This is a genomic window from Idiomarina sp. (genome assembly GCF_048265525.1).
In the GTDB taxonomy this organism is placed as follows: Bacteria; Pseudomonadota; Gammaproteobacteria; order Enterobacterales; family Alteromonadaceae; genus Idiomarina.
On sequence record NZ_JBLXBI010000004.1, the window covers coordinates 1 to 57,135 of the forward strand.

At 47.9% G+C, this 57,135-nt stretch carries 58 protein-coding genes; 42 read left to right on the top strand and 16 right to left on the bottom strand.

The window, feature by feature from the left end; translation table 11 throughout:
- A partial coding sequence (locus ACN0TF_RS09130) for a hypothetical protein (protein WP_218354539.1) occupies positions 1-83 on the top strand: 83 nt, incomplete at its 5' end.
- A 209-nt stretch (positions 84-292) separates the two neighbouring features.
- Positions 293-1,048 (top strand): amino acid ABC transporter substrate-binding protein, encoded by a 756-nt coding sequence (locus ACN0TF_RS09135; protein WP_417441672.1) that lies wholly within the window; start codon positions 293-295, stop codon positions 1,046-1,048.
- On the opposite strand, the gene glsA is transcribed toward ACN0TF_RS09135, so the two are convergent.
- From glsA to uvrA, 3 genes are read right to left on the bottom strand one after another with little or no spacing between them, the layout of a single operon-like run.
- A complete protein-coding gene (glsA, locus tag ACN0TF_RS09140) occupies positions 1,045-2,001 on the bottom strand; it encodes a glutaminase A (RefSeq protein WP_417441673.1) in 957 nt (318 codons plus the stop codon). The genes ACN0TF_RS09135 and glsA overlap by 4 nt on opposite strands.
- Positions 1,991-2,398 (bottom strand): acyl-CoA thioesterase, encoded by a 408-nt coding sequence (locus ACN0TF_RS09145; RefSeq protein WP_417441674.1) that lies wholly within the window; start codon positions 2,396-2,398, stop codon positions 1,991-1,993. Before ACN0TF_RS09145 ends, glsA begins: the two co-directional genes overlap by 11 nt.
- Positions 2,399-2,409: 11 nt before the next feature.
- A complete protein-coding gene (gene uvrA, locus ACN0TF_RS09150) occupies positions 2,410-5,235 on the bottom strand; it encodes an excinuclease ABC subunit UvrA (RefSeq protein WP_417441675.1) in 2,826 nt (941 codons plus the stop codon).
- Positions 5,236-5,351: 116 nt separating this feature from the next.
- Between uvrA and ACN0TF_RS09155 the strand changes: the two genes are divergently transcribed.
- From ACN0TF_RS09155 to ACN0TF_RS09175, 5 genes are all read left to right on the top strand, one after another.
- On the top strand, positions 5,352-6,728 hold the full coding sequence (locus ACN0TF_RS09155) for an MFS transporter (RefSeq protein WP_417441676.1): 1,377 nt from the start codon (positions 5,352-5,354) through the stop codon (positions 6,726-6,728).
- A gap of 45 nt (positions 6,729-6,773) precedes the next feature.
- Positions 6,774-7,322 (top strand): single-stranded DNA-binding protein, encoded by a 549-nt coding sequence (gene ssb, locus ACN0TF_RS09160; RefSeq protein WP_417441677.1) that lies wholly within the window; start codon positions 6,774-6,776, stop codon positions 7,320-7,322.
- A gap of 157 nt (positions 7,323-7,479) precedes the next feature.
- On the top strand, positions 7,480-7,968 hold the full coding sequence (locus ACN0TF_RS09165; protein ID WP_417441678.1) for a MarR family transcriptional regulator: 489 nt from the start codon (positions 7,480-7,482) through the stop codon (positions 7,966-7,968).
- A complete protein-coding gene (locus tag ACN0TF_RS09170) occupies positions 7,965-9,026 on the top strand; it encodes an HlyD family secretion protein (protein WP_417441680.1) in 1,062 nt (353 codons plus the stop codon). Before ACN0TF_RS09165 ends, ACN0TF_RS09170 begins: the two co-directional genes overlap by 4 nt.
- Before the next feature lie 13 nt (positions 9,027-9,039).
- Entirely contained in the window at positions 9,040-10,068 is a 1,029-nt protein-coding gene (locus ACN0TF_RS09175) for a DUF2955 domain-containing protein (RefSeq protein WP_417441681.1), read from the top strand.
- Between the two features lie 100 nt (positions 10,069-10,168).
- On the opposite strand, the gene ACN0TF_RS09180 is transcribed toward ACN0TF_RS09175, so the two are convergent.
- Complete coding sequence (locus ACN0TF_RS09180) at positions 10,169-11,401, bottom strand: adenosine deaminase family protein (RefSeq protein ID WP_417441880.1); 1,233 nt, start codon at positions 11,399-11,401, stop codon at positions 10,169-10,171.
- 100 nt (positions 11,402-11,501) lie between these two features.
- Here ACN0TF_RS09180 and ACN0TF_RS09185 point away from each other — a divergent pair, with 100 nt between their 5' ends.
- The 28 genes from ACN0TF_RS09185 to tldD all read left to right on the top strand — a co-directional run bounded on the left by ACN0TF_RS09185 (position 11,502) and on the right by tldD (position 43,230).
- Positions 11,502-12,083, top strand: coding sequence for a thymidine kinase (locus tag ACN0TF_RS09185; RefSeq protein ID WP_153849928.1), 582 nt, complete (start codon positions 11,502-11,504; stop codon positions 12,081-12,083).
- 86 nt (positions 12,084-12,169) lie between these two features.
- Positions 12,170-13,204: a dihydroorotase gene (gene pyrC, locus ACN0TF_RS09190; protein ID WP_417441682.1), complete on the top strand. Its 1,035-nt coding sequence runs from the start codon at positions 12,170-12,172 to the stop codon at positions 13,202-13,204.
- A gap of 130 nt (positions 13,205-13,334) precedes the next feature.
- The gene (locus ACN0TF_RS09195; protein ID WP_417441683.1) at positions 13,335-14,246 is read left to right on the top strand and encodes a Type II secretory pathway component; all 912 of its coding nucleotides are present in this window, start codon (positions 13,335-13,337) and stop codon (positions 14,244-14,246) included.
- The gene (locus tag ACN0TF_RS09200) at positions 14,243-14,851 is read left to right on the top strand and encodes a PilN domain-containing protein (protein WP_417441684.1); all 609 of its coding nucleotides are present in this window, start codon (positions 14,243-14,245) and stop codon (positions 14,849-14,851) included. The genes ACN0TF_RS09195 and ACN0TF_RS09200 overlap by 4 nt, the downstream gene beginning before the upstream one ends.
- Positions 14,844-15,479, top strand: a complete 636-nt coding sequence (locus tag ACN0TF_RS09205) for a hypothetical protein (protein WP_034818713.1) — start codon at positions 14,844-14,846, stop codon at positions 15,477-15,479. Before ACN0TF_RS09200 ends, ACN0TF_RS09205 begins: the two co-directional genes overlap by 8 nt.
- A complete protein-coding gene (locus tag ACN0TF_RS09210; RefSeq protein ID WP_034818710.1) occupies positions 15,472-15,813 on the top strand; it encodes a general secretion pathway protein GspB in 342 nt (113 codons plus the stop codon). Before ACN0TF_RS09205 ends, ACN0TF_RS09210 begins: the two co-directional genes overlap by 8 nt.
- Complete coding sequence (gene mshL, locus ACN0TF_RS09215) at positions 15,810-17,483, top strand: pilus (MSHA type) biogenesis protein MshL (protein WP_417441685.1); 1,674 nt, start codon at positions 15,810-15,812, stop codon at positions 17,481-17,483. Before ACN0TF_RS09210 ends, mshL begins: the two co-directional genes overlap by 4 nt.
- A gap of 10 nt (positions 17,484-17,493) precedes the next feature.
- On the top strand, positions 17,494-18,402 hold the full coding sequence (locus ACN0TF_RS09220) for an ExeA family protein (protein ID WP_417441686.1): 909 nt from the start codon (positions 17,494-17,496) through the stop codon (positions 18,400-18,402).
- Positions 18,399-19,463, top strand: coding sequence for a tetratricopeptide repeat protein (locus ACN0TF_RS09225; RefSeq protein ID WP_417441687.1), 1,065 nt, complete (start codon positions 18,399-18,401; stop codon positions 19,461-19,463). Before ACN0TF_RS09220 ends, ACN0TF_RS09225 begins: the two co-directional genes overlap by 4 nt.
- Positions 19,460-21,175: a GspE/PulE family protein gene (locus tag ACN0TF_RS09230; RefSeq protein ID WP_417441688.1), complete on the top strand. Its 1,716-nt coding sequence runs from the start codon at positions 19,460-19,462 to the stop codon at positions 21,173-21,175. Before ACN0TF_RS09225 ends, ACN0TF_RS09230 begins: the two co-directional genes overlap by 4 nt.
- Positions 21,175-22,413 (top strand): type II secretion system F family protein, encoded by a 1,239-nt coding sequence (locus tag ACN0TF_RS09235; protein ID WP_417441689.1) that lies wholly within the window; start codon positions 21,175-21,177, stop codon positions 22,411-22,413. The genes ACN0TF_RS09230 and ACN0TF_RS09235 overlap by 1 nt, the downstream gene beginning before the upstream one ends.
- Positions 22,413-22,862: a Type II secretory pathway component gene (locus ACN0TF_RS09240; RefSeq protein WP_417441690.1), complete on the top strand. Its 450-nt coding sequence runs from the start codon at positions 22,413-22,415 to the stop codon at positions 22,860-22,862. The genes ACN0TF_RS09235 and ACN0TF_RS09240 overlap by 1 nt, the downstream gene beginning before the upstream one ends.
- A 67-nt stretch (positions 22,863-22,929) precedes the next feature.
- Positions 22,930-23,523 carry a prepilin-type N-terminal cleavage/methylation domain-containing protein gene (locus tag ACN0TF_RS09245; RefSeq protein WP_287797790.1) on the top strand — a complete coding sequence of 198 codons (594 nt, stop codon included), beginning with the start codon at positions 22,930-22,932 and terminating at the stop codon, positions 23,521-23,523.
- Between the two features lie 30 nt (positions 23,524-23,553).
- A complete protein-coding gene (locus ACN0TF_RS09250) occupies positions 23,554-24,066 on the top strand; it encodes a type II secretion system protein (protein WP_417441691.1) in 513 nt (170 codons plus the stop codon).
- A 55-nt stretch (positions 24,067-24,121) separates the two neighbouring features.
- The gene (locus ACN0TF_RS09255) at positions 24,122-24,556 is read left to right on the top strand and encodes a prepilin-type N-terminal cleavage/methylation domain-containing protein (RefSeq protein ID WP_417441692.1); all 435 of its coding nucleotides are present in this window, start codon (positions 24,122-24,124) and stop codon (positions 24,554-24,556) included.
- Positions 24,546-25,067, top strand: coding sequence for a type IV pilus modification PilV family protein (locus ACN0TF_RS09260; protein ID WP_417441693.1), 522 nt, complete (start codon positions 24,546-24,548; stop codon positions 25,065-25,067). The genes ACN0TF_RS09255 and ACN0TF_RS09260 overlap by 11 nt, the downstream gene beginning before the upstream one ends.
- Positions 25,067-25,885 carry a prepilin-type N-terminal cleavage/methylation domain-containing protein gene (locus tag ACN0TF_RS09265; protein ID WP_417441694.1) on the top strand — a complete coding sequence of 273 codons (819 nt, stop codon included), beginning with the start codon at positions 25,067-25,069 and terminating at the stop codon, positions 25,883-25,885. Before ACN0TF_RS09260 ends, ACN0TF_RS09265 begins: the two co-directional genes overlap by 1 nt.
- Complete coding sequence (locus ACN0TF_RS09270) at positions 25,875-26,306, top strand: Type II secretory pathway component (protein WP_417441695.1); 432 nt, start codon at positions 25,875-25,877, stop codon at positions 26,304-26,306. The genes ACN0TF_RS09265 and ACN0TF_RS09270 overlap by 11 nt, the downstream gene beginning before the upstream one ends.
- Positions 26,306-30,610 carry a DUF6701 domain-containing protein gene (locus ACN0TF_RS09275; RefSeq protein ID WP_417441696.1) on the top strand — a complete coding sequence of 1,435 codons (4,305 nt, stop codon included), beginning with the start codon at positions 26,306-26,308 and terminating at the stop codon, positions 30,608-30,610. Before ACN0TF_RS09270 ends, ACN0TF_RS09275 begins: the two co-directional genes overlap by 1 nt.
- Positions 30,611-30,807: 197 nt before the next feature.
- Entirely contained in the window at positions 30,808-32,667 is a 1,860-nt protein-coding gene (locus ACN0TF_RS09280) for an SUMF1/EgtB/PvdO family nonheme iron enzyme (protein WP_417441697.1), read from the top strand.
- Positions 32,668-32,726: 59 nt separating this feature from the next.
- On the top strand, positions 32,727-33,770 hold the full coding sequence (locus ACN0TF_RS09285) for a rod shape-determining protein (protein ID WP_011233642.1): 1,044 nt from the start codon (positions 32,727-32,729) through the stop codon (positions 33,768-33,770).
- 3 nt (positions 33,771-33,773) lie between these two features.
- Positions 33,774-34,631: a rod shape-determining protein MreC gene (gene mreC / locus ACN0TF_RS09290; protein ID WP_417441698.1), complete on the top strand. Its 858-nt coding sequence runs from the start codon at positions 33,774-33,776 to the stop codon at positions 34,629-34,631.
- A complete protein-coding gene (gene mreD, locus ACN0TF_RS09295) occupies positions 34,628-35,113 on the top strand; it encodes a rod shape-determining protein MreD (RefSeq protein WP_417441699.1) in 486 nt (161 codons plus the stop codon). The genes mreC and mreD overlap by 4 nt, the downstream gene beginning before the upstream one ends.
- On the top strand, positions 35,113-35,709 hold the full coding sequence (locus tag ACN0TF_RS09300; RefSeq protein ID WP_417441700.1) for a Maf family protein: 597 nt from the start codon (positions 35,113-35,115) through the stop codon (positions 35,707-35,709). The genes mreD and ACN0TF_RS09300 overlap by 1 nt, the downstream gene beginning before the upstream one ends.
- Complete coding sequence (gene rng, locus ACN0TF_RS09305) at positions 35,699-37,168, top strand: ribonuclease G (protein WP_011233646.1); 1,470 nt, start codon at positions 35,699-35,701, stop codon at positions 37,166-37,168. The genes ACN0TF_RS09300 and rng overlap by 11 nt, the downstream gene beginning before the upstream one ends.
- Before the next feature lie 5 nt (positions 37,169-37,173).
- Positions 37,174-41,043, top strand: a complete 3,870-nt coding sequence (locus tag ACN0TF_RS09310; protein ID WP_417441701.1) for a YhdP family protein — start codon at positions 37,174-37,176, stop codon at positions 41,041-41,043.
- The gene (locus ACN0TF_RS09315) at positions 41,015-41,812 is read left to right on the top strand and encodes a carbon-nitrogen hydrolase family protein (protein WP_417441881.1); all 798 of its coding nucleotides are present in this window, start codon (positions 41,015-41,017) and stop codon (positions 41,810-41,812) included. Before ACN0TF_RS09310 ends, ACN0TF_RS09315 begins: the two co-directional genes overlap by 29 nt.
- Positions 41,809-43,230, top strand: coding sequence for a metalloprotease TldD (gene tldD / locus ACN0TF_RS09320; RefSeq protein WP_417441702.1), 1,422 nt, complete (start codon positions 41,809-41,811; stop codon positions 43,228-43,230). The genes ACN0TF_RS09315 and tldD overlap by 4 nt, the downstream gene beginning before the upstream one ends.
- A gap of 15 nt (positions 43,231-43,245) precedes the next feature.
- Here tldD and yjgA read toward each other — a convergent pair whose 3' ends face one another.
- The gene (gene yjgA, locus ACN0TF_RS09325; RefSeq protein WP_417441703.1) at positions 43,246-43,761 is read right to left on the bottom strand and encodes a ribosome biogenesis factor YjgA; all 516 of its coding nucleotides are present in this window, start codon (positions 43,759-43,761) and stop codon (positions 43,246-43,248) included.
- Between the two features lie 54 nt (positions 43,762-43,815).
- Between yjgA and pmbA the strand changes: the two genes are divergently transcribed.
- Complete coding sequence (gene pmbA / locus ACN0TF_RS09330; RefSeq protein WP_417441704.1) at positions 43,816-45,162, top strand: metalloprotease PmbA; 1,347 nt, start codon at positions 43,816-43,818, stop codon at positions 45,160-45,162.
- Positions 45,163-45,174: 12 nt separating this feature from the next.
- Here pmbA and mgtE read toward each other — a convergent pair whose 3' ends face one another.
- The 11 genes from mgtE to ACN0TF_RS09385 are packed head-to-tail and all read right to left on the bottom strand — an operon-like array spanning position 45,175 to position 53,249.
- Positions 45,175-46,536 (bottom strand): magnesium transporter, encoded by a 1,362-nt coding sequence (gene mgtE / locus ACN0TF_RS09335; protein ID WP_051018712.1) that lies wholly within the window; start codon positions 46,534-46,536, stop codon positions 45,175-45,177.
- 2 nt (positions 46,537-46,538) lie between these two features.
- A complete protein-coding gene (locus ACN0TF_RS09340) occupies positions 46,539-46,814 on the bottom strand; it encodes an HPr family phosphocarrier protein (protein WP_011233653.1) in 276 nt (91 codons plus the stop codon).
- The gene (rapZ, locus tag ACN0TF_RS09345; protein ID WP_417441705.1) at positions 46,807-47,658 is read right to left on the bottom strand and encodes an RNase adapter RapZ; all 852 of its coding nucleotides are present in this window, start codon (positions 47,656-47,658) and stop codon (positions 46,807-46,809) included. Before rapZ ends, ACN0TF_RS09340 begins: the two co-directional genes overlap by 8 nt.
- Positions 47,649-48,119, bottom strand: coding sequence for a PTS IIA-like nitrogen regulatory protein PtsN (gene ptsN / locus ACN0TF_RS09350; RefSeq protein WP_011233655.1), 471 nt, complete (start codon positions 48,117-48,119; stop codon positions 47,649-47,651). Before ptsN ends, rapZ begins: the two co-directional genes overlap by 10 nt.
- A 3-nt stretch (positions 48,120-48,122) precedes the next feature.
- Positions 48,123-48,410, bottom strand: coding sequence for a ribosome hibernation promoting factor (gene hpf / locus ACN0TF_RS09355; protein WP_011233656.1), 288 nt, complete (start codon positions 48,408-48,410; stop codon positions 48,123-48,125).
- 27 nt (positions 48,411-48,437) lie between these two features.
- Positions 48,438-49,898, bottom strand: coding sequence for an RNA polymerase factor sigma-54 (locus ACN0TF_RS09360; RefSeq protein ID WP_417441706.1), 1,461 nt, complete (start codon positions 49,896-49,898; stop codon positions 48,438-48,440).
- Positions 49,899-49,919: 21 nt separating this feature from the next.
- Positions 49,920-50,645 carry an LPS export ABC transporter ATP-binding protein gene (lptB, locus tag ACN0TF_RS09365; protein ID WP_317497827.1) on the bottom strand — a complete coding sequence of 242 codons (726 nt, stop codon included), beginning with the start codon at positions 50,643-50,645 and terminating at the stop codon, positions 49,920-49,922.
- Between the two features lies 1 nt (position 50,646).
- A complete protein-coding gene (gene lptA, locus ACN0TF_RS09370) occupies positions 50,647-51,189 on the bottom strand; it encodes a lipopolysaccharide transport periplasmic protein LptA (protein ID WP_417441707.1) in 543 nt (180 codons plus the stop codon).
- Positions 51,158-51,721 carry an LPS export ABC transporter periplasmic protein LptC gene (lptC, locus tag ACN0TF_RS09375; protein ID WP_417441708.1) on the bottom strand — a complete coding sequence of 188 codons (564 nt, stop codon included), beginning with the start codon at positions 51,719-51,721 and terminating at the stop codon, positions 51,158-51,160. The genes lptA and lptC overlap by 32 nt, the downstream gene beginning before the upstream one ends.
- Entirely contained in the window at positions 51,718-52,272 is a 555-nt protein-coding gene (kdsC, locus tag ACN0TF_RS09380; RefSeq protein ID WP_011233661.1) for a 3-deoxy-manno-octulosonate-8-phosphatase KdsC, read from the bottom strand. Before kdsC ends, lptC begins: the two co-directional genes overlap by 4 nt.
- Positions 52,272-53,249, bottom strand: coding sequence for a KpsF/GutQ family sugar-phosphate isomerase (locus tag ACN0TF_RS09385; RefSeq protein WP_417441882.1), 978 nt, complete (start codon positions 53,247-53,249; stop codon positions 52,272-52,274). The genes kdsC and ACN0TF_RS09385 overlap by 1 nt, the downstream gene beginning before the upstream one ends.
- Before the next feature lie 156 nt (positions 53,250-53,405).
- On the opposite strand from ACN0TF_RS09385, the gene ACN0TF_RS09390 reads away from it, so the two are divergent.
- From ACN0TF_RS09390 to ACN0TF_RS09415, 6 genes are all read left to right on the top strand, one after another.
- Complete coding sequence (locus ACN0TF_RS09390) at positions 53,406-53,981, top strand: TetR/AcrR family transcriptional regulator (protein WP_417441709.1); 576 nt, start codon at positions 53,406-53,408, stop codon at positions 53,979-53,981.
- 84 nt (positions 53,982-54,065) lie between these two features.
- Complete coding sequence (locus tag ACN0TF_RS09395) at positions 54,066-54,866, top strand: ATP-binding cassette domain-containing protein (protein WP_417441710.1); 801 nt, start codon at positions 54,066-54,068, stop codon at positions 54,864-54,866.
- On the top strand, positions 54,866-55,642 hold the full coding sequence (gene mlaE, locus ACN0TF_RS09400; protein ID WP_417441883.1) for a lipid asymmetry maintenance ABC transporter permease subunit MlaE: 777 nt from the start codon (positions 54,866-54,868) through the stop codon (positions 55,640-55,642). Before ACN0TF_RS09395 ends, mlaE begins: the two co-directional genes overlap by 1 nt.
- Before the next feature lie 2 nt (positions 55,643-55,644).
- Positions 55,645-56,112: an outer membrane lipid asymmetry maintenance protein MlaD gene (mlaD, locus tag ACN0TF_RS09405; protein WP_417441711.1), complete on the top strand. Its 468-nt coding sequence runs from the start codon at positions 55,645-55,647 to the stop codon at positions 56,110-56,112.
- Positions 56,113-56,129: 17 nt separating this feature from the next.
- Positions 56,130-56,801, top strand: a complete 672-nt coding sequence (locus tag ACN0TF_RS09410; RefSeq protein ID WP_417441712.1) for an MlaC/ttg2D family ABC transporter substrate-binding protein — start codon at positions 56,130-56,132, stop codon at positions 56,799-56,801.
- Positions 56,801-57,112, top strand: a complete 312-nt coding sequence (locus ACN0TF_RS09415) for an STAS domain-containing protein (RefSeq protein WP_417441713.1) — start codon at positions 56,801-56,803, stop codon at positions 57,110-57,112. The genes ACN0TF_RS09410 and ACN0TF_RS09415 overlap by 1 nt, the downstream gene beginning before the upstream one ends.
- The last annotated feature ends 23 nt before the right edge of the window (positions 57,113-57,135 follow it).

Here is a 57,135-nt window from a genome sequence, read left to right on the forward strand (position 1 = left end):
CAATGGACGAAGGTCTGCGTTTCGCTATCCGTGAGGGTGGCCGTACCGTAGGTGCAGGCGTTGTATCAAAAATCATGGACTAAGCAGTCCTGTTGATTTTAAGAGCCCGGCTTTGGCCGGGCTTTTTTATGCCTGCTAATAACTTTTTATTAAAAGAGCCTGATCAAAAGTAAACGAATACTCGCTCAAGTATTGACATTTAAGTCCAAAAAATGAACTATTGAGGTAGATACTCAACTTATAGTCAGCCAATCAATTGAAATTACTCAGATACTTTTCTGTGTTCGTTTTTATGGGACTAAGCTGTTCTGCCACAGCACAGGTACCGGTTTATGTTGCTGCCTACGATTACCCTCCCTATTTTTCCGATGTACTGCAAACGGATCTCACACGTGAACTGATAAGCTTGCTAAATGAGCATCAGGACAGCTACGAATTCCGTATCCAGGTCATTCCTCCAACAAGTCGTCATAAAGCCCTGAGCGCGAAAGGGTGTTGTGATGTTATATTTTTCGAGTCACCTCTTTGGGGCTGGAAGAGAAGTGAAGTAGGGTTTCAGGAAACAATGCCTTTAGTCAGAGGAAAAGAGCGACTGGTAGCCTTAAAAAAAGCAGACAGAGACCAGTCATTTTTCAATACATTTGATGGCAAAACTTTAGGCGGAGTTAAGGGCTATCATTACCTACTAGCTGGCGAATTGCTAGCTTCAGATGAAGTCCAGGAAAAGTATACGACGTATTTGGCAGACTCCCGAATTATTAATTTGCAGATGGTATTGGGCGGCCGAATCGATCTTACTATTATCAATGATGAACTTTTGGCTGCTTTAAAAGGTTCAAACCAAATTAAGGTGGACAGCTTATTGTTATCCGAAAAGGTTAGTCTGGAATATAAGCTGCACTTACTTGTTGGCGAGAATAAGAGTATTAGCGCGGATACGTTACAGAGGTTGCTGCGCGAGCTTGGCCGACAGGGGGAGTTTGAAATACTCTTTAGACGGTTTAATATGGAACGGTTTCAGATATATCGTCCGACAACAACACGTTAATAGACACTAAGACCTAAGCGGTTCGCCAGCTCGCGTACCATGTACATTCCACGGGCACTGTTACCGTAGCTGTTTAACCTTGGGCTCCATGAGCAAATAACGCCAAAGTCAGGAACAACCGCAATCATGCCGCCGCCAACACCACTTTTAGCCGGAACACCTACGGTAAACGCAAACTCCCCGCTTTGGTCGTACATGCCGCTTGTTGATAGCAAAGCATTAATACGTTGAGAGTCTCGTTTCGACATAATTTTCTTTTTGGAAAAAGGGCAAATTCCGTCATTTGCAAGAAACGTAAAAGAGCGAGCGAGGTTTTCGCAAGACATAGTCAAGGCACACTGCCAAAAGTAATGATCCAGTAATTCATCAACCTCTGCGTCAATATTGCCAAAGCTTTTCATTAGGTGAGCAAGGGCCGCATTGCGATGGCCGTGTTCTTTTTCTGACTGGTGAACAATGTTGTCGGCGTAAACGTTATCATTGCCACAAAGGCTGCGAACCAGACTTAAAACAGCGTTCTTACTGGCTGAGTAGCGGCTAACGAGCACGTCACTAACAACAATAGCCCCGGCATTTATCATCGGGTTACGAGGAATGCCTTTTTCCCACTCTAACTGCACTATAGAATTAAAGGCCTGGCCCGAGGGCTCCATTTTAACTCTGTCCCACAAGTCTTCTCCAAGACGCTCCATTGCCAGCATAAGACCAAAAATCTTCGAGATGGACTGGATAGAGAATTGCTCCTGGGTATCACCGACGTTAAACACCTCGCCATCGAGAGTGGCCAGAGTGAGTCCGCAGAGCTCGGGGTCAACCTCTGCTAACGCCGGGATGTAATCAGCAACATGCCCTTCGGTGATCTTCATTGCCTGCTGGTGTATTTCCTCCAGCAGGCTTTTGAGATCATCAGGGGCATGTATCTGCTGCCCGCCACTGACCAGATCACGCGTCAAGAGGGTGCTCCGGATGCGTGATGGTGGAAAGGCGCTCTTTTAATTGGTCAGATAGCTTCACAGAACGCTCCTGCTTAAAATCAAAGTACACCAATACCGTTTTACCTTTAGCGCACATTTTATCTTTCTGCCAAATCTCGGTGGTAATATCAAACGAACTGCCACCTAAACGGCTGACGTAAGTATTCACTGTGACATGACCGCCAAAGTAAATCGGTAAGAGGTAATCTACTTCCAGTCGCGCAACAATTAAGCTTTGTGTTTTCGGAGACATTTCTCCAAAGAACTCAAAAATCGGCAAGCGGCCTGTTTCTATCCAGCCCGGTATAACCGTATTATTGACGTGCCCAAGGGCGTCGGTTTCATAAAATCGTACCTTAAAGTCTTCCGTTAACATACTGCGTCCTTTTATGATTGTTTAAGCATAGGTTTTAAGAAGCGAGCCGTGTGTGAACGCTCATTTTCACAAATATCCTCTGGTGTACCTTCGCAGAGGATTTCGCCACCGCCAGAACCACCTTCAGGACCTAAGTCGATGATCCAGTCAGCGGTTTTTATCACGTCTAAGTTGTGCTCAATAACCACTACCGTATTGCCGTGGTCACGCAGACGATGAATAACCGCCAGCAGTTGCTTAATATCGTGGAAGTGCAGACCGGTTGTCGGCTCGTCCAGAATGTATAAGGTTTTGCCAGTATCTCGTTTGGACAACTCACGTGACAATTTCACCCGTTGTGCTTCACCACCGGAAAGGGTTGTCGCTGATTGTCCCAACCTGACATAAGACAAACCTACATCCATTAAGGTTTGCAGTTTGCGTGCAATAGCCGGAACCGGATCGAAGAATTCGCGAGCGTCTTCAATGGTCATATCCAGCACTTCGTGAATATTTTTGCCCTTGTACTGTACTTCCAGCGTTTCGCGGTTGTAGCGTTGGCCTTTACAGATGTCACAAGGCACGTAAACGTCCGGCAGGAAGTGCATCTCAACCTTAATAACTCCATCGCCCTGACAAGCTTCACAACGACCGCCGCGTACGTTAAAGCTAAAGCGCCCCGGTTTGTAACCGCGGGCTCGTGATTCAGGAACACCTGCGAACAGTTCGCGAATTGGTGTGAAAATACCGGTGTACGTCGCCGGGTTGGAGCGCGGCGTACGACCTATTGGGCTCTGGTCAATATCTACCACTTTATCCAGCAGTTGCATGCCATCGACACTTTTGTAAGGAGCCGGTTCGCCCGTTGTCGCGCCGTTCAGTTCACGATGCGCAATATGGAACAGCGTGTTGTTGACCAGCGTCGATTTACCTGAACCTGATACTCCGGTCACACAGGTCATAATACCTAATGGCAAATTGAAATCGACATTTTTCAGGTTGTTCCCGCTGGCCCCGTGAATGGTTAACCGGCGTTTATCAGGTTTGTGGCGTTGCTTAGGAACTTCTATTTCTTTTCTGCCGGACAGGTAGTCGCCGGTTAGTGAGTCCTCGCTTCCGACAATATCTTCAACCTGACCCTGAGCAATGATTTCACCACCGTGTACACCGGCACCGGGGCCAATATCAATAACGTGGTCGGCCTGACGAATAGCGTCTTCGTCGTGTTCAACCACAATGACGGTGTTACCCAAGTCACGCAGGTGAGTCAGAGTGTTTAACAGGCGTTCGTTGTCGCGCTGGTGCAAACCAATACTGGGCTCATCCAGTACGTACATAACACCAACCAGACCCGCACCAATTTGGCTGGCCAGACGAATACGCTGCGCCTCACCACCAGACAAGGTTTCTGCGCTGCGAGATAAACTTAAATAGTTAAGTCCCACGTTAACTAAAAAGCGCAGACGGTCATTAATTTCTTTCAGAATTTTCTCTGCAATTTGCGCGCGCTGACCTTCCAGACTCAGTTGCTGGAAGAACTCAAGTGCATCGCCAATGGACTGCTCAACAACTTCCGGCAGGGTCGTGCCCTGAATAAAAACATGACGTGCTTCGGTACGTAAGCGCGTACCACCGCAGCTTTTACAGGGTTGCGTCGCTACGTATTTGGACAGCTCGTCGCGCACAGCCTGTGATTCGGTCTCGCGGTAACGGCGCTGCATGTTAGGAATAATTCCCTCAAACGGATGCGCTCTGACTACCTTGTCGCCCCGGTCGTTCATGTAAGTGAACTTTATTTCTTCTTTACCGCTGCCAAACAGAATTTTTTCGCGAATGTCATCGGGCAGTTCGTTGAAAGGCTGCGACAATTTAAACTCGTAGTGCTTCGCCAGAGACTGCAGCATTTGGTAGTAGTAGAAATTACGCTTGTCCCAACCACGAATTGCACCGCCTGTCAGCGACAGCTCCGCATTAACAACAACTTTGGCCGGATCAAAAAACTGCTCAACACCCAGACCGTCGCAAGTAGTACAGGCGCCGGCAGGATTGTTAAATGAAAACAACCGCGGCTCCAGTTCCTGCATGCTGTAACCACAATGCGGGCAGGCAAAGTTCGCTGAGTAAATTTCGGCATCACCGTCACCGTCCATAGGTACGACTAAAGCCGTTCCGCCGCTGAGCTCTAAAGCCGTTTCAAAAGACTCCGCCAGACGCTGCTCCATACCATCGCGAACTTTAAAGCGGTCAACGACCACCTCAATGGTGTGCTTTTTCTGCAGCTCTAACGTGGGAGGATCGCTTAAATCGCAAATTTCACCGTCTATACGGGCGCGGATATAGCCCTGCAAGGCGAGGTTTTCTAGCACTTTTAAGTGCTCGCCTTTACGGTTCTGAATAACTGGCGCAAGCAACATACGCTTCTCGCCTTCAGGAGCTGCCAGTACGTTATCGACCATTTGCGACACGGTCTGCGCCGCCAGCGGTACGTCGTGAGTCGGACAACGGGGTTCGCCCACCCGGGCAAACATCAGACGTAAATAGTCGTAAATTTCCGTGATGGTACCGACCGTCGAACGCGGATTATGCGATGTTGACTTCTGTTCTATTGATATAGCCGGTGATAGACCCTCTATACTGTCAACATCGGGCTTTTCCATCAGTGACAAAAACTGACGTGCATAGGCAGAGAGCGACTCAACATAGCGTCTCTGTCCCTCTGCATATAGGGTATCGAAAGCAAGTGATGACTTACCCGAACCGGATAAGCCGGTTATCACAATCAGCTTATTGCGGGGGATGGTCAGGTTGAAATTTTTTAAGTTGTGCGTGCGCGCACCGCGTACCTCGATAGTATCCATAATTCCCGTCTGTTGTTCAGTAAATGACTGACGACAAAACGCTATTATCGCACAGTGTTAGGCATCTGGTACAATAACGGCATCATTTATCATGTTACTGATATAAAAGCAGTGAAATGACGCCGCAAAAATTAAATAAAACAGAGAAAAAAGCCGCTTTAGCACTAGCTTCCGTGTTTGGTATACGGATGTTAGGGCTGTTTTTGATCATGCCAGTTTTAGCGGTTTATGCACAAGACTATCCTGACTACTCGCCGTTGTGGGTTGGTATCGCTCTGGGTGCCTACGGCCTGACACAGGCACTGTTGCAAATTCCATTAGGTATGCTGTCTGACCGCCTTGGACGAAAGCCTGTTATTGTCGGTGGCTTGCTGGTTTTTATTCTTGGTAGTGTGGTGGCAGCCCAGGCCGATACTCTATTCGGTGTATCCATTGGTCGGGCGCTACAGGGGCTGGGCGCTATCGCGGCTGCTATTCTGGCGCTGGCCGCTGACTTATCGCGTGACGAACAACGACCGAAAGTGATGGCCACTATTGGTATGTGCATTGGCCTGGCGTTCGCTATTTCGCTGGTAGCCGGGCCTTTGTTAGGCGATATTATTGGTCTTTCGGGGCTGTTCTGGTTCACTGCCGGCAGTGGTGTTCTGGGTATTCTGGTGTTGTTGCTGAGCGTACCCAAAGTGGTGACAACCTCCGCGAGGCGTGAATCCCTACCCGTATTGTCTGAACTGGGGCATTTGCTTAAACACAAGCAACTGTGGTGCCTGAACAGCGGTATATTTGTGTTACACGCTATTTTAACGGCCTGGTTTGTGACACTGCCCATGCAACTGCAAAATGCAGGTTTTGAAAGTCAGACTCACGCCTGGTTCTACTTACCCACGCTGGCGGCTTCTATTTTATTCATGGTACCAATGATTATCAGTAGTTCGCGTAATAATAATTCTGTGCAGTGGCTGCGGTTTTCTATTATTACCTTAATTGTTGCGCTGTTAATTATTGCCATAGCGGGGCAGAACGCCTGGCTGCTGGTTGCAGCTCTGGTTATATTCTTCACCGGTTTTAACTTTATTGAAGCCAGTTTGCCTTCGTTACTCACCCGAATTGCTCCGGCGGGGAGTAAAGGCAGTGCCAGTGGCATTTATTCAACAGGTCAGTTTTTAGGCTCTTTTGTAGGTGGGGTTGTAGGCGGCTCCGTCTTACAGTTCTTTGGGATATCTGGCGTTGTTGTTTTCTGCCTGATCTTGCTAGTATGTTGGTTGCTAATCAGTTTCGTTATGGTTAACCCCGCAGGTGTCACCAGTGTCTCGTTATCATTGCCCGGGTTAACTGAAAGCAAGGCTACCAGGCTAAGTGAGCAGTTACTTACCGTAACCGGCGTTACGGAAGCCCGATGGGTTGAAGAAGATCAGGCTACTTACTTAAAAGTTGATAAAAAACATTACGATGAAAAGGCGGTTAATGAGTTGCTTAAAGAAGCATCGGTCGCTTAATAATTTAAAGCAGTTGTAACGCGTACAAAGGAACAGGAGAATCTAATGGCCAGTCGCGGTGTAAATAAAGTAATTTTAATTGGTAATTTGGGCGCTGACCCAGAGGTTCGTTATACCCAAAACAGCACAGCGATAGCCAACCTGTCGATTGCTACCAGCGAAACCTGGAAAGACAAGCAAACAGGCGAACCGCGTGAACAAACCGAATGGCACCGTTGTGTGGCTTATCGTCGTTTAGCAGAAATTGCCGGCGAGTACCTGAAAAAAGGCTCTAAAGTTTATGTTGAAGGGCGCTTGCAAACGCGTAAATGGACAGGCCAGGACAACGTAGAGCGTTATACGACAGAAGTGGTCATTAACGAAATGCAAATGCTGGATTCTCGTGGCGGCCCGCAGGGTGGTGCTCCACAACAAGGCCAGGGTTTTGGTGGTGGTCAGCAGCAAGGTGGTGGTCAACCACAACAGCAATCACAGCAACAACAACGTCCGGCGCCTCAGCCAGCGCAGCAACAAAATCAACAGTCACAACAAAAACCGGCAGAACCCGCGCCGTTTTCACCTGACAATGATTTTGATGACGATATTCCCTTCTAGGGTTTACCCGCTCGGGTATCTGTATCGCTTGATAAAAAGCCCCTTTTGCAGGGGCTTTTTTTGTATCTAATTTTTAGCTCAAACCTATCGCTATTTTCATTTTAGTTAGCACGCTAAGTTTGTTATTATACTTAGCGTGCTAACTAAAGAGGTTATTATGACATTAACACAAGAACAGCTCAGACAGTTATCTGTACCTGAACGACTCGGTCGCGTTGCGCGTCAGTGGCAGGCTATTGCGGATAAGGAACTGGCACCGCTGGGGTTAACCTACCCACGCTGGAGTGCTATGTGGAAATTGGCACGTATTGGTGATGGGGTCAGTCAAAAGCAGCTTGCCGAAGCGCTTGAATTAGAACTTGGTTCACTTATGCGTACGCTGGCGCAGCTGGAGGAGCAAGAGCTGATTACTCGTAAAGCAAGCCCGGACGATGGTCGTGCTAAGCAGGTGTTTTTAACGAGCTCAGGTCATGCTCTGGTAAAAAAAATGGAAGCAAAAATTCTAAAAGTACGAAGGGCGTTGCTAGCCAATATTGAAGACGAAGAAGTTGAGACGGTTAAAAAGGTCTTGGCGATGATTTCATACAATGCGAGTCACATGTCTGAAGCTCAGCGGACAGATCAAAATAATGAGGAAGAGGTATGACAGCGGACGAAAAGTTTGCCCGTTGGGTTAAACGGGCGCTGGTATTATTTGTACTCCTATTTGCCTACTTTTTATGGGCTGATTTGAGCCTTCCGTTGACCCCGCAGGCAATGGTAACCCGGGTGGTGACTCAGGTTGCGCCGCAGGTGAATGGTACGGTAGAAACAGTCTTGGTTGATAATAACCAGTATGTTGAAGAGGGCGATCCATTATTCGAAATTGACCCGCGGCCTTATCAACTGCAATTGCAGCAAGCAGAGCTTGCGCTGGCTCAGGCGCAGCAGTCAAACCAGCAGTTTGATGCCCAAATTCGAACTGCTCAGGCAAAGTTAAAAGCAGCACAGGCAACAGCTCAAGAGCTTAGTCGTGAGGCTCGCCGTATTAAAGATTTGGTGGAAGAAGGCAGTTCGTCGCAGCAGGCATATGACCGTGCGCAAAGCAGTAAGCTAGAGGCCCTGGCAAATGTTGAAGCCGCCCAGTCACAGCTACAGAGCCTAAAAGTGCAACGAGGTGCTGAGGACGATGCAAACAACTTGCTTATTCAACAAGCCGAAAATGCGATAGAAACGGCGAAGCTTAACTTGAGCTATACCACCGTGCGCGCGAAACATGCCGGACGCGTCGGTAACCTAAAACTCAGCGAAGGCGCTTATGCCCGTCAAGGCACGCCGCTAATGGCGTTGGTCTCACCCAATGCCGACATTGTTGCCGATTTTCGCGAGAAGAATTTGCGGCACATAAAGTCCGGGCAGCAGGCTCTGGTGGTATTTGATGCTGAACCCGGAACGCTTTATGAGGTGAAAGTGGAGAGCATTGATGTTGGTGTCAACGCAGGTCAGCTAAGTGCCGACGGAGCCTTAGCAGCACCGGTTAACTCTAACCGCTGGGTACGAGACGCGCAGCGACTTCGGGTTCACCTGCGTTTAGCCGAACAACCGGATTCAGAGCGCCCGGCCGGAGCGAAGGCTACGGTGCAGATAGTTCCTGAAAGCCCTTTCAAAGCCACCATCGCGAAAGCGCAAATCCGGCTGCTGGGCTGGTTACACTACATTTATTAATCAGGAACGGACTATGGCAACTTCAGCACTGAGTGAAAACGGCTTACGGCAATGCTTACGAATCGCCTTTGGTGGCTCCATTGGTTTTCTGGTCACGGCGTTATTCGACTTGTCTTATGGTGTATTTTTTACCGTATTGCCAATGCTGCTATTGGGCTTAGTACCAATGATAAATCGGCAGGTCGCCCGGCAGATGCTGGCGGCGTCGGTTATGTGCGGACTGGAAGTGGGTATTCTGGCTCAGATACTGGGCGGGCATTCAGTGCTAATGACAATGGTCGCCTTCGTGTTATTTCTATACCGCTTTGCTTTTATGGCGCGGGGCACTGCGTTCCTGTTCGGCGCAAATGGTGTACTGATGCTGAGCATTATGCTGCATTACGCCAGTTACCCGGGTACCGACGTTAATAACTTAATTGCCAGCAACTTCTTTGCGTCGATACTGGCAATAGCCATTGCCTTTGTTATGCATGCGGTTATACCCAATAAAGAACACAATGCGGCACCACAACCTTTGCCGGACAAGTCACCTAACCGCGTGCGCCATGAAGCTATTTTGGGAGCTACGGTGACAACGCTGTCGTTTTTGGTGTTTCAGCTGTTCGATTTGCAGGATTCTATTTCTGCGCAGGCCACGACCATTTTGGTGCTATTTCCCATGAACTGGAACGGGGCATTAACTTACGCGCGCAAGCGAGCGGCGGGGACTCTAATTGGTGTTATGTTTGGTCTCGGTGTTCAGGTTCTGCTGTACGGTTGGTATGACATACTGTGGTTGATTGTGCCGTTGTTCTGGCTTGGGGTGATGCTATTTGCCCGCATTCATGTCCTTGAAGCTTCGGGAGCCGGAGTGGGTTTTGGAGCCATGACCACTATGGGCATTCTTTTCGGTCAGTATTTGTCACCAGCGCAAGATTTGATTTATTCCGGACTTTATCGTCTGAGCAGTACTTTTGTGGCAATTATCGCCGCTATGATGGTGTGCTATTTGGTGCACAAACTCTTGAATCAGTTTGCGGGAACGCGATTTGGCGCTGCTTAAAATTGATACCCATAGTGGCTGAAAGAGCATGCAGCCACTTACTTCAGCTGCATGCCTGCTCAAACTAACATTGAATGGTTAAATTTGAACTGCTGTTTGCTTAGCTTGCGTCGTTTAGTCCAAACTGCTTAACCACTTTGTCAAAATACTCCAGGTTTTGCTTAGCGTAATCACGCTTTTCTACATAACGACCCGGGAAAAAGTTTTTCTTAAAGCCGTAGGCGACAATGTCTTTCAGGCGCTTCAGAGAAATATCAAAATTATCCACAGCTAACTGATATTCGTTACTTACCGTGGTACGAGAAACCAGGCGGTTGTCAGTACAAATAATGGTAGCCAACCGGTTATCCAGCATGTGCTGGAAGTTGTGGTTTTTAATGTCGCCAATATCCGGGTTAGTTTGCAGGTTACTGGTCAGGCAAACTTCAACGGCAATACGACGGTCAGCAATATAAGAGGCCAGGCTTTCGCCATAAGCTTTCGGGTCTTCAATAGACGGGTCCTGAGTCATTTCCGGAGAGAATAACGAATAACCATGCCCTAAGCGGTCGGCATGGCATTTGGTTAAGGCCTCAAAAATACTCTCGGCACCGTAAGCTTCTCCGGCGTGCACGGTTTTCAGTAGAAAGTTTTCGTGAGCGTATTCGTATACTTCTCTGAACTCACCTGCTGGGTAACCAATTTCCTGGCCAGCAATATCCAGACCGACAATTGGCATGCCTTCTTCATCACGCATACGAACGCTGGCGCGAACCAAATCCATTGCAGCCGTTTTAATAACCTGCATAGGTTCAAAATCGCGCATTAACTGGAACATTTGTGTGTAATAAGGGGAGAACCCTTTTTTACCAAACATCCGCATGGCGCAGTTGATAATGCCGTAGTCAAATGGCGGCTTATCGCCGTTTTTAACGTCGGTGCGGTTGTTGTATTCTTTCTTTGCCCGCAAAAGGCCGTCATTTACTACGTGCATTATGGTGTCAAACGTAACACCTTTACCCGGGTCCATGAGTAGCTGAGGAGCAAAGCGTACCTCAATGTAATTAACCCCTTCGTTCTGATTATCGACGGCTAATTCATATGAGGCTTGTTCAAGGTTTTCTAAATCACGCAAAGCGGCGCAGGTATACTGAAACCCATTTAGGTATTCACCTAAATTGTTGTAATGTGATTTAAACACTAGATCAAACAGGCCTTCTTCGGTATAGCTTGGAAGTTCGATATCAGCGCGCTTGGCCATATCAATTAAGCTGCTGGCACGAAGGCTGCCATCAAGGTGCAAGTGCAAGTCAGCTTTAGGAATGGCTTTGATAAATTCGGGGGAATATTGCATTGAGAACTCCTGCCTTAAGGTTGCTTTGTCCCATAATGCCATAAAATCGTGCTAATCTCTGCCAGGATCTGACCACATTAACTTAAAAAAATAGAACAAAATGGCTTCTCTATATTTCACTTATTCGGCAATGAACGCAGGCAAAAGCACGTCGTTATTGCAAGTGGCGCACAATTACGAAGAGCGCCAACAACATGTCTTGCTGATGACGCCGGCTTTAGATGATCGGGCAGGTAAAGGACGTATTGCTTCCCGATTAGGTATTGGTCGCGATGCGGTGTCTTTCACACACCGGACAGACTTAGCTGCCGTAGTCCGGGCTCGCTATATGCAACAGGCAATTGACTGCGTGTTAATTGATGAGGCACAGTTTTTAAGTGAAGAGCAGGTGTGGCAACTGTCCAGTCTGGCTGACGCCGACAATATTCCGGTAATGTGTTACGGCATTCGCACCGACGCTTTTGGCAACGCCTTTCCGGGTAGTGCGGTGTTGTTGGCTATAGCTGACAAACTGGTGGAAATGAAAACCATCTGCCACTGCGGTCGCAAAGCAACCATGTCGTTACGGGTTGATGAGCAGGGCAATGCGATACGCATGGGGCAGCAAATAGCTATTGGTGGCAATGATCGTTACGTTTCCTGTTGTCGTAAACACTGGAAAGAAGCCATGGGGCTGCGCTAAAACGGTTAAATAGAGTACGGAATATGGGTTTTAGCGAAGGCACTTGATGGTATACTGAGTTTCTCATTTTTTAGCCAGAAGTGACTATGCAAAGCTTAACAATTCCAAGACCTGATGACTGGCACCTGCATTTACGCGATGGTGCTATGTTGCAAACTACCGTACCTGCAACCGCAGCAGTGTTTCATCGTGCTGTGGTTATGCCAAACCTGGTACCACCGGTAACAACCGTAGCGGCCGCTATGGAGTATCGTGAGAGAATTCTGGCCGAGATCCCTGCTGGCATGAGTTTTAATCCGCTCATGGCTTTGTATCTCACGGCAGATACCACCCCAGCAGAAATTGCTGAAGCTGCTGCAAACGAGCATGTTATTGGCTTCAAGCTATATCCGTCAGGAGCCACCACAAATTCAGCTGCTGGTGTGAAGTCGGTAGAAGCTCTGGCTCCGGTACTGGCAGCTATGCAGGAGCATCAGGTACCTTTGCTGGTGCATGGTGAAGTAACCGACAGCGACGTTGATATCTTTGACCGCGAAAGAGTCTTTATTGAACGGCATTTAATTCCGATAACCGAGCGCTTTCCGCAGTTAAAGCTAGTGCTGGAGCACATTACCACCGCCGACGCAGTTAAGTTTGTCGAAAATGCCAACAGTAATGTCGCAGCAACAATGACCCCGCAACACTTACTGATGAACCGCAACGACTTACTGGTTGGTGGTATTCGTCCACACAATTATTGTTTGCCAATTTTAAAACGCCAGTCACACCAGCAGGCCTTGCAACAGGCAGCTTTGTCCGGTAACCCTAAGTTTTTCCTCGGAACTGACTCAGCCCCGCATGTACAGGCAAGTAAAGAGACTGCCTGTGGTTGCGCCGGTTGTTATTCAGCTCCAGCTGCAATTGAGCTCTATACCGAGTTTTTTAGTCAGCACAACGCGCTGGATAAACTGGCGAATTTTGCCAGTGTTTTTGGTGCTGACTTTTATCAGTTACCCCGCAATACTGAGACCATTGAGCTGGTTCAGCAGCCATGGACTGTCGCTGAAACGGTAGACACGGCAACCGGGCCTATGGTGCCTTATTGGGCAGGGTCTGATTTACAATGGAAACTGCGTGGCTAGCCGTTAAAGTTGTATTGCGACAAATGGGTTATGACGAAGATCATAAACTGTGGCGACCCTGCGCTTTTTCTGATGAGCTTTGCAAAGTTTCTGTTAACATGGTTGAAAATAAAATAAAGGATGTTGTTGAGTGCTAGGATTTTCAAAGCAAAAACAAAATGATCACCGTGTTTGCTTTCAAATAACGCAAAACAGCGTCCGTCTTCTTGTTGTTAAAGGCCCAGCTAAAGCTCCCGAGTTGATTGTTAATGACCATGAGCTGGTGCAGCGAGGCTCGTTACTCAAGCACGCCAGCACTCTTTTGGGTAAATATTCCCGTTTATCGTTAAAGCATGCGCAAGTCACCTTGGTGTTGGGAACGGACTTATACGAGTCGGTTCAGGTGGACAGGCCTATGCTGGACCCTGAAGAAATTTCGGAGAGCTTAAAATACAGTTTAAGCGACTTAGTGTCCTTTGCGGCTGATGATGTCATTGCCGACTATTATGAGTTTCCCGAGCAGCCATCCGGTCAGGATAAAGTGGTTGCGGTTGCGGCGAACAAAAACGATTTAATGCCCTGGGTTGAGTTATTTAACGAGCATGATTTGAGCTTAACGGATATCGCCATTACTGAACTGACGTTACCGCGGTTAGCTGAAACTCAGAGCCACGCTGAACTCACTTTATATCAAAACCCTGCGGGCAATTACCTTGCGCAAATTAATACCCCTAAAGGGCTTATGTTTACTCGCCTGCTGCGCGGTGTGACCGATGTATCTAAATACACAGAGAGCGAAATAGAAGCTGGTGCTTTAGAACCTTTGGCAACGGAGTTACAGCGCTCGGTCGATTATTTCGAAAGTCATTTGCGACAGGCTCCCATTAGCCGAATTATTCTCGCCGTAGAACACATGATGCCGGTAGCTCTTGAAAAAAGCCTGGCTGAGTTGTTAGCAGTAGAGTGCACTATGTATCAGTACCCGCCATGGTCTGCTGACCTGCGCGAGGGTGATTACTCCGATCTTGCCGGTTTAGGTGTGTTAGTTGAGGGCGATTTATGAAGCAATGGGTAAATCTGTACCGCAACGAGCTAAAGCCTGTAAAGCAGAGGCTCACCTTAACGAAGGTAAGCTCTGTTTTGGGTGTTTGGCTAGCGTTGTTGCTTGTTGTGGTGGGTGTTACTCAGTGGCAAAAGGCAACGGTTGTTCAAAAGAATGAACAATTGTCGGCTACTCTGACTAAGCTTAATAATGACCTGGACAGCAATCGCGAGAGAATGTCCCTGCGAGAACCAAGCCCGCAACTGCAGGCAGAAAAAGAGCAGTTGCAACAAGAATTGCAGGACGCCAGAAGTTTCAGTCAGCAAATTGCAGAGTTTCGGCAAAACCGGTCTTCATCCGTTAGTGAGTTTTTACAGGAACTTGCAGATATCACCCCGGAAGACATCTGGTTAACCGATTTTTCAATGTCTGGCGAGAATATCCGCTTGCACGGGCAAGCGCTAAACAGTGAAGCCTTAGTGCTATGGATGGATAATTTTGGGCAATCGAGCTTACTGGCTAATAAGCGTTTTGCGGTTGTAGAACTTAAACGCAGTGAGCAGGGTTATCAGCAGTTTTTGCTGCAAAGCGTCAGAAGCAGCGAGGGCGAATCAAACAATGAATAACTGGTGGTTACGCGCACAAGAAACCTTTAACTCTATGCCCGGGCGACAGCGAGCATTGTTGTCTCTGGCCGGTTTTTTAATTATTACCCTGCCACTTATGAGTTACGTTATTTCCCCAACGCTGGATCAGAGTAAAGCGCTTTCTGTGGAAAATGCCCGTATTGCTTCTCAAATAGAGCAGTCCGAGCAATTAGAGCAGGACTTGCAGGCGCAGTTAGCTAACGATATTGATGCTCCGCTCAGGGCTGAAATTAAGCAGTTGAAGCAGCGGTTAACTCAGGCAAAAGGCGATTTTTCGGGAAGCCAGGTTTTATTGCCCGCACAACAACGAAAGCAGTTTCTAAACAGTGTGTTACGTCATGCCTCGGAACTGGGAATGGATAGTTTAGAAGCTAAAGAGCCGACCGTCGTATTTGAAACCGGGTCTATTAAACTCTATCAGCATGCTGTGCAGGCGGAATTTACCGGACGCTTTTTCGCGGTATCCGACTTTGTGGATACGCTGCAAAAAGAATACCCGAATGTCCAGTGGGCCCGCTTTGACTATCAGGTAGGCGACTACCCGACAGCGAAAGTTACGATAGTCTGGTATCTGCTAAGTACGGATAAGGAGTTTATCAGTGCTTAAAGGAATTGCGTTGTTATTACTTATGGTCTCGGTATCAGCTTTTTCGCAAGAGCGGGATCCTACCCAGCCGCCGTTTACAGTAAGTCAGCCCACAGTAGAAATGGATAGTTGGGGACAGAATATGAAGCTGTCTCAAATTTATTATTCAGAACAGAGGCAATTAGCTCGTATTAACGGTGAATGGGTTAAGCCTGGTGAAAACATTGATGGGTTTCGGGTTAATTCAGTTAATCCAAACAGCGTTATTTTAGAGAAGAACAACGAAAGAGTAGAGATTACTTTGTTTAAGCCGATAAAACAGAACGAGAAAGGCAATCCGGGGGCGGTACAATGAAGAAAGTTGCAGCAGGAGCGTTATTGTTGGTACTGAGCGGCTGTGCTTATCAACCGAGCTATTCTCCAGATGAAGCCAATAAAGCGATGAAACCCGAAGCTTCTGAGAAGAAAAAAGCAGAGGCTAAAAAAGAGTTGCCTGCAGAAGTCAGTAACTTTTTAAATCAGACGGTGAATAAAGAACAGGAAGATGGACTCGCCTTACTCGAGGAACCCCGGTTTGTGCTGCAGGCAGATGATGTCGACGCTAAAGCTTTCTTTTACGGGTTAGCGGCGGATTCTCCTTATAATATTCTTGTACACCCCAATGTCAGTGGTGAAATCTCGTTAAGTCTGAAAGACGTGACCTTAGACGAAACGCTGGATGCCGTGCAGGACATGTACGGTTTTGAAGTTCGTCGTGCTGGACGTACTATTCAAATATACCCTGCCGGAGTAAGAACTCAGACGTTCTCACTGGATTACTTGTCGCTTCGCCGCTTTGGTGTTTCACAGACTGAAATTTCAGGTGGTGGTGTGAGTGAAGAACGTAACCAGGGCTCGCGGAATAACTCCGGAAGCAGCAATAGTAATACTCGCTCCGAAGGGAGCTCTCTGTTCGGTAATAATGATGGAGAGTACCGTAGAGACAGTCAGCAGAATCAGTTGCAAGGCAACGGTTCCAGTATTAATACCCAGTCAGAAACTGACTTATGGGGCGGCCTGAAGGACGTTATTGAAGGCATTATTGGCGACGGTAATGTGGTGCTTTCGCCGCAGGCGGGCATTGTCAGCGTTACAGCTTCGCCGAGTAAACTTCGTGCCGTTGGCGACTTTATTTCAGTGCTGGAGTCTCGTTTACAGCGTCAGGTTATTCTGGAAGCTCGTATTATTGAGGTGACCTTGAACGACGGTTACCAACAAGGGATAAACTGGAGCGACATGGCCAGCAGCAGTGCCGGCTTCGATGTTGAATTTAACGGCGTGACACCGAGTAACGCAACTTCAGCTGCTATTGGCGGACTCTTTGGTTTGACCTACGAAGACCCGGCAAATAATTTTACCGGTATGATAGAAATGCTGCAGACTCAAGGTACGGTACAGGTACTTTCCAACCCTCGCGTCAGTGCATCAAATAATCAGAAAGCCGTTATAAAAATTGGTGAAGACGAATACTTTGTTACGGATGTGACCAGTCGCACTGTTCTGAACTCCGGTGGCGCGTCATCGTCCGATTCAGATATAGAATTTACGCCATTTTTCTCCGGCATTTCTTTAGACGTTACTCCGCAAATTAGTGATGACGGTGAAGTGATTTTGCATGTGCACCCTTCAGTTGTTGAAACCAGTGAGCAAGAAAAAGTTATTACTGTGTCGGGTGAAGAGTCAGTGCTTCCTTTGGCTCGTAGCAACATTCGAGAGTCAGACACTATAGTGAAAGCTCGCAATGGCGAAATTGTTGTGCTGGGTGGTTTAATGCAAACCACAAATTCTGAGGAAGTGGGTAAAGTCCCGTTACTGGGTGACATTCCGTTGTTGGGCGAGTTATTTACTAACCGCCGCAACCGCCAGGAAAAGAAAGAACTGGTTATATTACTGAAACCGACTGTGGTGGGTGTTGATACCTGGCGCGATGAACTGAAACGATCTCGCGAACTGCTGCAAGAATGGTTCCCGGATATAGAGCAATAACTAAGGTAGTATGTACTTATACCATTACGGCTTACGCGAACTGCCCTTTACTATAACGCCGAACACGCAGTTCTACTACGACTTGAAAAGCCACCACGAGGCTTTCGAGGTGGTTTTAACGGCGTTAAAAACCGGTGAAGGCTTTATTAAAATTACCGGAGAAGTCGGAACCGGTAAAACCTTGCTGTGCCGACGATTATTAAATGACATCCCTGACTTTTTTAAAACCGCCTATATTCCGGACTCATACCTTGACCCGGCTGAGCTGAGGCTGGCCATTGCTCAAGAATTGGACCTGGAAACAGAACAAATGACCAACCAGCAGCAGTTGGCGCGGGCATTACAACAACGCTTGCTGGATATCAATAAAAATGGGCAGGCCGTGGTGATACTCATTGATGAGGCACAGGCGCTACCGGAAGAGAGTCTCGAGGCTTTGCGCTTACTATCCAACTTAGAAACTGAACGGCGTAAATTGGTGCATATTATTTTACTGGGTCAGCCGGAACTGGATGAGCGTTTGTCACAAAAAGCCTTTAGGCAACTTCGTCAGCGAATCAGTTTTTCGCATAAATTAACCGCCATGAATGCGGATGAAACAGCCGAATATATAGCGCACCGGATGGATGTCGCCGGTTATCAGGGGACTCCGATATTTGACTGGAAGTTAGTCCGGCGATTACACCGTTGCAGCCGTGGCGTGCCCCGTCTGATTAATATGCTGTGCCATAAAATGCTGTTGCTGGCTTATGGTGAAGGACGTCATCAGCTGTCGACGCGGGACTTAAAGCTCGCGGTTAATGACACCGAAGACGCGGAATTGACTCGTTCTGTATGGCTTCCCGTAACGGTGTCTGTGTGCGTGTTTTTTGTGGCTGCAGCCGCGCTCAGTTATTGGCAAATGGGTGGTTCGCTATGAGCGTTATTAATAAAGTTTTAAAAGATTTAGACCGTCGGGGGCAACAGCCGTTCTCGAAAAGGGCCGCGAGTAGCGCGGTAGAGCGCCGCAGTAGCCATCGTTTAGCCCTGTGGTTGTTAGCGCTTATGCTGGTAATTGTTCTGGCCTTAGTTATTTTCTGGTGGCAGTCGCGTTCAGAAAATACGATGACGGTAACAGAGAGTGAGCCTGCTGAAATGCCAAAACTGCAAGAACGGGTCGAACCATTCATTGATACTGCAGTGATAGAAGTGCCAGCTGAGCGAACTTCTCGCTCAGAAATTGACTCGCAGCAATCGAATGAAACAGAGGCACAAGACTTAGCGTCCGTTACGGTTCCGGAAGCCGGACCGGAAAAGGCCGAACCGGTGCCAGAAAAGCCTGTTGTTGCCGCTGAAGAAACCGAAAATGAGGCACAAAAAGGTGGTGAATTTAGTAAGCATGCCGTGCAGCTCTCGCCAGCAGAAATTTCCGCACAACATATTGAGAAAGCGCAAAAAGCTCAGCAACAGGGACGCTTAACGTCGGCAGAAGACCATTGGCGTAAGGCGCTTGCTGTTACACCGGAAAATAAAGAGGTGAGGAAAAAGCTGGCGGCTTTGCAGTTTGGCCGGAATAAGGTATCGCAGGCATTAACAACGCTAGAAGCCGGCTTTAAGCTGAACCCGAACGACTTTGAGTTTCGTCTGTTAAGTGCGCGTATTCTTGAAAAAGAAGCGCGGCCTGCCGCAGCACTGAGTTTATTGAAGCAAGCGACACCAGACGCCGGTGCCTATCCGGAATATGTCCAAAAACAGGCGTTGTTGGCACAGTCGCAGGGTGACTACAAGACTGCTGCTGACGCATATCAGCGTCTGCTTGAGTCTGAACCTGCGCAAGGCCGCTGGTATTTAGGTAAGGCGGTAGCTCAACAGGAGTTCGCGCCTGAGGCCGCTATAGCTTCGTATCAGGAGGCTTTAAACCGGATACAGCATCGGCCAACTCTGGACTTTATTGAGCAGCAAATTGCGTCTTTACAGGAAACTGAGGCAGGTGAGCAATGAAGCGTCCTCGTCTTAAAATGCGATTAGGCGATTTGCTTGTTCACGAGCAAATCATCAGTGAAGAGCAGCTGCAAAAAGCACTTGAGCAGCAGCGTGTAAGTGGACGCAAACTGGGCGCAACCTTAACTGATCTCGGCTTTATTTCTGAGCAACAGTTACTTGAATTCCTGGCGCAGCAGCTCAAGCTGCCGCTTATCAGTATTTCTGAACGCAAGATCCCGGCGGAAGTTTTTAAATTACTCCCTGAAGTTCAGGCGCGTCGACATCGGGCATTGGTTATAGAAGCCAGTGAAGAGCAGGCGTTAGTTGGCATGAGTGACCCGGCCGACCTGTCCTCAATTGACGCCATTAATCAGTTACTTGCTCCGCGCCAGGTAGAGTTGGCAGTGGTTCCTGAAAGCGAGTTGATGCAGGCTTTTGATAACCTTTACCGGCGCACCAAAGAAATTGAAACCTTTGCCAGCCAACTGCAGGACGAATACGAAGACACCAGCGAGTTTGAGCTGGGGCGGCTAAGCCTCGATGACGATACCGATGAAGCTACGGTGGCTAAATTACTGCAGTCCATTTTTGAGGATGCCGTGCAAGTTCGAGCCTCGGATATTCACATAGAGCCGGACGACCGCAAATTACGGATTCGACAACGTGTGGACGGAGTGTTGCAGGAAAATGTGCTGGAAGAAACCAACATTGCCAATGCGCTGGTGTTACGTCTGAAGCTGATGGCTGGGCTGGATATTTCTGAACGACGTCTGCCGCAGGACGGCCGGTTTAATATTAAAATTCGCAAACACAGTATCGACGTGCGGGTATCAACCATGCCGGTGCAGTACGGCGAGTCCTGCGTATTGCGTCTGTTGGATCAGTCTGCCGGGCTGTTGTCGCTGGAGCAAACCGGTATGCCTGACGCTATTATTAAGCGTATACGGGCTTTAATTAAACGTCCGCATGGTATGTTGCTGGTAACCGGGCCTACCGGCTCAGGTAAAACCACAACCTTGTATGGCGCGCTTAGCGAGCTGAATACCGAAGGCAAAAAGGTGATTACGGTTGAAGACCCGGTTGAGTACCGTTTGCCGCGTATTTCGCAAGTGCAGGTGAACAGTAAAATTGGATTGGATTTCTCACGGGTTCTGCGCACCACCTTACGTCAGGATCCGGACATTATTATGGTCGGTGAGATGCGCGACCACGAAACCGTTGAAATTGGTTTGCGTGGCTCTATTACCGGTCATTTAGTCTTATCCACACTGCATACCAATGACGCCATCACCAGCGCTATGCGTTTAATTGACATGGGTGCGCCGCCCTATTTGGTAGCCGCTGCGCTACGCGGTATTTTGGCACAACGTTTGGTGCGTCGGGTTTGCGATAAATGTGCAGAGAGTTATCAGCCGGATGAAGCTGAAAGCCAGTGGCTGGAACATTTACGTGAGGGCAGTTCTGGCTATTCGTTTAAACGGGGAGTGGGCTGCCAGACATGTAACCATACCGGCTACCGTGGGCGTATTGGTGTGTTCGAGCTACTGGAAATGAATACACCAATGATGGACGCCCTGCGTGATGGTAATACACGAGAGTTTGCAATAGCAGCGAAAGCGCACCCGGGTTATCAGTCTATGGCCACGGTTGCACTGGACTATGCCCGCGAAGGTATTACCAGCGTCGATGAAGTCTTATTCCTGGCTGAAAGTGTTGAGGACAGTATCTGATGCAGTTTCGGTATCGTGCACGGGACAAAGCAGGACAACTGCAGCAGGGCTCGCTGGATGCCAGTGATGAGCGTAACGCTGCCGATGTATTGATGCGTCGCGGTTTGGTGCCGCTCTCAATTAACTCAGTAAGAAGCCAGAGCTTTTCCTTATTGAATAGCGGCTTTGGGGAAAGTTTAAAGTCTGCGTTTCAGCAAAAAGTGTCGCTGGACGAGCTGATTATATTCTGTCGACAAATGTATTCGTTGACGCAAGCTGGTATTCCTATGCTGCGGGCTATTGAAGGGCTGGCAGATACCACCCAGAACAAGCGCTTACGTAAAACCTTACAGGATGTGCATGAGCAACTGGAGCGGGGGCGCAACCTGTCGTCAGCCATGTCACATCACCGGGGCGTTTTTCCGCGGCTGGTTATTGCTATTGTGCATGTGGGTGAAAATACCGGGCAGTTGGAAGAGTCTTTTCAACAGCTTTCGGTTTATTTAGAAAAAGAACAAGACACCAGAAAGCGGATAAAAGCTGCAACCCGCTACCCAAGCTTTGTTCTTATTGCGCTCGTTATTGCCATGTTTGTACTGAACATTTTTGTGATCCCAACTTTCGCTTCTATGTTCAGTCGGTTTAATGTCGAACTGCCATGGGCAACCCGTGCCTTGCTCGGTTCGTCTGAATTTTTCGTCGCCTATTGGCATGTGTTGTTGATTGCAATGGTCGGTGCTTTTTTCGGCCTCAGGTATTACATAGCGACCGACAGCGGAAGACTGAAATGGGACAGTCTGAAGTTAAAAACACCCATTATTGGCTCCATTTTAATGCGTTCCATGTTAGGTCGTTTTGCCCGCAGTTTTTCGGTCATGATAGGTGCCGGCGTTCCGCTGACACAGGCTTTATCTTTGGTTGCCGAAGCGGTGGATAATGCCTGGATGGAAAAACGCATTATTGAGATGCGTCGCGGCATTGAACGAGGCGAAAACCTGTCGCGGGTTGCCCGCCAGTCAGGCCTGTTTACGCCACTAATTTTACAAATGATATCGGTTGGTGAAGAGACCGGCAGGGTTGATGTTCTGCTGTTAGAGGTCGCTGAATATTACGAACGTGAAACCGACTACGATCTCAAAACCTTAACAGCGCGTATTGAGCCATTAATGATAGCGGTTGTAGCCGTTATGGTATTGATTCTCGCGCTGGGCATATTTACCCCAATGTGGGACATGATGAGCGCGTATCAGGGCCGCTGATGACACGAGCCGAAGCGGATGAGCGTAGGGGTATTCAGCGGCTGCAGAATATTCTAGTGGTATTGCTGTTGTTGGTCTTGGGTGCAGTGGCGGCCAGAATGGTTTTGGTTGATGAGCCGCAAAAATGGCGGCAGACCGAGTTAGATATTGCGGTTTCGCGTTTTATTGACTCGCTTTGGCTGGCCAGGACTGAATGGATGCGACGCGGTAAGCCAAAAGAAGTTGCTTTGCTTTATGAAAATAAAACACAGCAAACCAATGTAGTAATGAATGAACAAGGGTGGCCGTCGGTTGAGGCAGGGTGTTTGCAGTTGTGGCAGCATCTGGGCAGTAACGTTCCGGGCAGCGCTTTAGATACGGAATTAGAGAACGGGAATTGCCATTACAGAATTAACCAAAGCCCGTGGTTTACCTATAAAAGTGACCGTGGTCAGGTTGTTCGGAAATAACCCGGTGTTAAGTGTTAAGGAAATGTAATAAAATGGATTCTATTGGAGTTTTAGTATGAGAGCTAAAATGAGTAAAAAACAGCAGGGTTTTACCATCATCGAGCTGATTATTGTCGTAGTCATTCTCGGCCTGTTGGCAGCCGCTGCCATTCCGCGCTTCACTGATGTATCATCGGATGCTGAAGACGCCGCCCTAGAAGGTGTTGCCGGTGGCTTTGCCAGTGCGGTTGGTATTGTGCGCGGAGAATGGGAACTGAGTGGTCGTCCGAAAGGGGCAAACGGCACGGGAGCCGGGGCTGAGGTGTCTATGGACCAAATTCAGCTTTACGTAGACGGCAGCACCGGTTATCCGGTGAGTGGTGACAATGCAAATGCGCATGACGAAAACTTAGCTGCAACGGACTGCGTCAGTGTTATGCAGTCTATTTTGCAGGGCGCACCAACGGTCACAACCAATTTTAATAACCTGAACGAAACACGCTATTTTACTTACGTGACACAAGATAGCGCAGCAGGTAACGATATGTGTGTTTACTATTTAGCGAACACCATAAAAAATGAAACAGAAGCTCCGTCGGGTGATGATTATCTGACAGTGGGCAATGCTTTCGTTTATAATCCACGCAACGGCGGCGTGAGTATTCACAGCAACAACCAGTAAGTTTTTTTACAACAATTGAGAGTTTTAATTATGCGCAATCAAAAAGGTTTTACCCTGATCGAACTGATCATCGTTATTGTAGTTTTGGGGATTTTAGCAGTAACGGCTGCGCCTCAGTTTATTGATTTTTCTACTGACGCACGGACTTCGACTGTCAAAGGTTTGAAAGGAGCAATGCAGGGCGCGAGTCAGACAGTATATGCAAGAGCTGCGATTGATGATGACTTAGATGGTACTTCCGCCGCTCCCGTAACTGTAAACAATGTAGCGACAGTTAATGGCTACCCAGCGGCTACTGAAGCCGGTATTGTTACTGCAGCGAATTTAGATGCAACAAATGTTGACCCAGCTGCTACCGTGACAACAGACTGGGCGTTTTTTGCAGATAGCGGTACTATTTCAATTGCCCCTGGTGATCAAGTACCAGCCCCGACAGCGGCCGAGGTAGAGGATATTACCGACACGAACTGTTACGCGACATATTCAGATGCGGCTGATTCTAATACCCCTCCAGCAATTACTATTGTAACGACTGGCTGCTAAATCCAACTTTAGGGTGCCCGCAGCTATTAAGCTGTGGGCTTTTTAAAGGCTAACTATGAAGTCCCAAGGCTTCACTCTTATAGAACTCATCATCATACTGGTCATCATCGGTATCCTCGCTGTATCTGCAGGCCCCGTCTTTTTCGATAATTCCGGTACCCAAAGCCAAGTTGTAAGACAGCAGGCAATGAGTATTTTGCGCAGCATTCAGCTACAAGCTATGCAGGATACTACGGGTAATTACTCCTCTGTCGTCTCAGAAAATACCCTCGGGGTTCCTCCTTTTATTGAAGAGAACAATCGGCAGATAAGTAATGTCGACAGTATTACCTTTTCATTCTCCGGCTCTTTACCCGCAACTATTGGTTTTGACGGTTTAGGTAAGCCAACAGAGCAATGTAATGGTGGATGCACTATTACCCTTACCGAGAGCTCAGGTACAAGTCGTGATCTCTGCATAAATAGCGAGGGTTACATTAATGAGTGCTAGGCATTCAAATGGCTTTACGCTTATAGAGCTCATTATTGGCATTGTGGTTATTGCTATTGTCACTCTTGTGGTCACCGGGGGGCTTGGTCAGCTCTTTCGGCAAAGTGTTGACCCATGGCAACAGGTTCGGGCGACCGAAATCGGACAGAGTTTAATGAATGAAATTTTGTCCAGACGCTTTGATGAGAATAGTCAGGCAGGTAATCAATCCTTACGCTGCCCCGAACCGGCTGCCGGCGACTGCGCAAATTTAACTTCCTGTCCAGCGGATGGCAGTTTGCCCAACGCTGAAGAGTCGCAGCGCAGCAACTTTGATGACGTAGATGATTATCACTGTCTGGAATTAGATGGTGGGGAATTGAGCGATTTGGATGAGAATTTGTATAAAGGTTTTCAGGCAAAAGTTTTTGTTAGTTACGAAATACCTAACGAAGTTAAGCTTATAACCATTGAGGTGCAAACACCGCAGCAGGAAGCCCTTGAATTTAGGGCTCAAAAAGGGAATTGGTGATGCGAAACATGAGCGGCTTTACCTTAATTGAGCTGATTATCGTTATCATAATATTGGCTATTGTCGCTGGCTTCTCCTTTCAGTTTGTTGGTATTGGTGCACAGATGTTCACAACAGGCGCCGAACGTTTACAAACCATAGAGAAAAGTCGCTTTGCAGCGGAACGCGCCACTCGTGAACTGCGCAACGCTGTCCCCAACAGCATTCGAATACGCTCATCCGGCGGCACTCAATGTCTTGAATTTTCGCCGGTACGGGCGGTGGGGACCTATTACGACGCTCCTATAAGGCCTCAGCGCTCTAATCAAATGACGTTGGTTACATTATCCTCTTTAAGCACTCCGTGGGTTGCTGAGCCGTCGGACAGAATTTTCATCTATGCGACCAGGTCCAATTTTATTTACGCCAGTAATGCTCAACGTTACGCTTTACTAGCAGAATCTTACGACAGCGCCGGTGCGTCGGCATCAACCCCGGCGACCCATATTCTTCCTTTGGTTGCCGACAGTCGATTCGCTCAGAGTTCACCAAGAGAAAGAGCGTATATCGGCAAGCAGCCGGTCAGCTTTTGTTTGCAAAACGGCGGTTTGTATCGAGTAGGAAATTATGGCTGGAATCAATCCCAAGCGGTTCCGCCGGTTACCTTAAGTGAAAGTCAGTTGTTGGCGGAAAGACTCAATATGGATAATTCGTCATTTTTGTTGGAACCCGGCGCTTCACAACGTAATAATGTCATTAATATTCAGCTTGAGTTTGTAAGTCGAAATAACGAGTCGATATTTTATAATCAAAAGGTTCATATTCCTAATGCGCCATAATGACCGCTCTCAAAGTTCGCTAAATAAACAACGGGGTAATACCCTGGTCATTGCGATCTTCGTCATTGTCGTGCTTGGGGCTCTTGTTGCAGCTCTGTCAAACTTAGTAAGAACAACCTCAGAAAGTGTCGTGGTTGAAGTTTTAGGAACGCGCAGCTTCATGGCGGCTCAGTCCGGAGTAGAACAGGGCATGATGAAACTTTACCCTTTAGACGGAGCCCCCGCTACTGCATGCCCTGACTTCAGCGAGGATATAGCGGTCGGTAATTGCGAGGCTGCTATTGCTTGTGAATCAGCAACTCATACTCCAGATTCAAACGAAACATATATCCATTTCAGACTCGAAGCTACCGGTACCTGCACTGCAGGAGGTCAAGCTGCCTCAAGGAAACTGGCGATTGAAACGCGAGTGAAGAACTGATGATCCTGTTGAAAGCACTTAAGGCCGTCATAATCACTGTAATCGCCTTTGCGTCGTTTTCCGTTATGGCTGCCAATTACAATTTGCCCAATAATAATCTCCCCGGATGTTCTAAATCTGGTAATACCTATATCTGCTCTAACGGGTTAAACCTGAACTTCCGCGACCGAATCCAAATTTCCGGCAATAATTCGGTTGTGATTAATGTGAATGGTAACTTTAATCTTGGCTCTGAAATGCGCATTAACGAGAATGGAAGCGCTCAGCAGTTAACAATCACTACCACGGGCTCATATAACGGCGGCTTCCAAAGCGTACTTAACGCGAATATTAGCAGCCAGCAAAGTATTACTCTGGCCAATGAGAATATTTTTTCCGGTTCTTTAGTTGCGGCAAATGACGTATCGGTGGGTTTTCGCACTAATGTCGACGGTTCCATCCGCTCGACCAGCGGTAGCGTTATTTTACAGGGTGAAAACAGTATTACGGGTAATGTCGATGCCAGAGATAATGTCATTGTGCGCTTCTTAACAGAGGTAAATGGCAACCTTAACGCTACAAATGGCAACGTTATTCTGGAAGGACAAAACGATGTTTCCGGTGCTATTTTCAGTGGCGGTGACACCATTTTACGTTTTCGTTCAGACGTTGAAGGGGCAATTACTAGTGACGGGCGAGTTGTTTTAGAAGGGGAGAACACCGTTAATGGCAATATTATTGCAGGCGACGATGTAACGCTGAGATACGGCTCTGATTTAAATGGTGATATTGATGCAGATGGCAGCGTAACGCTGGATGGAGAAAACCTTGTTGATGGAAATATTAACGCTACCGACAGAGTCACCATTCCTAACTCAAGCACGGTCACTGGCTATGTGAATGCCCCGCAGATTATTGACGAAAGCAATGTTCAGGGCGAAACCTGTGACATCAACAACAACGAAGGGCCTTGCGGAAGTGAACCTCCCGACCAGCCGTTAGATGGACTTGGTTACTGGGCTTTTGATCAGGCCGAGTGGAGAGGACAGTTTGGCGAAGTGCTGGATGTTTCCGGCAACGGGTTGCACGGGCAAGCATTAAGAGGTGCAAATACATCAGGGTTTAATCCGGCAATTGCTGGTAGCCCAGGCACCTGCCGTTATGGCAAATTTAATGGCGATAACGCAGTGCGCGTAGATAACGCTCAGTCAATTGCTAATGCTGAATCTGTAAGTGTTGCGTTTTGGTTTAAAGGCAGTGCCACTGGGCAAAATCAGTCAGATCGCTATCAGAGTCTTTTAGTGATAGGTAACGGACCTACTGAGGGGGCTTCCGGACGTTTCGAAGTTTACCGGCAGGACACCCGCGATGGTGGCGGACTCTATTTTGAAATACGCCGTAATAATGGCCAAATTGTTAATGTTGAGGCCGGCAATACGCAACAAGGTCAGGCTAATTTGCTGGATGATAACTGGCATCATCTGGCGGCTTCCTATGATCGTAATGCACGCCGTTTAACTCTGTATATTGACGGGCAACGGGCTGATCAAACCTCTTTTAATGGGTCATCCAATTTGAACTCTGTTGCCCCCCGTTTGTATATTGGCGGGCAAGCAACCGGGGAAAACAGTTTCTACGGCGAAATTGATGAGGTTTTTATTGATGACAAGGTTCTCACCGAAAGTGACGTGACAGCATTAAAAAGCATTACGCGACCTTGTAATGACCAGCGGCCACTGTGTGAAGATGTCTGGCCTGTTGCTTTTGAAGTGCCCAATAACGTTCCCCAACCTTTTGATTTACCGGATCGTTCCTACAATACGCAGCTTCCCGCGCAGTTGCAGCCAATTGATTATCTGCGTACCGGGAATTTCAGTAACACCGGCTTTAATTACACCACCAATGGGCAAACCTCACGTGTTTATATAGATGGTGATGTGACTATTCAATCGGGGCGCCGTATTAACGTTGGCGGTAATGCCAATGAAATGATGCTGATTGTAACGGGCGATTTGACGTTAGAGCAGGATGTCGAATTTAACGGGTATATATACGTTGCAGGTAATTTTCTTTTTGAGCGTAGCTTCTTCTTTTGGCAGACATCAGAAGTAACCGGCGGAGTGAGTGTTGGTGGGCGAAGCTTTGCCACAGGCAGCTTCGGTTTTTTTGACCCCGAGGTGAATTATCAGGCGCCTGTAGAACCCATTGCCGGAGGTAACTTCTGTAGAGCGTCCGATACGGCGCCACCGGTGTCGCCAGTGCATCATTACCAGCTGTCCTATAACAGCCCGGCATTGACCTGCGCGGCTGCTGACATTGAGGTTACCGCCTGTGCCAATGCCAGCTGCTCTGAACTGTATGAGGGGAGTAGCACCGTTCAGTTAAATTCTACAGCCGGGGACTGGTCAACTAACCCAGTTTCGGCTTCTCCGGTGGGTACCACAAGTCTGGAACAGACTAACGCCGGCATTTATCCTCTCGCTGTTGAAACTACAGGAACCTTACCGCAACCACAGAACCCGACACGCTGTTTAGTTAATGGCAACTTGTCGGAGAGCTGTAATATTGAGTTTAGTGATACCGGATTCATTTTTACTAGTGGGGATAACTTTGAGGACACTGATATTCCGTCACAGGTGTCAGCCGTGCCTTTTAGTAACTTGCAACTGCGCGCAGTGGAAACGAACAGTCAGACACTGGCTTGCGAGGCTGTGACGCAGCCTTTGAACTCGGTATCTATGAGTATGAACTGTGTTGACCCTGACCAATGTTTGATGGGGGCGTCTGTTAATGAAACCGAGGTGACAGAAAATAGCACCAGTAATATCATTGTTAGCTTTACTGACGGAAAAGCGCCTCTGGAAATCAACTATAAAGACGCTGGTGCTATCAATCTAACAGCCCAAGCCACTTTACCAAATGGGAAAACACTAAGGGGAACATCGGAAGCTTTTGTCTGGCGCCCCGCAAGTATTGATGTCGAAGCCAGTCAGGACACCTCAAGCAATTACGACGGAACTATTTTGGCAAAAGCTGGGGAAATTTTTACCGCACAGCTTATCGCGATTAATGATGAAGGTGATGTCACACCAAACTTCGGTAATGAGGCTGCTCCTGAAACATTACAGCTTATGGCTCAGACTGAGGCGGTAGAATCTTATAACGGTGAAATAACGAATGCCGATGGTTTTACTAAAGATGGAGCCGGTGTTTTTACAAACTCGGGGCTTACGTACACTGAAGTCGGCTCAACTCGGGTAACTGCATATATAAGAAGCCAGAATTATTTGCCTGGCTACCATGGGTCTCCAATTATGTTGACAACCGAGAGGGAAGTAGGAAGGTTTATCCCTTACGAATTTCAAATGGAAGCCTTCGGTGGTTTCAGCGGTGTCTGTAACAGGAATAATGAAAGCCAAGGTGACGAATTTTATTATATAGGGGAGGCGCAGCTATTAGGAGCAAGCTTTACCTTAACAGCGGTTAATAAAAATGGTGAAACGACTAAGAATTACCCGACAGAAGTTGTCGAGGGTGAGTTGGAGTTCTATCCGTTTAATGGTGCAAGTGGCAGTCCTGAACCGTTGAATCCAGACCAGCTGCTTGCGCCAGACATTGAACTTAAATGGGGGCAGGATGAGGAAAATGCGGGAACGGCTTCGTTCAAGTCGCCTGAGCCATCAGTTACTTACCGTCGAAACCTTGCGAACGGTGCGGAAGAAGGTCCTTATGAAGACTATAAATTGGGAATTCAGTTTAATGATAGCGAAGGCGGCAATTATTATTCGATAATAACAGAGTCTAATCTTCCGGCGGCTGCCCAAGCACCAGCATTCAAACTGTATGATAGTGTAAAGTTACTTTACGGGCGCTTTGTTTTAGATAATATCTTCGGCGCCGAAGTTGATGACCTTCCGCTGTCTGGTCGAGCCCAGTTTTGGAATGGTGATAGTTTCGTCAAAAATACTAATGATAACTGCTTTACTGTCTCAGTATCCAAACTCGACGTCCTATCGGCTATCGATCCTACAACGGAGCCGGTTACAAGCTTAGACACTGAATCTATTGAGCCGTCAGATACGCCGGACTCGGTCAGTTTGGCTGAAGGTGAATTGCAGGAAGAATATAGTCCAATGGAAGACTTGTTGCGCTGGCAAGCTTATGGGTCGAATGCCGAGTTTACTTTCGAGCTGACTGTTCCTTCTTTTTTGCAATACGATTGGGACGGCGACGGTAACTACCAAGATAACCCCACAGCCGAGGGTACATTCGGTATTTATCGGGGAAGAGACCGTCAAATTTACTGGCAGGAAGTAGGTTGGTAGAACGAATTATAACGATTAATCGACAATTCGATGACAATGCCTCTTGCTCTTTTGTTAACAAGCAAATAGCATAAAGCAGAGTTTAAACGAAAAATGCGGACGTTGACGAACGTTCATAATTATTACAATAACGATAGTGCGACTACAGCTTTGGCTTTTACGCCGCTTTGTTATTTTTTCAAGCTTGGAATGGAAACATGATGCGATTGGCTCGACTGGCCCTGGTAATGGCCTCTACATTGACATTCGCCTCGACGGCTCTTGCTCAGCAGGAGATGACTGTCGAAGAAATTGCTAACCAAATTTCGACTCTAGAGAGCGATTTTGAAAACTTTTCTGGCACCGTAAACACGCTTCAGCAAGAAGAGCGGGATCTGCGGGAAAAGTTACAAAACTTGCGTGAGCGCAATAGCGAACTGGAAACGAAACGCGAATCAGCACTGGCGGAAATGAATGACCGCTACCAACGTTTGGTGGAAGACCCAACAATTGATATTGCTGGCGCTCAAGAAGCGTACAAGCAAGCGGTTATGGCTCACCAGCAGAATAAAGCAGACATTAAGCAGCAAGTGAGTCTGGTTAGTGAGAAAGCGCGCGAAGTAGAAGAAGCGCGTGTGAGCAAACATAGCCTTATTAATGAAATTGAGACGCTAAAAGAGCAACGCAATTTAGCGCGTGTTGGTCGCTTAGAAAATGAATTTAACCGTACTGGCGAACTTGAAGTGAGTCAGTCAATTAGCTGTGACCGCCAGGAAACACTGGGACAGTGTGAAAATCGCGGCAAACTCATGGCTAAGCAAAAAGCATCGAAACAGTATCTTGATACCATTCTGGATGGTTTAAGTGAGGCTTCTCTGGCTCGCGAAAACATTGAAAAAGCCAGTCCGAATGTACAAATTCTAGGTTCTAAAACGGTCAGTAATGGCTTTAGCGGTGCCGGTAACTACGGTGTCAAACTGGCGGTTGAACTGCGTGGTCAGTTGCCGAAAAGCCAGGCTTGTACGTTGCTAAATGTCGATATGCGCTATTGTGCATCGGAGCAACGGCCGGGGGAGCTGCAAGCGGGTGATGAGGAAACGGTTGATAGCTCCGTCATGCACCCGTTAACCATACGCTCTAACGTGTATGATGATGAAGTTGTTATCGATGGTGTTAGTTATGGTTCGACCCCGCTGGAAGTTATGCTGCCCGGCGGCGAACATCAGATTGAAATTCTTAAGTATGGCTATTCAGCCTATGCAGAGAAAATCCTACTGAAAGACGCTACCTCTATTCGAGCCGAGTTAGAAAAATCGGATTACTCTTTTACCAGCGGTGAAAAAATTCAGGACATTCTGTATCGCGATGTTCGTGGTCCTGAACTGGTTGTTGTTCCTGCGGGTAAATTTAAAATGGGTGACCTGGTCGGCAATGGTTTACCGAATGAACGTCCGGCCGAAACGCGTGAAATTCCAACCGCACTGGGTATTTCTGATACCGAAATTACGGTTGAGCAGTTTGGCAACTTTGTACAAGATACCGCTTATGTCACAGAGGCAGAGAAAAACGGTACTTGCGCAAGCCTGAGCAATGGTCGTCCGCAGTTTAATGAAAAACTCAGCTGGAAAAACCCTGGATTTAAACAGTCTGAAAGCTCTCCCGTTGTGTGCGTGAGTTACAACGACGCACAGGCTTATGCTGAATGGTTAACTCAAAAAAGTGGTTTTAAATACAGCATTCCCACTGAAGCGGAATGGGAATACGCTGCACGTGCCGGGTCGGAAACTGACTTCTGGTGGGGAAATGATGTTGGTTATGGCAAAGCAAACTGCCGTAACTGTGGAACAGATTGGTCAAATACACGTCCAGCTCCGGTAGCTAGCTTTCATCGTAACCCTTGGGGATTATACGATACTGTCGGTAACGTCTGGGAGTGGGCTGAAACCGATGAGGGTGTTGTAGTTAAAGGCGGAGCCTGGAACTTTACACCAAGTTTGGCAAGAGTTTCGACAAAAATGGAACTTCCGTCAGATTTTAACTCCAACTACATTGGATTCCGTGTTGTAAGAGCTCAGTAAGTACTTACTGCGCTCTTTGCTGTCACTCTGTTAGCTTATAAGTAGGGATATACCGCTTCATGTTTAAAAAAATTCGCGGCCTTTTTTCAAACGACCTTTCTATTGACCTGGGAACAGCGAATACGCTTATCTACGTCAAAGATGAGGGTATCGTTCTGAACGAGCCGTCTGTTGTTGCCATTCGTCAGGAACGCTCAGGCGGGCCAAAATCTATCGCCGCCGTTGGTGCAGCAGCAAAACAAATGCTGGGTCGTACACCAGGAAACATTCGTGCCATTCGACCTATGAAAGACGGTGTTATCGCAGACTTCTATGTGTGCGAAAAAATGCTCCAGTTTTTCATCAAACAAGTGCACGACAGCCATTATTTTCGTCCTAGCCCTCGTGTTTTGGTTTGTGTTCCATGCGGTTCAACCCAGGTAGAGCGTCGTGCTATTCGTGAGTCTGCATTGGGCGCTGGCGCTCGTGAGGTTTATTTAATTGATGAGCCAATGGCTGCTGCTATCGGTGCAGGTTTACCTGTGTCTGAAGCTACAGGCTCTATGGTGGTCGATATTGGTGGTGGTACAACCGAAGTCGCCATTATTTCATTAAACGGTGTGGTTTATTCATCATCGGTTCGTATTGGTGGTGATAAATTTGACGAAGCCATTATTAACTATGTTCGCCGTAACTTCGGTGCACTTATTGGTGATGCAACTGCTGAACGTATTAAGCACGAAATTGGTTCTGCATTCCCCGGCGAAGAACTGAAAGAAATTGAAGTTCGTGGCCGTAATCTTGCTGAAGGTGTTCCGCGTTCATTTACTCTTAACAGTAATGAAATTCTGGAAGCTTTGCAGGAACCTTTAATGGGTATTGTCAGTGCCGTTATGGTTGCGCTTGAGCAGTCTCCACCTGAGCTCGCATCAGACATCTCCGAGCGCGGTATGGTATTAACTGGTGGTGGTGCGTTACTGAAAGACATCGATCGTTTGCTCCTGGAAGAAACCGGTATTCCGGTTATTATTGCTGATGATCCGTTAACTTGTGTTGCACGAGGCGGCGGTAAAGCTCTGGAAATGATTGATATGCATGGTGGTGATTTATTCAGTTATGAGTAATTCATGAAGGCGCTGTTTGCCCGCGGTCCATCCTTACTCTCCAGGCTAGTGCTCGCACTAGCCTGTTCGTTTCTGCTGATCTTTATTGACCACCGTCTTCAAGCCATGAAGCCGGTTCGGTTATTTCTGAATTCCCTGGTGGCTCCGGTTCAGTATTTGGCTATTTTGCCGGAACAACTGCTGGATGGTGTCTCCGAATCATTAAAAACCACGTCGCAGTTAAGTGATGAGAATAAGCGGTTAAAGCGGGCTATTCTGGAATTACAGGGTGAGCAACAACAGCTTCGCTTTCTTCAGAACGAGAATAAACGGCTACGTGAGCTTCTTGGTTCAGACGCCCGCGACTCGGTCCGGCGTATGGTCGCCGAGGTCATTGCTGTTGCCTCAGAGCCGTTTTCACAGCAACTGGTTATTAATAAAGGTACGCTTAGTGGCGTTTACGAAGGCCAGCCTGTACTAGACAGCCATGGTATTATTGGACAAGTGCAGGACGTAGGCGGTAATACCGCTCGTGTGCTGCTGTTGTCGGATCAGAGCCATGCGATATCTTTGCGCTCTGAACGCAGCGACATTCGTGTACTGGCTCAGGGTACCGGCGATATCGGACGGCTGGAGTTGATGTTTATTCCTCACAGCACCGAGCTAAAAGAAGGGGATCTCCTAATGTCTTCGGGCTTAGGCGGTATATTCCCTGAGGGCTATCCGGTGGCAACAATTCGACAAATTGACAGAGATGAGTCTCTCCCTTTTGCTAAAGTGACAGCGGATCCGGTCAGCGCGCTTGACCGCGTGCGTAATGTTTTATTGTTGTGGCCAAGCGACGGCGAGCAGCAGCCCATTTTTGATGAGGACGAGGAATGATAATGATAAAACCCGGCTTCATCACTTTGTTGATAACCTATATCATTGCGCTGACTCTGATGGTTATGCCAATGCCGGCTGCATTCGATACCTTTCGGCCTGACTGGCCAACTTTAGTTATGCTGTACTGGATAATTGCCTTGCCGCACAGGGTGAATATGGGAACCGCTCTGGTGCTCGGCGTGCTGAGCGACATATTGCTGGGGTCTATTGTCGGGGTTCATGCTTTAGGTATGGTCGTTGTCACTTATTTTGCGGCACGTCATTTTCAGCGCATTCGTAATTTTGCGCTAATACAGCAAGCACTGGTTATTGCCGTGTTGATTTTTATTAAGCGCTTTGTTGTGTTTGAAGCCAATGTTTTTCTACACGACGCTGAGTTTACTTTCTCTTACTTCTGGCCAGTGCTCACCTCCGCTGTTTTCTGGCTGTGGGTGTTTCCGTTACTGCGAAAAGTTCGTCGTCAATTCGGAGTGGTTTAATGCGCCTGCTGCTAGCTTCTTCTTCTCCCCGTCGGCGAGAGTTGCTGACACTATTGCATCGGCCCTTCGATTGTGAAGTTCCCGAAATTGAGGAGCTAAGAGGGGCTAATGAGAATGCCGTTGATTATGTGGTCCGTCTGGCTGAAGAAAAAGCTCAGGCTGTGGCAAAACGACAGCAAACTCCCTGTCTGGTGATAGGCTCTGATACCCTGATAAGCTTTCAGGGGCAGGTGATGGAAAAACCAGAGAGTTATGAACATTTCAGTCAAATGATGAAACAACTTTCAGGTCAGACACATCAGGTTCTGACATCAGTTAGTGTTTGTCGCTGGAATGGTCACAGCGTGGTTGCCAGCGAAACAGCGCTAGTTACAACTCAGGTGGAGTTCGCTGCGCTGAGCCAGGAAGAAATAGATGCCTACTGGGAAACCGGTGAACCTCATGATAAAGCGGCTGGCTATGGTATTCAGGGCTACGGTGGGAAATTTGTAAAACGTATTGAAGGTAGCTACTTTGCTGTTGTTGGCTTACCTTTATATGAAACTGAACAGTTGTTGCGGATGTTTGAAATGACAGGTGAAGTCGATGAGCGTTGAAGTCCTAATGAATGTGACCCCCACAGAGACTCGTGTAGTGCTTGTTGAAAATGGCATCTTGCAGGAAGTCCATATTGAACGTCAGGCAAAGCGTGGCTTAGTTGGCAACATTTACATGGGGAAGGTATCGCGGGTGTTGCCGGGAATGCAGGCGGCGTTTATTGATATTGGCCTCGACAAAGCGGCGTTTTTACATGCCTCGGACATTGTCGTTCAGGTGGACGGTGACGATTTACCCCGACCTGACGAAAAACCACAACAAAGTATCACCGAACTAGTGCATCAGGGGCAGCATATTATGGTGCAGGTGGTTAAAGACCCTCTGGGAACCAAAGGAGCGCGTTTAACCACCGACATCACCCTACCGTCACGGTACCTGGTCTTTATGCCTAAGAGCGACCATGTAGGCGTCTCTCAGCGCATTGAAGAAGGCGAGGAACGGGAACGTTTGCGGCAGTTGGCAGAAGAGGTCAGTAAAAGCGACGGAAAATTCATTGTTCGCACTGCGGCAGAAGGTGCTTCAGATCAGTCGCTGCGGGGCGATGCTGACTTTCTGTTCCGGTTGTGGGAGAAAATAAAGGCGCGGAAAAAGTCTCAACGCAAAGTGGGCATGCTGTACGAAGATCTGAATCTTTCCTGTCGTGTATTGCGCGACTTTGTCGGCGAAGAAATAGAGCGCATTCGGGTCGATTCTAAAGTCACCTTCGACACCCTCAAAGTGTTTACTCAGGACTTTATTCCCGAATTAACGAAAGTGCTTGAGTACTATACCGGTGACCGACCCATTTTTGACTTATTCGACGTCGAAAATGAAATGCAGCGAGCGCTCGATCGTCGGGTTGACTTGAAATCCGGGGGCTCTCTGATTATTGACCAGACCGAAGCGATGACTACGGTCGATATCAACACGGGTGCGTTTGTTGGTCACCGTAATTTGGAAGAAACCATATTTAATACCAATATCGAAGCCACGCAGTCGATAGCTCGTCAATTGCGGTTACGGAATCTTGGCGGCATTATCATTATCGACTTTATCGATATGCAGGACGAGGAGCATAAGCGACGGGTATTGCACAGCCTTGAACAAGCGTTAGGCAAAGACCGCGCAAAAACAACCATCAATGGTTTTACCTCGCTCGGGTTAGTGGAAATGACCCGGAAGCGCACCAGAGAAAGCCTGGAGCATGTTTTGTGCTCGGAATGCCCGGTTTGTCTGGGGCGTGGTAGCATGAAAACGGTCGAAACTGTCTGTTATGAAATTATGCGCGAGATTGTCCGGGTTCATAAAGCTTATGAAGCCGATAAGTTCGTTGTTTATGCCTCTGCACAGGTAAGTGAAGCCTTACTTAACGAAGAATCTCATGCGCTGGCTGAACTTGAGCTGTTTGTTTCGCGTCAAATAAAAATACAAACCGAACCTCTGTATAATCAGGAACAATTCGACGTAGTAATGATGTAAGACGCATGCGGACTCTGTCGTGGATTTTGAACAAACTCTGGCTAACGCTGGCTATTGTGCTGGTGCTGGTTGCTGTCGGCCTGAGTTTATTGCGTTACAGTCTGCCATACCTGCCCGATTTGACCGAGCCACTTGAAGAGCAACTGGAAGCCCGTTTCCAGCAACCCGTTAGTATTAGTGACTTATCGATGGCCTGGACCCGGGAAGGGCCTTCCATTGTTCTGGATAATTTAGTTTTGCTGGAACGCGAGCAGTCGCCTGTGCAGGTGCGTGTTGGCCAGGTTCATGTGGTGCTCGATTTCTGGAAAACCTTACTGGATCAACAGCTCATTGCGAAGCAGTTTATTCTTGACGACGCCCGCATAGCGGTAGATATACGTAAATTCTCGGCGGCTAACGAAGCTGAGAAACTAGATTTAGATTACGTAAACCGTTTGTTTCTGCAGCAATTAGAAAAGTTTTCACTGAATAATGGTGAGTTGTTACTGACAAACTTACGTGGCGTAACGCGAGAGATTGATATTGATAGACTGTCCTGGAGTAATGAAGGCAAAAAGCACCAGGGGATTGGCCAGTTTCGGATGGAAGATTTTGCGACCAATAGTCTCGATTTCATTATCGATTTGCGCGGTGACCGCTGGTCGGAATTTAATGGTCAGTTTTATGTCAATTCGCAGAACGTTGATATCAGTCCCTGGCTTGAAGAGCAACTGGGCGACATTGACGTACAAGCTTCAAACGTAAACTTTACGGGTTGGCTCGATGTTCGTCATGGTCAGTTATTTGAAGGGTTAGTTAAGTTAAGAGACAACCGCATTACCTGGTTAGATAGTAATTCAGAAGAGCTCAACTGGTTGCAGTTACCCGAAGGTGAAATCGTGCTGCGGCCGGAAGAAAACGGTTGGCTGCTAAACAGTTTGCCAATGACAGTTAATACCTCAGTAGGTCATCTGGAGTTACCGCGTATTGCCTGGCAGCAACTTAATGAGATTCATGATATCAGTGTGGATGATATCGCGATTGATGAGGTTGCCGGATTACTCCCACTGCTGCCTTTTAATAAACCAGCTGAGTCGGTAAGGAGTCTGGGCTTAAAAGGGAAAGCGAGCTTGCGCTATCGTCTGCACCCTGTCTCCGGTCAGCAATGGTCTGTAAAAAGTCACAACTTATCGGCGGACGGGAATGAGCGCTGGCCGGGCTTTAATGGTCTGGATGTCAATATCAGTAGCTTGTCGAATCACGGTGTATGGCAAGTAGAAGGCGACAATGTTCGCCTTACCGGTAATAGCCTCTCCAGCAAGCAAGCATGGGATATTGATACTCTTAATTTATCAGGTTCCTGGTTGTTACAAGCTGACAACTGGCGGGTAGATTTAGAGCAGCTACAACTCCAGCGAGACGACTTTCAGCTTACCGGTAACGGCGGTTTGTCAGGTGACAGCGAAACAACACCACAAATTGATTTATTGCTTTCTAGCGCACAGGGCTTTTCTGTCGACACTGCCCGTAAGCTACTGCCATCAATTATCGGGCAGGGAGTAAAAGACTATCTTTCCGGAGCCTTAGTTTCCGGTCAGGCCCGTGGCATGGAGTTACTGTGGCGCGGACCCGTCACTCAGTTTCCGGGTGAGGACAATCAAGGTGTCTTCAATGCGCGGGTGGAGTTCGATGATTTAACCTACCAGTTTCAACCAGATTGGCTTCCGCTAGCCGATGCTCCGGTAAAGCTCGATTTTTATAACAGAAGCTTGTTTATGTCGACGGATGCCGGACATATAGAAGATGTGCGGGTAACCCGGGTTGATGCGCAAATTAAGGATTTAGCCGATGCCGCACAGGGGTTGCAGATTCAAGCTGGTGTTAGTGGAAAAGGAGAGTCACTGTTACCGGTGTTTGAGCAATCTCCGCTGGACAGCGTAACCGAAACGCTGATGCAAATTGGTCCGAGCGGAGAGGTTGCTGGTTCTTTTCAGCTGGATATCCCCTTAAATAACTCGCGAGATGTCGATGTTTCTGTTGAAGCTCCGTTAGCCGGGCTTTCTCTTAACATTGATGCCATACAACAAAATTTTACGGTTTCAGAAGGTATTCTGAAAATTAACAACAGTAAGATAAGTACCGAAGGGCTGCGTCTGAACTGGTACGGTATGCCGATACCAACCGAAGTATCAGGAGGGCTCAGCGGTGAGGATTATTTACTGAATGTGAATACAACTCTGGACTGGCAAAGCGAACCTTTATTTAAGCAACTGCCTTATCCACAGTGGAAACCATTTTTCTACGGAGCGGTAAATGGTGAAGCTAATCTCCAGTTAACCTTTAACGACGACGATATTGGCGTCGCGTTGGAGTCGCAGTTTGACTTGACCGGCCTTGAGACATCACTGCCAGCGCCTTTACAAAAGGATTTTGGCGATGGCTGGCAATTGGCTGTTCAGCTTAATGGTACTGGAGATGAGCTGCGTTTACGGGCTAATATCGATCAGCGCCTTAACTGGGACAGCCGCTGGCAGCCGGGTAGCGGAGGCTGGCAACAGGCAAGGTTGAATATTGGAGAGGTGAGCTCGGCGAACGAACTGGTTAATGGCTTTGCGATTAACGCGCAGTTACCGCACGCCGATATAGGCCAATGGTACTCGGTACTTTACGCACTGTCCGGGGACTCAAACGTTGATACTGAAGGTGGCGGCAGCGAAGGGTGGCTGCCCGATTCTATTCGTATTGAAACGCCGCAGTTGCAGTGGGGACAGCAGAAATTTGATCAGGCGGATATTCAGGTATGGCCGGATGATTTAGGCTGGCAAGCGCGGGTAGATGCTGAGAACGCCGTGCTAAGCGCGACCATTCCGGAAAGCTTTGTACAGCAGGGAATAACGGTCAGAGCCGATTACCTGGCGTTAAGCAGCGACGTCGAGCTGCCGGAAAACACCGAGAAGACCGACTGGAGCTGGCTTAAAAAAGTACCGAAACTTAACTTTTTCTGTCGCAGTTGTCGCATTGACGAGCATGAGTTAGGCGAAGTTGAGTTAGTGCTTGCTCCGCTTGAAGACGGCTTCAGTATAGAAAAAATGGCTCTTAAAAAAGGCAGTGATGAGCTGGCTGTAACAGGTTATTGGCGCTACACAGACGAGCAGGCTTTAAGTGCGCTTTCCGGACGTTTGGAGGCTGGAGATCTGGGTGATTTATTACGTGACTATGGTTTGGAAACGGCGGTCAGGGACAGTGCTGCGGTTATCGACTTTAACTTAAACTGGCGCGACCACTTGTATCAACCAGACTGGAATTCGTTGAACGGCGAAGTGGCTTGGGATTTAGAAAAAGGCTACCTGGCCGAAGTGAGTGACGGCGGCGCGCGTATTTTTTCACTGCTGAGTCTGGACAGTATCCTCCGAAAGCTAACCTTAGATTTTCGTGATATTTTTTCACAGGGAATGTTTTTTACTGACCTAACCGGCAGTGTCCAGATTGAAGAAGGTGTTGCTAATACTGACGACGCAAGATTACTAGGGTCAGCCGGCGATATGGATATTCGAGGCTGGACCGATATGAAAACCGGCGAGCTGAATTATAATTTGACCTATGCGCCGAAGGTTACCTCCAGCCTGCCAATTATTCTTGCCTGGATGGTGAACCCTCCCAGCGGCCTGGCTGCGCTGTTCATCGACAAAGTACTGCACGATGCGAAAGTGATTTCGCGTCTGCGTTATCAGGTAACCGGTACTATTGAGGAACCGGTGGTTGAAGAAATAGAACGTGACAGCCGCCCGGTTGATTTGCCAGAATTGGAAGAGAACTCAACCGATTCAGAGGCAGACGATGACACAAGTGCAACTGACGGCGCTGCAAATGAGCAGTCGTCCGGACCCGCAAGATAATTTAGCCATTGTTGCTAAACTGCTGGAACAACTCCCTGCCGCACGTCCGCAACTGGTAGTGCTGCCTGAAGCCTTTAGCTGCTTCGGTGCCGGTGACCGTGCGCAGTTAGCTATGGCTGAACCCTACAAGGATGGTGAGGTGCAGAAACAGCTGGCCGCCTTAGCGAAAAAGCATGAGGTTTATCTGGTCGGAGGTACACTGCCAATAGATGCCGGTGAACGATTCTCCGCGGCATCCATTCTTTTCGGCCCCGATGGCGCCATTCTCAATCGCTACGACAAAATTCATTTGTTTGATGTTGATGTAGCTGACAACACCAAAGAGTACCGCGAGTCGAAGTGGACGCAGCCGGGCTGTAAAGTGGTAACCACAGCAACGGACTTTGGTGTGGTTGGCATGGCAGTGTGTTATGATCTTCGCTTTCCAGAGTTATTCAGCGCATTGCGTCAGGCTGGCTCTCAAATCATTGTTTTACCCTCTGCATTTACTCAGGTTACCGGAAAAGCTCACTGGCATGCATTGGTTCGCGCCCGTGCCATTGAGCAACAGGTTTTTATCGTGGCACCGGGTCAGGTAGGGGAGCATGCAAATGGTCGTGAAACGTTCGGCCATTCAATTATTGTCAGCCCCTGGGGTGAAATACTGGCAGAACAGGAACTGGATGAAGGTGTGGTTTCTGTCAGCGTTGACGTAGCGGATATTGAACCCATACGAAAACAAATGCCGGTGGCGCAACAAAATCAATTTGAGGTTGTACAAAAGACATGACACTAACTGACTACGAATTGTCACAAGACGACATAAGCAAGGCCTTATCCACGCTATACAGCGGTGATATTGACTTTGCCGATATCTATTTACAACACAGTGTCAACGAGTCGTGGGTGCTGGAAGATGGCATCATTAAAGACGGCGCGTTTCATATTGAAACAGGTATGGGTGTGCGCGCTGTACAGGGCGAGAAAACTGGCTTTGCTTATGCCGATGAAATTACATTGAAAGCGTTACAGCGTACCAGTGAAGCGGCCCGCGGTATAGCGCGTCAGGGCCAAAGCAAAAAGGTTGAAGCCCTGAAGTCGGTGCAGGCTAAGTCGCGCTATGAAGCGCTTAATCCGCTGGATACTTTATCTGAAGACGAAAAAATTGAGTTGCTGAAAAAAGTTGATGCGCACGCGCGGGCACAGGATTCACGAGTGAGCCAGGTGGTGGTGAGTCTGAGCGGCAGTTACGACGAAGTTTTAGTGGCTGCGACAGACGGCACTCTGGCTACCGACAAACGGCCTCTAATTCGTCTGAGCTGTTCTGTCATTACCGAGCAGGACGGTCGCCGCGAGCGCGGCAGTGGCGGTGGCGGAGCTCGAGTCGGATATGAGTTTTTCCTTGATGAAGACTCTGGTAATGCCCGCTGGCAGCGTTTTGCTGAAGAAGCCGTACGTCAGGGGCTGGTTAATTTAGAAGCTAAACCTGCACCTGCCGGTAATATGCCGGTGGTACTGGGCTCTGGCTGGCCGGGCGTACTGTTGCACGAGGCGGTTGGACATGGCCTGGAGGGCGACTTTAACCGTAAAGGCTCGTCTGCCTATTCCGGTAAAATTGGCCAACAAGTGGCTTCACCGCTTTGTACTATTGTCGATGACGGTACCCTGAGTGATCGTCGTGGCTCAATGAGTATTGATGACGAAGGTACGCCGAGTGGTTACAACGTATTAATAGAAAACGGCATACTGCGCGGTTACATGCAGGACAAAATGAATGCGCGTTTAATGGGTCAGGCAACGACTGGAAACGGACGCCGTGAAAGCTTCGCTCACTTACCTATGCCGCGAATGACCAATACTTATATGCTGGCCGGAGAGAGCAGCCCGGAAGAGATTATTGGCAGCGTGAAAAAAGGTATTTATGCACCGCAGTTTGCCGGAGGTCAGGTCGATATTACTTCCGGACAGTTTGTGTTTTCGGCATCTGAAGCCTATTTAATTGAAGACGGTAAGATTACTACACCGATAAAGGGGGCAACTCTTATTGGGAATGGACCAGAAGCTATGGCTCAGGTGTCTATGGTGGGTAACGACCTGTCGCTGGACGAAGGTGTTGGTGTTTGCGGCAAAGACGGGCAGAGTTTACCCGTAGGTGTTGGGCAACCGACGCTGAAACTGGATTCAATGACGGTTGGCGGTACCGAATAAGTGAGTTGCCCGGTATTAACCGAGCAGTTCACGTAAATAAACAAACAGCTGACGGGCCGCAACCGGTGGTTTTTGTTCGGCCCGCTGTTTTTCGGCAAGACGAATAAGCTGACGCAATTTTTGGCGGTCAGCATGAGGATGCTCTTCAATGAATTCTTGTAGAGCATCCTCGCCTTCATGCAGCAGTTTATCGCGAGTTGTTTCAATCTCGTGAAAAATGGACGTTTGCTGCTGATGCGCATTTTTTAAATTATTCAAGGCTTGCTCAATAGGCGCGATATCACGTAAGCGCATGAGCTTGCCAATAAATTGAAGCTGACGACGGTAACCTTCGTGCTTGTTACGAATTTTACGGGCAAGCAAAACGGCATCGCGCAGCTCATCATCCAGTGGCATTTTTGCTAACTGGCTGTCAGTCAAATTGACAAGTTGAGTCCCTAGCTCCTGGCGTTCAGCCATTTCGCGTTTTTTTTGGGACTTGCTGACGAAGTCGTCAGATTGTTCAGGATTTTCGGCTGGGCGTTTCGGCATAAGTTCGATTCATTAGCGCTATAAAGCCGTCAGTTTAGCAGTGAGGAGAGTTTTTTGATAGTACAACTGAGTGACTTACAGGTTCAAATGAAGCAGGTAGAGAGTGCTGTTAAGGAAGCACTGCGACTGGCTGAAGCAAAAGGCGTCAGTTCTGCTGAATGCTCGATCAGTCACAGCTCCGGTATTTCGGTGGGGACCCGTCTGGGCGAAGTCGAAACCGTAGAGTTTAATCAGGATGGGGCACTGGGCATCAGCGTCTACCGTGGTAACCAGAAAGGTTCGGCATCAACTACAGACTTGTCGGAACAGGCCATTAGCGCTGCGGTCGACAAGGCCTGTGACATTGCACGTTTTACCTCTCCGGATCCATACAATGGTTTGGCTCCGGCAGAATTAATGGCGACCGATGTACCGGATTTAGACTTGTGCCATCCGGGTGACCAGAGCGCAGAGTATGCCATAAAGCAGGCGTTGGCTTGCGAGAAACACGCGTTGAATCTGGATGAACGTATTGTTAACTCTGACGGCGCGCACTACGGCAGCCATACAGGTTTTCGCGTTTATGGTAATAGCCATGGTTTTATTGGTGGTTACTTGCAGTCGCGGCATAACCTCAGTTGCGTTTTGATAGCCAAAGAAGGCGACAAAATGCAGCGCGACATGAGCTACTCGGTTGCCCGCAAAATGCACGAATTGAAATCTGCCGAAAGTGTTGCCGAAGAAGCCGCCGCAGAAACTTTGTCGCGCTTAGGAGCGCGCAAAGTACCAACTGCTAAAGTACCGGTTATTTTCCGGGCTGACGTGGCAGGTAGTCTGTTTGGTCATATGGTTAGTGCGATAAGCGGTGGTAATTTGTATCGTAAGTCCAGTTTCCTGCTCGATCATTTAGGCAAATCGGTGCTGCCAGAATGGCTTAGCATTCAGGAGAAACCGCATATTATCGGTGGCCTGGCGAGCTCACCTTTCGATGCGGAAGGTTTGGCGACAAAGGATAGAGAGATTATTACCGACGGGGTGCTGCAAACCTATCTGTTAACCAGCTATGCCGCGCGTAAACTGGATATGCAGCCAACCGGCCATGCTGGTGGTATTCATAACTGGAAGGTTACACAGCAGGACAACTCGTTAGCGCAGTTATGCAAAAAAATGGGTACAGGCTTGCTGGTAACCGAATTGATGGGGCAGGGCGTAAATATGGTCAACGGTGATTACTCACGTGGCGCTGCCGGCTTCTGGGTTGAGAACGGTGAAATTCAGTATCCAGTAGAAGAAGTGACCATTGCCGGTAATTTAAAAGACATGCTGGCGAACATTGTTGCCATAGGTAATGACACCGACGAGCGCCATGCGCTGCACACCGGGTCAGTGTTATTAGAGCAAATGAGTATTGCGGGTAACTAAAAAGTCAGGACTCTAAGACAGTAACAAGGTTGCTGAGCCAAGGAAGGCAAAGATACCGACCACGTCAGTGACTGTCGTCAGAATGACCCCTCCAGCCAGCGCGGGGTCAATATTAAAGCGCTTCAGAACAAGCGGTATGGTCGCACCGGCTAAAGCGGCCGCGACTAGGTTCATCATCATGGCAAAGGCAATAATACCGCCAACCAGCCAGTCTTGTTTCCACAGCGCCACGACAGCCGCAATCAGCACCGACCAGATAATACCGTTTAAGAAGCCAATGGCTAATTCTTTACCGATAAGCCATCGTGAGTTACTTGTGCCTATGTGACCCAGTGCCATTCCTCGTATGACCAGAGTTAATGTCTGGCTACCGGCTATGCCTCCCATACTGGGTACAATAGTATTTAAAATAGCCAGTACGGCCATTTGTGCCAGTATGTCTTCAAATAATGAGCTGACCATAGCGGCCAGTAAGGCTGTAACCAGGTTTACCGCCAACCATACCGTACGGCGTCGGGTACTTTTTAATACCGGAGCGAAAGTATCTTCGTCATCTTCCAGACCCGCCATGCTCAACATGGAGTGCTGGGCTTCTTCGCGGATAATATCGACTACGTCATCGATGGTTATACGACCCACCAGTTGCTGTTCATTGTCGACGACCGGCGCAGATACCCAGTCATGACGTTCGAACAGTTTTGCGACTTCCGTTTCATCCATAGTCACGGGGATGGTGGTAATGTCGGCCGACATAATCTCGTCAATGCGACGGCTGGGGTCAATAGTTAACAACTGGGTTAAAGTAATTTCGCCAATTAGCTTTTCATGACGATCCACAACGTAGAGTTTATCGGTGGCTTCAGGGAGTTCACCTTTAAGCCGCAAATAACGCAGCACAACATCGATAGTGACGTCCGAGCGCAAGGTGATGGTATCGGTGTTCATGATACCACCGGCGCTGTCTTCGGCGTATGAGAGCGCCGTTTCCGCACGTTCTCGGTCGCTTTCGTCCATGGACTTCAGAACTTGCTGATAGACTGGCTCAGGTAAGCCACGCAAGACGTAGGCAAGGTCATCGGTATCCATGCCTTCGGTAGCAGCGGCAAGGTTCTCCGGTGCCATTTGACGGATAATGTCTTTCTGAACCTCTTCGTTCAGTTCCTCAAGAATTTCACCGTGTTCTTCTACGTCAACCAGTTTCCAGACAATGGAACGGCTTTTGGGCGGCGAGGATTCCAACAGCAATGCCACATCGCATGCCGGCATATTATGCAGCATACGGCGGGCAGCAACGAACATACCATCGGACAGCGCGGAGTTAACCTCCTGAATGCGCTGCATGGCATATTCTTTGTCGGAAAGCTCTGCAATCATGCTTACTCGTCTTCCTCGAAGCGATCTTCAAACAAAGCGCTAACGGCATCTAGTGCCGCTTGTGCGTCTTTTCCTTCGGCACAGACTTCAACAGTTTTTCCCTGTTGACTGGCCAGTAGCATCAGGCACATGACGCTGGCAGCGTTAACGCATTGCTCACCCTGAGTAACCGTAATGTCCGACTCAAATTCCTGCGTTAATTGCGCTAACTTTGTTGCCGCGCGTGCGTGCAAGCCTAGTTTATTGCGAATAATTAACTTTCTGCAAACTTTATCCATGGGTTTTTAGTTCCCGGTGTCTGACCTGAACCTTTACGGCTTTTTGTTCAAAACGCTCGGCTAACTGCTGAGAAATATAAACCGAGCGGTGCTGGCCGCCGGTGCAGCCGGTAGCTATGGTGAGGTAGCTGCGATTACTGCGCTGAAAGTGCGGCAGCCAGGTATCAAGAAAATTTTCCAACTGATAAATAAACTTAGTCACCAGGGGTTGCTGGCGAAAGAAAATCTGCACGTCGGTATCCAGGCCGGTAAGCAGCTTAAGCTCGGGTTGCCAGTGCGGATTGGGTAAAATGCGCGCATCAAAGACAAAGTCAGCGTCTTTGGGCAAACCGTACTTAAAGCCAAAAGACTGGAACACTATAATCAGTTTTTTATCCGCCCGTCCCAGTACTCGCTCAGTGACCTGCTCACTTAATTGGTGCAGTGATAAATCGCTGCTGTCGAGGCGCCAGGTTGCCCGCTCCATAATGGGTTCAAGCATTTTATGTTCGGTCTGAAGCGCTTCCAGCAAAGGCAGTTCTTTTTGCGATAACGGATGCAGGCGACGAGTTTCGCCAAAACGCTTTAGCAAGGTGTTGTCATCAGAGTCAATAAACAGAATTTCCGGCTCAACGCCTTTGGGTAAAAAGCTCAGAGAGTCCAGTAACTCTTCAGAATGCTCCGGTAAATTACGGACATCAATGCTAATGGCTATTTTTTGATATTGCTCGATGACCGCATGTACCAGCGTTGGCAGCAGGCTTATGGGTAAATTATCAACGCAATAAAAGCCCAAATCCTCCAGTACGCGCAGAGCAATTGTCTTACCTGAACCGGAACGACCACTAACAATGATCAGTTGCATGGCGACTGTTCACCTTCGCCCACAAATAATTGATATAACGCTTTATCAGAATCTGCGTGGCGCAGTGCGCGGGTACAGTCTTTGTCATTCATTCTTCTGGCCACTGTGGCCAATGTTTGTAGATGGTTCTCGTGCTCTGACTCCGGCACCAGAAGCGCGAAGATAATATCGACAGGTTGGTTGTCAATAGAATCGAATTCGATAGGTTCGTCTAAGGTCAGTAATACCGCTACCGGATGATTCGCATTAGGTAAACGGCCATGAGGAATTGCGATACCTAAGCCAATTCCCGTGCTGCCTAAACGTTCACGGTTTAACAGGCTCTCAAAAATGTCATGACGGGTAATGCCAGACAGCTTAGGGGCTACGATTTGACTAATGGTTTCAAGTAGTCGCTTTTTACTTGCGCCCTCGACTGCACACTTGGTGCAGTCGGGGCTTAACAATTCACTCAGTTGCATGGATTAATGTTGTTTCATTTTCTCTTTGTGTTTAATCACCTGACGGTCCAGTTTATTAATTAAACCGTCGATGGCCGCGTACATATCTTCGTGTTTTGCATCGGCGAAAAGCTCACCGCCATTCACGTGCAGCGTAGCTTCCGCTTTTTGAATCGTTTTTTCAACATTTAGGATGACGTGAACATTAGTTATATGGTCAAAATGTCTTTCCAGCTTGGCAAATTTTGTGTCCACGTAGTCACGCAGAGCTTCGGTAATATCGATGTGATGACCGGTCAAATTAATTTGCATAACGTCTTCCTTCTGCAGTTAACAAAGTTACAAAAGACTTTTGCGTTGGCTCGATGATGGAATGTTTAACGATTCCCGATACTTCGCAATTGTCCTTCTTGCTACTTGGATACCTTGTTCGGCTATCAGTTCAGCAATCTTACTGTCACTTAACGGTTTACTGCGATTTTCAGCAGCGACCATCTTCTTAATTAAAGCACGTATTGCCGTGCTTGAACACTCGCCACCGCCCTCTGTACTGACATGACTTGAGAAAAAATATTTCAACTCAAATACGCCACTTGGGCAGTGTAAGTATTTTTGCGTGGTTACGCGTGAAATCGTACTTTCATGCATATCTACTGCTTCAGCAACATCGTTCAGAACCATTGGCTTCATAGCTTCTTCACCATGCTCAAAAAAGCCCTGTTGGCGTTGTACTATGCAGTTAGCCACTTTTAGTAATGTATCGTTTCTGCTTTCCAGGCTTTTTATAAACCAGCGAGCTTCTTGTGTATGGTTCTTTATGTACTGGCTGTCGGCTACTGACTTTGTCGCTTTGCTTAGGGCCGCGTATTCTTCGTTCACTTTTAATTTAGGTACGCTGTCTGGGTTTAATTCGACCATCCAACGACCATTTTTTTTTGTAACGGCTACATCAGGAATAACATATTCAACAGGTTGCTGAGCAATTTGCTCGCCCGGATGCGGATGTAACTGTTGAATTAATCGCATAGTCTGGCGTAAATCGTCTTCCGATAACTTCAGTTTACGCTGAATGGTGCGAAAATCGCGACTGCCGAGTAAGTCCATATGTTCAGTTACTAAGCATAAAGCAACCTCTTTGTATTCAGTGTGGTCGCTCAGTTGGCGTAATTGAATGGCAAGGCATTCACTGACGCTGCGTGCGCCGACACCAATTGGGTCAAAATGCTGAATACGCTTAAGCACCATGCAGACTTCTTCTGCTTCCACTTCGGGTAGGCGTACCGCCTCAATAATTTCATTAACATCAACCATCAGATAGCCGTTGTCGTCTATGGCTTCGATAATGGCTTCAGCTATGGCGGTGTCTTCTTCTGAGAAATGAGAAAGTTGCATCTGCCAAAGCAGGTGATCCTGCAAAGACTCGCTGGTAGAGCCCTGATAGACTTCAAAGTCGCCGTCGAAGGATTTACCCGAAGAGGCCGCGCCGTTGGCTGGGGTATGACTGGAATAGGTGTCATCCCAACTGCTGTCGACCGGCAGCTCGTCAGGCATTTCCTGAGTTTTTATAACGTCGGATGTTTCCCGCTGACTGTCGTCTCTTTCTTCAATGTTGCGAGTTTCGGGTTGGTCGGCGTCGTTACTCGTTTCGCCTTCAACCTCCAGCAATGGGTTGCTGTCTAATGCATCTTGAATTTCTGACTGAAGATCGAGCGAGGAAAGCTGCAGCAGGCGAATGGCCTGTTGAAGTTGTGGCGTCATGGTCAGGTGCTGACCAATTTTTAGCTGCAGACTTTGCTTCATAATGACTATCCCGGTATCACGTTATAGGGTGAACTGCTCACCGAGGTAAACGTCTCTAACCTGTTGATTCGATAATATACTTTCTGCATCCCCGCTGGCAATAAGCTCACCATGACTGACAATATAAGCGTGTTCACAAACAGACAATGTCTCGCGCACATTGTGGTCGGTAATAAGTACACCAATACCACGTTGCTTTAAATGTTCAACAATCTTTTTAATATCAATAACGGAAATAGGGTCAACCCCGGCAAAAGGCTCATCCAGCAAAATAAACGTAGGTTCTGCGGCTAAAGCACGGGCAATTTCAACCCGACGGCGCTCACCGCCGGAAAGACTCATGCCCTGACTGTTTGCTATGTGCCCAATATGAAACTCTTCAAGCAAAGCATCAAGCTGCTCTTCACGCTCGTTGGTCGATAGTTCTTTACGAGTCTCCAGAATGGCCATCAGGTTATCGCGCACGGTTAATTTTCGAAAAATGGAAGCCTCCTGCGGCAAATAACCAATACCTCTGCGTGCTCGTTCATGCATTGGTAGCAAGGTAAGGTCATTGTCGTCCAGCAAAATTTGGCCTTTATCGCTATTAACCAAACCGACAATCATATAGAAGGTTGTGGTTTTACCTGCGCCGTTGGGTCCCAGAAGACCAATAATCTGCCCCTGACTGACTTCCAGACTGACGTCTTTAACGACTTGTCGGCTTTTGTAGCTTTTGGCTAAATGTTTGACTCGTAAAGTTGCCATATTAAGGGTTCTCGTTATTTTTTTCGTCGGTGTCAGTTTTCGGTTTAGGCGTGAAAATAGTGATAACACGGCTGTCTTCTTCGCCTGAGCTGCTTGCCGTTACCGTTTGTTTATCCAAATCATAGGTAATTAAACTACCGCTTGAGCTACTACTGCCTTGAGATATGCGTGCGTCGCCGCTGAGCTCGAGTCGTTGTTCCGACTGAAAATAGGTTATTTTTTTCGCTTCTGCGTTAATTTCATTGCCATCGTCCAGCGTCTGGCTGTAAGTGGCAGGAGTACCTTCTGCAATAAAAATGTCTGCTTGCTCGGCGCTCTCGCTGGCGGACGCTTCTAGTCGGTCTGCGCGAATCAATAGACTGCCCTGACGAATAATAACGTTGTCTGTTAAAACCAGGCGGTTATTTTTAATATCAAGTTCTTCCTGACTCGACTCTACTTCCATTGGCTTACTAAAGTCAGACTTACCCTGAGCCATAACTGCTGACGGTATTAAGGCAACCAGGATGAGTTTACTCAGCAGGCTGGAAAATCGTTTTAACATGTCTTTTTAGCTCCATTCGTTCTGCTTTCAGGTCCGCAGTCATGCCATTACCCCGAATTAATAGTCGAGGTCCGTGAATGCTTACCGGATGTTCAGTGCTCATTGATTCATTTTTTAAATCAATAATCAGGTACTCGGTTAACACTTGTTTGATGCGAGTATCCGGCTCTAAAGCAAGGATTTCAACATCGCGCTCCAAAATCAGAGTTTGATCGTCATAAAAAGTCCCTTGTGCGGCACTGACTTCCCAAAGTCCTTCACCTTGTTCAGAAAATACCGTGTAAACGGGACGTTTAAGTTCGGTCAAACCAATTTGGTTATAGTGAGACATCTTCTCAGATTTGATCTTGTGAGCCAGTAAGCCGTCACTTTCGAAAATCCGCGTTTCCAGCCCAAAAGCGGTAAAGTCGGGCTGCATAGTACGTGTCGTAGCCGCGTTGTTACCGTCCGCGTCATCGCTAAAAGGGCGCCAGACAAGCAATAGCCCGGCACCGAATAATAAAATGAGAATGACAGTAACGCGTCGACTCACACACTGGCCCCTGTAGCCAGGTGCAGTTGCCCTTGACTGAGCATGATTAAGTCACAGACTTCGCGCACGGCACCATGTCCGCCATGGCAGCGTGAAATATAATCGGCCTGCTGTTGTACCGATGCGTGAGCGTCCTGGACCGCAATACCCAGACCCGCAGCTTTAATTAAAGCTAAATCGGGGGTATCGTCGCCAACATAAGCAACTTGCTCTGCGCTAAGGCCTAGCTTTGTCAGAAGCTCATCGAAAGCAGCTGTTTTATCGTTCTGCCCCTGATAAATAAAGCCGACATCTAAGTGCTCCATGCGATGCTCAACAATGCGTGACGTTCGTCCGGTAATTACCGCAGTTTCGACTCCTGATTTTTTCAGTGCTTTCATACCAAAGCCATCCCGGGTGTGAAACGCTTTCAGTTCTTCCCCATCGTTACCTAAATAAATGCGGCCGTCGGAGAACACTCCGTCCACGTCCAGAACCAGCAGCTTTATCTCAGAAAAGCGTTTAAACAGGCTTTTTTCAATGTCGCCGTACCAGGTGTTAATACATTCCATCAGAGCACTCCCGCCTGCAGTAAATCATGCATGTTCATTGCGCCACAAGGCTGTCCGTCGTCGTTGGTAATTATCAGCCCATTTATTTTTCGATCTTGCATGAGTTTTAATGCCTCAGCGGCCAGCATATCCTCGTTCGCTGTAATACAGGAGCGGGTCATAACTTCTGCTATCGGAGTCTTATGAACGTCAATTCGGTTATCCAAAATTCGACGTAAATCACCGTCTGTAAAAATACCGGCAAGGCGCTGGTTTTCATCAACTATCGCGGTCATACCCAAGCCTTTACGCGACATTTCCAGTAAGGCATCGCTGATAATAGCGTCGGCCGGAATAACCGGAACACGCTCGCCGGTGTGCATAACGTCATGTAGCCGCAGTAACAGGCGTTTACCCAACGAACCGCCGGGGTGTGATAATGCAAAGTCGTCGGCGGTAAAACCGCGGGCATTAAGCAGGGCAACCGCCATTGCATCGCCCATAACCAGCGTTGCTGTGGTCGAAGCTGTAGGTGCTAACCCGAGCGGGCAGGCTTCCTGCTCAACAGCTATACAGACATGAGTGTCAGCCAGTCGGGCAAGAGTAGAGTCAGGCTTGCCGGTCATGGAAATTAACGGCACGCCCAGGCGCTTAATGACCGGAATAATGTTCAGCACTTCTGCCGTTTCACCGCTGTTCGATATCGCAATGACCACATCCTGAGCCGCAACCATGCCTAAGTCTCCGTGGCTTGCTTCGCCTGGATGCACAAAAAATGCGGGTGTGCCGGTAGAGGCAAGTGTTGCTGCTATTTTTCCACCAATATGGCCGGATTTCCCCATGCCGGTGACAATAACGCGACCTTTGCAGTTAAACAGGGTTTGGCAGGCGGCATCGAAATTATCATCTAAATATTGATACAGGCCTTCAATAGCCTTCTTTTCGATATCCAGTACTTGTTCGCCCAGTAGCCGAAAGTTCTGGGTGACTTGTTTCATTTTCATGCCTCTGGCGTTGTGCTTTTGCCCTGTATAATACGTCATTCGGTACAACTCTGCCTACCGTACACAGGTAAATCTTGTATTTTATTACAAAAATAATTACTATACCAACCAGACGGTTGATAAAGTAAGTGCAGGTAAAGTGAATACACCATGGTAGAGAAAAAAGGCGCAGGGCGACCCAGCAACAGAGACGTTATTCTGGATGCCGCTGATCAGTTGGTCGCTGCAGAGGGTGCAGGGCATCTGACGTTTGACGCCTTGAGCCAGACGACGGGCATCAGCAAAGGTGGTTTGCTTTATCATTTCAAGAGCAAAGATTGTTTGCTTCAGGCTATGTTAAAACGCCGCGTTGAACGTTACGAAGCACTTCGTGAGCAATATCACCACCAGTTTGCCGATGACCCAAAAGGCGAATTAAAAAGTATTTTACTAGCAGCGCTTGATACGGACGCTGAATGTTCACGGCTTGGCAGCGGCATGCTGGCTGCAGCTGCGACTAACCCGGAGTTGTTAGGTCCGTTAAAAGAACATATAGCACTGACTTTGCAGCGGCTGGAACGTATTGCCGGAAGCAAAGTTGGTAAAACTCTGTTTTATGCAGTTCATGGTGCGCGTTTGTTTGAGCAACTAAACTTGTGTGATGCGTGCGTGCATGAACGTGAAGATTTTGCACAATATTTACTGAAGCTTGTCGACGAATTGACAGAAATAGAATCAATTCGCTGATAAAATTTGCAACACTTTTTCGGTATCAGATATTACCGACAGTCGTTAAAATAAAGGCTGATAAACTCGTAACAGGAAACTGTCGTGACAAACTTGGTAGAACTTAAAGATCTGACTTTTGCGCATGGAAGCCATCGGGTCTATGACGGCCTGTCGTTAGATGTTCCGAAAGGCAAAATGGTTGCTGTCATGGGCCCTAGTGGCATTGGCAAGACGACGTTGCTGCGCCTTATCGGTGGGCAGCTTAAACCTGATAGCGGCAGTATCAAAGTGGCCGGAGAGGAAGTCCCGCAGTTAAAACGCGATGCGTTGTATCAGTTACGCAAGCGCATGAGCATGCTGTTTCAAAGTGGCGCGCTGTTCACTGACATGTCGGTTTACGAGAATGTCGCTTTTCCACTGCGCGAACATACCGACTTACCTGAAGAAATTATTCGCAGTGTGGTTTTAATGAAGCTGGAAGCGGTAGGCCTTCGTGGTGCGCGCCACCTTATGCCGTCAGAACTGTCTGGTGGTATGGCTCGCAGAGCTGCTCTGGCAAGGGCTATAGCTCTGGATCCTGAATTAATTTTATACGATGAGCCGTTTGCGGGTCAGGATCCTATTTCTATGGCGGTCATTGTAAAGCTTATTAAATCTTTGAATGAGTCACTAGGTTTGACCTCTATTGTTGTATCGCACGACGTAAAAGAAGTGTTGTCGATTGCGGATTACGCTTATGTCATTGCTGACAAAAAAGTGGTTGGCAAGGGAACTCCGGATGAACTACGTAATAATGACACGGCAATTATTAAGCAGTTTTTGAACGGCGCGCCCGATGGGCCTGTAGCTTTCCATTATTCAGATGACGATTTTACAACGGACTTATTAAGGGGCGAGGGATGATCCAGTTTATACGGTCTATCGGCCGCCAGGTACTGGATAGCCTGGCGGGCATTGGATACGCCTTAGCCATGTTAATGGGCGCCATTATTGGTAAGCCGCAACCGGCTAAGTCCTGGCCGCTCTTTATTAAACAAATGTATGTCGTCGGCGTTTTGTCGATGCTTATCGTTATTGTTAGTGGCTTATTCATTGGTATGGTGCTGGGTTTACAGGGCTACACCATTCTAGTTGATTACGGCGCCGAGCAAAGCTTGGGTCCTATGGTTGCGCTGTCGTTATTGCGTGAGTTAGGGCCTGTAGTTACAGGACTTTTATTTGCCGGGCGAGCGGGTTCCGCATTGACTGCTGAAATTGGCCTTATGAAAGCCACTGAACAACTTTCCAGTCTGGAGATGATGGCGGTTGACCCTTTACGTCGTGTAATTGCCCCTAGGTTCTGGGCTGGTGTGGTTAGTATGCCACTGCTGGCGCTGATGTTCTCAGCGGTCGGAATTTATGGCGGTTATTTGGTCGGCTCTGGCTGGCTGGGTGTCGATGAAGGGGCTTTTTGGTCAGTCATGCAATCGGCTGTCGATTGGCAGGATGACCTCCTGAACGGCATTATTAAGTCTATTGTATTTGCTTTTGTTGTTACCTGGATAGCTTTGTATAAAGGTTATCGTTCGGTACCAACCTCTGCGGGAATCAGCGCTGCGACAACGTCTACGGTAGTAACCGCGTCGTTGGCAATTCTAGGACTCGATTTTATTCTTACAGCTATCATGTTTGGTGGATAACCATGGAATCAAGAAAAACACAGTTATGGGTAGGCGTTTTCGTTGTCGTCGGTATTTTGGCTTTGTTCTTTATCGCATTAAGAGCAGCCAGCGGCACTATGACGACATCGGGTGACAGTTACACCCTTTACGCTAAGTTCGACAATATTGGTAGCCTGAAAGTCCGCTCGCCGGTGAAAGTGGGTGGCGTAGTTGTGGGTCGTGTTACCGATATTTCATTGTCGGGCGACTACTATGAGCCACGTGTGGCAATGAGTATTAGCAAAGATTACGACAAGTTTTCTGAGGCCAGCACATTGTCGGTGCTGACGTCGGGCCTGTTGGGTGAGCAATATCTTGGGCTTGAACCCGGCTTTATCGATGACAGTGTAGATACGCTGGAAGACGGCGATACCATTACTGATACTAAGTCAGCATTGGTTTTAGAGAACCTGATAGGCCAGTTCCTGTTCAGTCAGGGCAATGATTAAGTGGTAAGGAGAGCACCATGGCAGTAAAACAATGGATAATGGCAGTTGCCGCAACCTTAGTATTGGTTGCATCCGCGTCAGCCGATTTAATTCGTAACGATGATCCGCAGGAATTGTTGAAAGAAGTTGCGGAAAAAACCTTTGATCGCATTGCAACGGACAGAGACAAAATTGACGCTGATCCTAATTACCTAAAGGAAATTGTTAAAGACGAGATGATGCCTTATGTCGATAATATGTATGCGTCGAAGAAAGTATTAGGCCGTTACTTGCGTGACACGACAAAAGAACAGCGCGAGCGTTTTTATCGTGCATTTTATGATTATTTAGTCGCTACGTATGCTCGGGCCTTTACGCAGTATGACGAGGACAAGCATAGCGTTTCTTTTGAGCCGAGCGCAGACCTTGCCGATGATGCACGTTCAGCAGTAGTGCGTACTAGAGTAAAAGAAGAAGGGCGTCCTGAAATTCGCCTGGATTTCCGTATACGTTACGATTCTGATGAAGAAATTTGGAAGGCTTACGATTTAGTCGTTGAAGGTGTTAGCTTGCTGAACAGTAAGCAAAGTGAAATATCTTCGGTTATTCGCGCGAATGGCATTGATAAAACTATCGAGCTGATTGAAAAGAAAGCGTCTGATCCTATTAAGGCAGATGAAAAAGTTGAAAATCCAGCAGAGGGACTCTAATGAGTGCTCAGCAGACAGAGTTAACATCGGTTAAGGTTAGTGATGACAAGACACTGGTTTTCAGCGGCTCATTGACTCGCCACAGTGTTGCTAAACTGTGGTCTCAGCGCAAAAGCTGGCCGGTGGGAAGCGAAACCAAGGTTGATTTAACCGATGTTGAGGTTATTGACACAGCAGGCGTCGCCTTTTTGCTTGAAATTCTCAAGTTGATTGGCGACGGCAAAGGGCCGTTAACCTGCATTGGGGCATCTGAGCAACTAAAACAAATTGCCCGCGTTAGTGGCGTTGAGTCATTGCTTTCGTTAAGCTAGGCGGTCTTATTAACTTTTAAGCC

Bases quoted from the DNA above. Each gene is read 5' to 3' on its own strand.
- ACN0TF_RS09390 (WP_417441709.1), top strand. From the start codon at position 53,406: ATGGTAGAGAAAAAAGGCGCAGGGCGACCCAGCAACAGAGACGTTATT.
- ACN0TF_RS09155 (WP_417441676.1), top strand. From the start codon at position 5,352: ATGACGCCGCAAAAATTAAATAAAACAGAGAAAAAAGCCGCTTTAGCA.
- mgtE (WP_051018712.1), bottom strand. From the start codon at position 46,536: ATGATTGCAGAGCTTTCCGACAAAGAATATGCCATGCAGCGCATTCAG.
- ACN0TF_RS09310 (WP_417441701.1), top strand. From the start codon at position 37,174: ATGCGGACTCTGTCGTGGATTTTGAACAAACTCTGGCTAACGCTGGCT.
- ACN0TF_RS09230 (WP_417441688.1), top strand. From the start codon at position 19,460: ATGAAGCGTCCTCGTCTTAAAATGCGATTAGGCGATTTGCTTGTTCAC.
- yjgA (WP_417441703.1), bottom strand. From the start codon at position 43,761: ATGCCGAAACGCCCAGCCGAAAATCCTGAACAATCTGACGACTTCGTC.
- mreD (WP_417441699.1), top strand. From the start codon at position 34,628: ATGATAATGATAAAACCCGGCTTCATCACTTTGTTGATAACCTATATC.
- ACN0TF_RS09135 (WP_417441672.1), top strand. From the start codon at position 293: ATGGGACTAAGCTGTTCTGCCACAGCACAGGTACCGGTTTATGTTGCT.
- ACN0TF_RS09415 (WP_417441713.1), top strand. From the start codon at position 56,801: ATGAGTGCTCAGCAGACAGAGTTAACATCGGTTAAGGTTAGTGATGAC.
- ACN0TF_RS09240 (WP_417441690.1), top strand. From the start codon at position 22,413: ATGACACGAGCCGAAGCGGATGAGCGTAGGGGTATTCAGCGGCTGCAG.
- ACN0TF_RS09200 (WP_417441684.1), top strand. From the start codon at position 14,243: ATGAAGCAATGGGTAAATCTGTACCGCAACGAGCTAAAGCCTGTAAAG.
- ACN0TF_RS09145 (WP_417441674.1), bottom strand. From the start codon at position 2,398: ATGTTAACGGAAGACTTTAAGGTACGATTTTATGAAACCGACGCCCTT.
- uvrA (WP_417441675.1), bottom strand. From the start codon at position 5,235: ATGGATACTATCGAGGTACGCGGTGCGCGCACGCACAACTTAAAAAAT.
- ACN0TF_RS09165 (WP_417441678.1), top strand. From the start codon at position 7,480: ATGACATTAACACAAGAACAGCTCAGACAGTTATCTGTACCTGAACGA.
- ACN0TF_RS09275 (WP_417441696.1), top strand. From the start codon at position 26,306: ATGATCCTGTTGAAAGCACTTAAGGCCGTCATAATCACTGTAATCGCC.
- ACN0TF_RS09245 (WP_287797790.1), top strand. From the start codon at position 22,930: ATGAGTAAAAAACAGCAGGGTTTTACCATCATCGAGCTGATTATTGTC.
- ACN0TF_RS09175 (WP_417441681.1), top strand. From the start codon at position 9,040: ATGGCAACTTCAGCACTGAGTGAAAACGGCTTACGGCAATGCTTACGA.
- ssb (WP_417441677.1), top strand. From the start codon at position 6,774: ATGGCCAGTCGCGGTGTAAATAAAGTAATTTTAATTGGTAATTTGGGC.
- ACN0TF_RS09170 (WP_417441680.1), top strand. From the start codon at position 7,965: ATGACAGCGGACGAAAAGTTTGCCCGTTGGGTTAAACGGGCGCTGGTA.
- pyrC (WP_417441682.1), top strand. From the start codon at position 12,170: ATGCAAAGCTTAACAATTCCAAGACCTGATGACTGGCACCTGCATTTA.
- ACN0TF_RS09410 (WP_417441712.1), top strand. From the start codon at position 56,130: ATGGCAGTAAAACAATGGATAATGGCAGTTGCCGCAACCTTAGTATTG.
- ACN0TF_RS09260 (WP_417441693.1), top strand. From the start codon at position 24,546: ATGAGTGCTAGGCATTCAAATGGCTTTACGCTTATAGAGCTCATTATT.
- ACN0TF_RS09300 (WP_417441700.1), top strand. From the start codon at position 35,113: ATGCGCCTGCTGCTAGCTTCTTCTTCTCCCCGTCGGCGAGAGTTGCTG.
- rng (WP_011233646.1), top strand. From the start codon at position 35,699: ATGAGCGTTGAAGTCCTAATGAATGTGACCCCCACAGAGACTCGTGTA.
- ACN0TF_RS09235 (WP_417441689.1), top strand. From the start codon at position 21,175: ATGCAGTTTCGGTATCGTGCACGGGACAAAGCAGGACAACTGCAGCAG.
- mlaD (WP_417441711.1), top strand. From the start codon at position 55,645: ATGGAATCAAGAAAAACACAGTTATGGGTAGGCGTTTTCGTTGTCGTC.
- tldD (WP_417441702.1), top strand. From the start codon at position 41,809: ATGACACTAACTGACTACGAATTGTCACAAGACGACATAAGCAAGGCC.
- ptsN (WP_011233655.1), bottom strand. From the start codon at position 48,119: ATGCAACTGAGTGAATTGTTAAGCCCCGACTGCACCAAGTGTGCAGTC.
- ACN0TF_RS09265 (WP_417441694.1), top strand. From the start codon at position 25,067: ATGCGAAACATGAGCGGCTTTACCTTAATTGAGCTGATTATCGTTATC.
- ACN0TF_RS09250 (WP_417441691.1), top strand. From the start codon at position 23,554: ATGCGCAATCAAAAAGGTTTTACCCTGATCGAACTGATCATCGTTATT.
- ACN0TF_RS09205 (WP_034818713.1), top strand. From the start codon at position 14,844: ATGAATAACTGGTGGTTACGCGCACAAGAAACCTTTAACTCTATGCCC.
- ACN0TF_RS09255 (WP_417441692.1), top strand. From the start codon at position 24,122: ATGAAGTCCCAAGGCTTCACTCTTATAGAACTCATCATCATACTGGTC.
- ACN0TF_RS09385 (WP_417441882.1), bottom strand. From the start codon at position 53,249: ATGAAACAAGTCACCCAGAACTTTCGGCTACTGGGCGAACAAGTACTG.
- ACN0TF_RS09220 (WP_417441686.1), top strand. From the start codon at position 17,494: ATGTACTTATACCATTACGGCTTACGCGAACTGCCCTTTACTATAACG.
- ACN0TF_RS09280 (WP_417441697.1), top strand. From the start codon at position 30,808: ATGATGCGATTGGCTCGACTGGCCCTGGTAATGGCCTCTACATTGACA.
- mshL (WP_417441685.1), top strand. From the start codon at position 15,810: ATGAAGAAAGTTGCAGCAGGAGCGTTATTGTTGGTACTGAGCGGCTGT.
- ACN0TF_RS09180 (WP_417441880.1), bottom strand. From the start codon at position 11,401: ATGCAATATTCCCCCGAATTTATCAAAGCCATTCCTAAAGCTGACTTG.
- ACN0TF_RS09225 (WP_417441687.1), top strand. From the start codon at position 18,399: ATGAGCGTTATTAATAAAGTTTTAAAAGATTTAGACCGTCGGGGGCAA.
- ACN0TF_RS09270 (WP_417441695.1), top strand. From the start codon at position 25,875: ATGCGCCATAATGACCGCTCTCAAAGTTCGCTAAATAAACAACGGGGT.
- kdsC (WP_011233661.1), bottom strand. From the start codon at position 52,272: ATGGAATGTATTAACACCTGGTACGGCGACATTGAAAAAAGCCTGTTT.
- lptB (WP_317497827.1), bottom strand. From the start codon at position 50,645: ATGGCAACTTTACGAGTCAAACATTTAGCCAAAAGCTACAAAAGCCGA.
- ACN0TF_RS09285 (WP_011233642.1), top strand. From the start codon at position 32,727: ATGTTTAAAAAAATTCGCGGCCTTTTTTCAAACGACCTTTCTATTGAC.
- ACN0TF_RS09360 (WP_417441706.1), bottom strand. From the start codon at position 49,898: ATGAAGCAAAGTCTGCAGCTAAAAATTGGTCAGCACCTGACCATGACG.
- mreC (WP_417441698.1), top strand. From the start codon at position 33,774: ATGAAGGCGCTGTTTGCCCGCGGTCCATCCTTACTCTCCAGGCTAGTG.
- hpf (WP_011233656.1), bottom strand. From the start codon at position 48,410: ATGCAAATTAATTTGACCGGTCATCACATCGATATTACCGAAGCTCTG.
- ACN0TF_RS09315 (WP_417441881.1), top strand. From the start codon at position 41,015: ATGAGCAGTCGTCCGGACCCGCAAGATAATTTAGCCATTGTTGCTAAA.
- ACN0TF_RS09340 (WP_011233653.1), bottom strand. From the start codon at position 46,814: ATGGATAAAGTTTGCAGAAAGTTAATTATTCGCAATAAACTAGGCTTG.
- ACN0TF_RS09185 (WP_153849928.1), top strand. From the start codon at position 11,502: ATGGCTTCTCTATATTTCACTTATTCGGCAATGAACGCAGGCAAAAGC.
- rapZ (WP_417441705.1), bottom strand. From the start codon at position 47,658: ATGCAACTGATCATTGTTAGTGGTCGTTCCGGTTCAGGTAAGACAATT.
- lptA (WP_417441707.1), bottom strand. From the start codon at position 51,189: ATGTTAAAACGATTTTCCAGCCTGCTGAGTAAACTCATCCTGGTTGCC.